Raw genomic sequence first — 51,243 nt, 5'->3', positions numbered from 1 at the left:
TCGCCGCCGACGACTCCCGCCCGGTCTCCGACTGGGCCGACGGCGTCACCCTGCTGGTGCACGCGTTCGCGGACGGCGCGGAGCGCACCGTCGTCATCCCGCGCAGCGACGGCCCCGGCGAGAGCGCCCGCTTCCGCCTGCGCCGCACCGGCGACCGCCTGCACGTCACCACCGACAGCCCCGCCGCGTGGACGCTGCGCCTCGGCGGACCGGACGGGCCGGTGCACGCCCACCCGGCGGGAACGGCGGAGGCCGAGCTGCCCTACCCGGGGGTCCAGACCGACACGCCCGGGAGCGACGGGGGGTGACGACAGGCGGGTAGCGGAGGCGCCGCTCACCGCCCGCGACGGGCCGCGGCCCCGGCCCGTCGCGGCGCAGCGATACGCTGCGGTGGGCGGCGATGCCCGGGATCGGCGGAACGGGGACGGCAGATGGCGGCGGACGGCGCGGCGGTGCGCAAGCGGAGCGGCGAGCCCGTCTCCCAGCAGGACGTCCGCCGGCGCAACCTCGCGCTGGTGCTCGGCTCGGTCGCCGCGCAGCGCCTGCCCTCCCGCTCGGACGTCGCCGGGCACACCGGCCTCACCAAGGCGGCCGTCTCCTCGCTGGTCGACGAGCTGATCGAACGCGGCGCCCTGACCGAGGTGGAGACCGCGCCCGACGGCCGGGTCGGCCGTCCCGGTCGGGCCCTGGCCGTCCGCGACCGGGGCCCGGCCGGCCTCGGCCTGGAGATCGGCGTGGCCCACCTCGCCGCGTGCGTCACCGACCTGCGCGGCGAGGCGCGGGTGTGGCGGCGGGTGGACGGCGCCAACGCGGGCCGCCCCGCCGCCGAAGTGCTCGCCGACGTCGCGGCGCTCGCCGCCGAGGCCGAGGCCGAGGCGGCCGACCTCGGCCTGCACGTCGCCGGCCGGGTGCTCGCGCTGCCCGGCGTGGTGCCGAACGAGCCGCGCGGGCTGGTCGAGAACGCCCCCAACCTCGGCTGGCACGCCGTCCGCCCCGCGGACCACTGGCCCGGGCCGACGCCCGCGCCCACGGTGGAGAACGAGGCCAACCTCGGCGCGCTCGCCGAGTACTGGCACGACGAACGGCAGACCGGCACGCTCGTGCACATCTCCGCCGAAGCGGGCATCGGCGCCGCCCTGGTGGTCGACGGCATCCTGTTCCGGGGCGCGCGCGGCTTCGCGGGCGAACTCGGCCACCTCCCCGTCGACCCGGCGGGCCCGCGCTGCGCCTGCGGGTCGCTCGGCTGCCTGGAGCAGTACGCCGGGCAGGCGGCCGTGCTGCGCGAGGCCGGACTTCCCGCATCGGCCGGGGACCACGTCGCCCTGCTGGCCGAGCGGGCCGCCGCCGGGGACGCCGCCGTGCTGCGGGCCCTGGACCGGGCGGGCCGGGCGCTGGGCCTGGCCCTGGTCTCGGCGGTCAACCTGATCGACCCCGACGGGATCGTGCTGGGCGGCACCTACGCGGAGCTCGCCGACTGGCTGCTGCCGTCCGTCCGGGCCGAGCTCACCGCCCGGATCACCGTCCGTCCCTGGGCCGCGGAGACCCTGCGGGCCTCGGCGCTCGGCCGGCGCGGACCGGTGCTCGGCGCCGCCCTGGTGACGGTCCGTCAGCTGCTGGCCGACCCCACGCTGCTGCCGTCCGGCTGAGGCCGGCAGCAGCGCGGCGGCGCCCGCCGTCAGTCGTGGTCGACGACCAGCATGGCGTGGCCGTCCAGCGAGGTCACCCGGACGTGCAGGTACCCGCCGTCGTGCTCCCAGGCGACGTCCTGCCCGGCGGGCTGCAGCCGCACGGCGCGGGGCGCGGCGGGCAGCCGGAGCGAGAGCGGGACGTCGACCAGCGGGAACGGGTCGTGGACGAGGTCGAGCCCGGGGGTCTCGCGGGAGGGGACGAAGCTGGTGAGGTGGACGACGGTGCCGGCCGGGGTGCGGACGACCGAGGTCTCCAGGTGGGTCGGGCCGCCGGCGCGCAGCAGCGGGTCGGGGAGCAGGCGGTCCAGGACGGCGCCGAGCAGCAGGCGGTAGGCCTCCAGGCCGTGCTCGTGGAAGGCCGACAGCAGCGGCACGGTGATCGCGGCGACGCGGTCGCCGACGGCGGCGGCGACCTCGTCGGTGAGGTCGGCGGGCGGGGTGTAGGAGTGGCCGCAGAAGCGGTCCCAGGTGCGCGGGAAGTAGGGGGCCACCAGCCGGGCGAGGACCTCGGAGCCGGGCCGGGGCCGGGCGGTGAGCCGGGAGCCGTGGCTGATCACGGGGAAGTCCTCGGGGACGCCGGGCACACCGGTGCAGGCGAGGAACACCTCGCCGTCCGGGGCGGGCGCCAGGTCCTCGACGGGCAGGTCCGGGAAGACCGGCGCCGCCTCGTCGGTCAGCAGCGACCGGCCGACCAGCAGCACGGCGCCGCCGGCCGCGCGGTACTCCCGCAGGCACGCGGCGAGTTCGGCGTCGACCGGGGCCGACTCGGGGACCACGACGACCCGGTAGCCGGAGAGGTCCGAGGTCGGGAAGACGATGTCGAACTGGACCCGCAGCTGCTGCAGCGCCCGCACCGCGCCCATGCAGTCGGCGCCGGGGTGGTCGCCGAGCGCGGGATCGGTGAGCAGCGCGACCTCGGTGGCGACCTGCCCGCCGTCCACGAACGGCTCGCACGCGGCGACGTGCCCGTAGACCGAGCCGATCAGGTCGTAGACGGCGGGGGCGAGCGCGCCGCGCGGGTGCAGGACGTCGCCGATGCCGCTGGTCAGGCCGTTGGAGAGCATCTGGCTGGTCTCGTAGAGCAGCGCGGCCCGGGGCTTGAGCGCGGCGTTGTCGCCCCAGCTCTCGTGGAACCGGCCGGTGTGGCTGAGGGTCGGCAGGCCCAGCGGGCGCACGAAACGGGCCACGTACGGGAGGAAGGAGTAGCCCCAGCCGCCGGTGGGCAGGCCCTCGATCTCGGTGTGGCGGACGTACGGGCGCTCCTCGGGCAGGCCCGCCTTCGGGCGGCTGTTGAACCAGGCGCCCTGGGCGGCGCCGTCGGGCAGCGCCTTCTCCACCATCGCGGAGTAGCGGGCCATGTAGCGGCGGGCCACCAGGGTGGCGTAGCGGGCCCGGTGGTCGGCGTCGGCCGGGTCCAGGCCCTCGCGGCGCATGCCGTCGACGGCCCAGCGGCTGACGCTGGGCTGGTCCCAGCACATGTCGATGAAGACGCCGTCGACCGGGGCGAAGCGCCGCAGCACCTCGTCCAACTGGTCGGCGAAGTAGTCGGCGTAGGGGCTGGACATGTCGAGGATGCTCCACGCCGCCTCGAACGCGGAGGCGCTCCAGCGGGCCAGTTTGAGGTCCTCGCCCACGGCGAGCCACTCGGGGTGCTCGCGGGCGGCGTACTCGTCGACCTGGAGGGACAGGTAGATCGGGGCGCGGATGCCGACGGCGTGCAGCGCCCGGACCTGTTCGGCCAGCAGGTCGAGGTCGGGGGACAGGCCGGGGTGGCGCTCGGGGCGGTCGGTGCCGTAGTAGAGGCGGCCGTGGTGGCACTTGGCGAAGACGGTGACGCTGTCGACGTGCGCCTCCTGGAACGTCCGGGCGAACGCCACCGGGTCGAAGTCCCGTCCGACGTCGGGGATCTCGGGGGAGGTGTGGAAGTCCAGGTGCACGGTGCGGCGCGGGAAGCGGCGCGGGTCCGGCGGAGTCTGGTGCGGCATCGTGGTCCCTTGGTGAGCGGGCGCGGGGCCCGGAGTGCGGGGGTGGCCGTCGGTCAGTCGCCGCGGACCCGCGGGCCGCCCGTCCCGCCCTCGGCGACCAGGTCCGTGCCGGTGGCGGCAGCCGCGAGCGGACTGGCCAGGTGGGCGATGGTGGCGGCCACCTGCTCGGCGTCGGCCGTGCCCGGGTTGACGCAGGTGACGCGGATGCCCTCGCCCGCCAGGTCGGCGGCCATCGCGCGGGTCATCGACAGGACGGCGCCCTTGGACGCGGAGTACAGGACGCGCTCGGACACGCCGGTGGTGGCCGCGATCGAGCAGGTGTTGACGACCGCGGGGGCGGCGGAGCGCCGCAGGTAGGGCAGGGCGGCGCGGGTGGAGCGGAGCACGCCGATCACGTTCACCTCGAACACCCGGCGCCAGTCCTCGTCGGGGTCGTCCCCGATACCGCCCTGCGCGTCGACCTCGGCGGCGTTGACCAGCACGTCGATGCCGCCGAGCAGTTCGGCGGCCCACGCCACACTGGCGCGCACCGACTCGTGGTCCGCGACGTCGACGTGCGCCTTGATCAACGGCTCGGGCACGCCGTCCGGCCGCAGGTCCAGGCAGGCGACCCGGGCCCCGCGGGCCGCGAGCAGCCGGGCGGTGGCGAGCCCGATCCCGGAGGCCCCGCCGGTGACGACGGCGGCCAGGCCGGCGAACTCTGGTTCGTTCACGGTCCCTCGCTCGGATCGGATGGATACATGGGATGGATTTATACGGGCGGGCGACAGCCCTCGTCCAGGGGTCGGACCAGAGAGGTTCCAAACAGGCAGGTCAGCTAGGCGAGTTGAGGATCGGTCGATCGACCGCAGTGCTCCCGTTTCCTTCTCAGACATAGGATCACCTGTTAGGTTGGCGGCGTGGAGGACCTCATGCTGACTGACGCTCACCGCAACCCCGACCACCTGCTCTGGTACCGCAGCCCCGCCGCCTCCTTCCTGGAGGCGCTGCCGCTCGGCAACGGCGCGCTCGGCGCCACGGTGTACGGCGGGGTGGACACCGAGCGGCTCGAACTCAACGCGGACACCCTGTGGTCCGGCGGCCCCGGGCCCCGCGACCGGGTCGGCGCCGCCGCCCACCTGCCCGAGCTGCGTGCCGCGGTGCTGGAGCGAAACGACGCCGCCGAGGCGGACCGGCTCGCCGCCGCGCACTTCCAGGGCCCGGACGTCGAGGCGTACCAGCCGCTCGCCGCCCTGGAGTTGGCGTTCGCGCCCGGCGCCGACCAGGGCGCCGACTACCGGCGGGAACTGGACCTCGGGACGGCCGTGCACACCGTGGAGTACGCCGCCGGGGGAGTCCGGTACCGGCGGGAGGGCTTCGTCTCCGCCCCGGCGGGCGTCCTGGCGGTGCGGCTCACCGCCGACACCCCCGGCGCGCTCACCTTCCGGGTCGGGCTCGGCACGCCGCACCACGGGACGCGCACCACCGTGGAAGCCGAGCCCGGCGGTCTGACGATCAGCGGCCGCGCCCCGGTGCGCGTCCCACACGAGCCCGACGTGAACGCCGCCTACACCGAGGGCGAGGGCACCGGCTTCGCCGCCGCGCTCCGGCTGCGGGCCACCGGCGGCCGGATCACCGCGGACGGCGACGGCCTGGCGGTGACCGGCGCCGACGAGGCGGTGCTGCTGCTCGCCGTCGGCACCGGCATCCGGGACTGGCGCGAGAAGCCCGACGGCCCCGAGGCGGCGCTGGCCGCGGCCCGCGGCCGACTGGAGGCCGCCGCCGGCCGGGACTACCACGCGCTGCGCGCCGAGCACCTGACGGACCACCAGCGACTCTTCGACGCCGCCACCCTGGCCCTGCCCGGACCCGCCGCGGCGGCGCACCTGCCCACCGACGAGCGGCTGGCCGCCGCCAACGCGGGCACCTCGGACCCGGGCCTGGCGGCCCTGCTGTTCGCCTACGGCCGCTACCTCCTGATCGCCTCCTCGCGGCCCGGCACCCAGCCCGCCAACCTGCAGGGCATCTGGAACCCGTTCCCGACCCCGCCGTGGAACTCCAACTGGACGTCCAACATCAACGTCCAGATGAACTACTGGCACGCCGAGACCACCGGCCTCGCCGCCTGCCACGAGCCGCTGTTCGACCTGGTCGCCGACCTCGCCGAGGCCGGCCGGAACACCGCCCGCGCCTACTACGACGCCCCCGGCTGGTGCCTGCACCACAACGTCGACGTGTGGCGCGCCACCAACCCCGTCGGCGGCCTCCCGGTCTGGTTCCACTGGCCGATGGGCGGCGCCTGGCTGTCCGCCCACCTGTGGGACCACCACCTGTTCCACGGCGACCGCGCCTTCCTCGCCGACCGCGCCTACCCCGTCATGCGGGAGGCCGCCCGGTTCGTCACCGCCATGCTGGTCGAGGACGGTGACGGCACCCTGGTGACCTGCCCGTCCACCTCCCCCGAGCACCACTTCCGGCTCCCCGACGGCACGCTCGCGGCGGTCGGCGCCGGCACCGCGATGGACCACTGGCTGGCCGCCGAACTGTTCGACACCACCGCGGCCGCGGCCCGCGAGCTGGACGTCGACCACGCCTTCGCGGCCGAACTCGCCGCCCTGCGCGCCCGGTTGAGGCCCCTGGCGATCGCCGCCGACGGACGACTGCTGGAGTGGTCGCAGGACCTCCCCGACGAGGACCCGGGCCACCGGCACCTCTCCCACCTGTACGGCCTCTACCCCGGCAGCGCCGTCGACCCGCTCACCGACCCGACGTACGTCGAGCCGGCCCGCCGCGCCCTGGACCGGCGGCTGGAACACGGCGGAGGCGGCACCGGCTGGAGCCTGGCCTGGGTGGCGGCGCTCGCCGCCCGCCTCGGCGACGGCCCGCTCGCCGGGCACGCCGTCGAGCGGCTGCTCGCCACCTCCATCGCGCCCAACCTGTTCGACCTGCACCCGCCGCAGCTGTTCCAGATCGACGGCAACTTCGGCATCGCCGCCGCAATCGCCGAGACGCTGCTGCAGAGCCACAACGGCATCCTGCGGCTGCTGCCCGCGCTGCCGCCGGGCTGGCCCGACGGCGAGGTGCGCGGCCTGCGTGCCCGCGGCGGGGTCGCCGTCGACCTGACGTGGCATCAAGGCGCTTTGGTGGAAGCCGAGTTGCGTGCCGATCGGGATGCCGACGTCGAGCTGCACCTGCCCGCGGGTGCAGGCCGGCCCGTGGCGTGCGGCGAGGGGGACCTCACCGGGGACGGCCGGCGCCTGCGGCTGCGCCTGACGGCCGGTCAGCACCTGCGGCTGGCCTTCCCCGCGTAGTGTCCTCGGCTGTCGGCCTCTTGAGACATCCGATGTATTGTCAGGTCTTGGGTTGCAGTGACCTGCCTGGAGCGGGAAATGTGCAGGTCGAGATGGCTTGAGCGGAAGCGAGGGCTTCTCAGACATGGGATCACCTGTTAGGTTGTCGCCGTGTCCCTGACTGACAAGGCCATCGCGCGCATCCGGGAGTCGATCCGGGACGGCAGCCTCCCGCCCGGATCGAAACTGCCGCCGGAGCCGGTGCTGGCCGCCGAGCTCGGTCTCTCGCGGAACCTGATGCGCGAGGCCGTCAAGGCACTGGTGGTGGCGCGCGTGCTGGAGATCCGGCGCGGCGACGGCACCTACGTGACCAGCCTGGAGCCGGACGTGCTGCTGGCCGGCCTCGGCGGCGCGGTGGAACTCCTGCAAGGGGACACCGTGCTGGAGCTGACCGAGGTCCGCCGGTTGTTCGAGCCGGCCGCGACGGCGCTGGCCGCCGCCCGGATCACCGACCAGGACCTGGCGCAGGTGGCCGGGCACCTCGCGGCCATGCGCGCCGCGCGCCACGACGTCGCGGAGTTCAACCGCCACGACGCGGCCTTCCACCGCGCGGTGGTGCGCGCCACCGGCAACGCCACGCTGGCGACCCTGCTGGAGCACATCTCGGGGCGCACCCTGCGGGCCAGGATCTGGCGCGGACAGTCGGACACGGACGCGGCCGGGCGGACCCTCGCCGAACACGAGGCGATCCTCGAGGCGCTCACCGCCCGCGACCCGCACCTCGCGCAGGCGGCCGCCCTCCTGCACGTCACCACCACCGAGCGCTGGCTGCGCGCGCACCTGGCCGCGGGGGACCGCGTCCCGGCCGGCACGGGCTCCGGCGGCACGGTCTCCGACGTCGCGCAGCCGCAGCCGCAGCCGCAGCCGGAGTCCTGAGCGCCGACCCGTCGTCACCCACCCACCAAGGAGCGACCGCTCGTGAGAATCGACGCACACCACCACGTGTGGCAGCTGGGCAGGCGCCCACACGCCTGGCTGGACGATCCCGGCCTCGCCGCCCTCCGGCGGGACTTCGGGATGGCCGAGCTCGCCGGGCAGGCGCGGGCGGCGGGCGTGGGGCGGACGGTGCTGGTCCAGGTGCTGCCCGACGTCGAGGAGACCCGGGAGTTCCTCGCCCTCGCCGCCACCGAGCCCATGGTCGCGGGCGTCGTCGGCTGGGTCGACCTGACCTCCCCGGCCGTCGCCGAGACCCTCGCCGAACTGCGGGAAGGGCCCGGCGGCGAGCTGCTCGTCGGCGTGCGCCACCTCGTCCAGGGCGAGGCCGACCCCGGGTGGCTGGCCCGGCCCGAGGTGCGGCGCGGGCTGCGGGCCGTCGCCGGGGCCGGGCTGCGCTACGACCTGCTGACCCTGCCGCGCCAACTCCCCTCCGCCATCGAGACGGTGCGCGCGCTACCGGAGCTGGGGTTCGTGCTCGACCACCTCTCCAAGCCCGGTATCGCCCGCGGCGCCCTGCAGCCCTGGGCCGGGCTGCTGCGGGAACTGGGCCGCGAGTCGAACGTCTCGTGCAAGCTGTCCGGACTGGTCACCGAGGCCGACCACGCCGAATGGACCGTCAACGACCTGCGCCCGTACGCCGGTACGGCACTGGAGGCGTTCGGGCCGGACCGCGTGATGTTCGGCTCCGACTGGCCGGTCTGCCTGCTGGCCGCCGACTACCGGCAAGTCATGGACACCGCCGACGAGTTGACCGAGGGCCTGGCGCCGAGTGAGCGCGCCGAGGTGTTCGGCGGCACCGCCGACCGGGTCTACCGGCTCGGCGTGGCGACCGAGCCCGGCGCCGGTGAGGACACCCCATGAGAATCAGACTCGCCTACGGGGAGACCGGGCTCGACCTCGACGTCGACCCGGCCGTCACCACCGTGGTCGAACCGCTGCACACCGCTGGCGCCGCCGACCCGATGGCCGTGCTCCGCGAGGCGCTGCGCCGCCCCGTCGCCGGGCCGTCGCTGCGCGAACGCGTCCGGCCGGGGCAGACCGTGGCGATCTCGGCGTGCGACGGCACCCGGCCGCAGCCGCGGCACCTGATGATCCCGGCCGTCCTCGCCGAGCTCGACGGGATCGTCCGGGACGAGGACGTGGTGATCCTGGTCGCCACCGGCACGCACCGCGGGAACGACCCCGAGGAGCTGCGCCGGATGTTCGGGGACGAGGTGGTCGACCGGATCAGGATCGTCAACCACGACGCCCGTGACACCGACCAGCTGGCCTGGATGGGGCGTTGGGGCGACGACGTGCCGGTGTGGCTCAACCGCACCTGGGTCGAGGCGGACGTCAGGATCACCACCGGCTTCGTCGAACCGCACTTCTTCGCCGGCTTCTCGGGCGGCCCGAAGCTGGTCGCCCCGGGACTGGCCGGACTGGAGACCGTGCTCGTCCTGCACGACGCGAAGCGGATCGGCGACCCCCGGGCCACCTGGGGCACCACGCACGGCAACCCCGTGCACGACGACGTCCGGGCCATCGCGGACGGCACCGGCGTCACCTTCTCCCTCGACGTGGTGCTCAACCGCGAGCAGCGGATCGTCGCGGCCTTCGGCGGCGACCTGCTGCCCATGCACGCGGCGGCGACCGCCGCCGCCCGGCGGATCGCGATGCGCCCGGTCGACCGGCTCTTCGACGTGGTGGTCACCACCAACGCCGGCCACCCGCTCGACCAGAACCTCTACCAGTCCGTCAAGGGCATGTCGGCCGCACTCACGGTGGTGAAGCCCGGCGGCCTGATCGTCTGCGCGGCGGAGTGCCGCGACGGCTTCCCCGACCACGGCTCCTACCGCGAGGTGCTGGCCTCCGCGCCGTCCCCGCAGGCGCTGCTGGAGTCGATCCGGGCCCGGCCGCGCACCGTGCCCGACCAGTGGCAGGTGCAGGTCCAGGCCCGGATCCAGTCCAGCTCCCGGGTGGTGATGCACACCTCGTACCTGAGCGACGCCGAGCTCGCCACCGCGCACCTGGAGCAGACCGCCGACATCTCCGCGACCGTGGCCGAGGCCCTCGCCGCCGCCGGGCCGGGCGCCCGGCTGTGCGTGCTGCCCGAGGGGCCGATGACCATCCCCTACCTGCGCCGGGACGGCGGGCCGGGCGGCGAGCGGGACGGGGCGGGGACGGCATGACGCGTCGACAGGTCCTGGTGTGCCTGGACAAGTTCCGCGGCTCGGCGACCGCCGTCGAGGCGTGCCGGTGGCTCGCCGAGGGCCTGCGGGCGGCCGATCCCGCGCTGGACGTGCGGGAGGCGCCGGTCGCGGACGGCGGCGAGGGCACCGCGGAGGCGTTCCTGGCGGCCGGGTTCCGGGCCGTGCCGGTCCGGGTGAGCGGGCCCACCGGCGCGCCGGTCGACGCGGTGCTGGCCGTCCGCGGCCGGCGGGCGGTGGTCGAGATGGCCCAGGCGTCCGGGCTGCACCTGCTGCCCGCGGGTCGGCCCGCACCGCTCACCGCCTCCACCCGCGGCACCGGTGAACTGCTGCGCGCCGCACTCGACCTGGGCTGCCGGGACGTGGTGCTCGCGGTCGGCGGAAGCGCCACCACCGACGCCGGGGCCGGTCTGCTGCAGGCGCTCGGGGCCCGGATCACCGACGCCACGGGCGCCGAACTCCCGCCCGGCGGCGCGGCGTTGGCCGATGCCGCGGCGGTCGACCTGACCGGCCTCGACGCGCGGCTGCGGGAGACCCGGCTGGTGCTGGCCTCCGACGTCGACAACCCGCTGCTCGGACCGGACGGTGCCGCCGCCGTCTTCGCCCCGCAGAAGGGCGCCGACGCCGGACAGGTGGCGCTGCTGGACGCCGCGCTCGCCCGGTTCGCGGGGCTCGTCGCCGCGCGGACCGGAGCCGACCTGTCCGGCCGCCCCGGCGCCGGGGCGGCCGGCGGGACGGGCTTCGCGGCCCTGCACCTGGGCGCCCGCCGGGAGCCCGGCGTCGACGTGCTGCTGGCCGAACTCGGCCTGGACACCGCCCTCGCCGCGGCCGACCTGGTCGTGGTGGGCGAAGGCTGCCTCGACGCGCAGAGCCTGCGCGGCAAGGCACCGATCGGCGTGGCCGAGCGGGCCCGCCAGGCCGGCGTCCCGGTCGTGGCGGTCGCCGGGCGGGTGGAGGCCGGGCCCGCCGAGCTGGCCGCCCACGGCATCGGCCGGGCCCACTCGCTCACCGAGCGGGCGGGCAGCGCGGCCACCGCGATGCGCGAGACCCGCCGGCTGCTGCACGAGACCGGCGCCGAGCTCGCCCACCTGACGGTCCGCCAGCCGCCGTCCTGACGGCCGTCAACAGCCCGCCCGACGGCCGCCACCCGTCCCGACCGTCGCAGCCCACCGAGGAGGAGAGCCGCATGCACCCCACCCGAGTCCACGACCTCGACTTCGCCCAGGTCGACATCGGCCGCGAGCAGCGCCAGGGGCTGCCCGAGGTCGTGTACGGCCCCGGCAAGACGTCCGAGCAGATCCGCGCGATCACCGCCGAGCTGCTGCGCCACAACTCCGGCCCGGTGCTGGTCACCCGGGTGGACGCCGAGACCGCCGCCGACGTGCTGCGGCACGTCCCCGGCGGGTCGTACGACGCGCAGGCCCGGCTGCTGGTCTGGCGTCCGGCCGACCGCAACGGCTTCACGCTGACGGTGATCTCCGCCGGGACGGCCGACCTGCCGGTCGCCGCGGAGGCCGCCGCCGTGGCCGCGGCCGTCGGGCTGGAGGTCGACACCGTGCAGGACGCCGGCGTCGCGGGCCTGCACCGCGTGCTCCGCGTCCGGGACCGGCTGCGGTCCTGCGACGCGGTCGTCGTGGTGGCCGGGATGGAGGGCGCGTTGGCCAGCGTGGTCGGCGGGCTGGTGGGCTGCCCGGTGATCGCCGTGCCGGTCTCGACGGGCTACGGCGCGTCGCTGGACGGCGTGACCGCGCTGCTGGCGATGCACGCCTCGTGCGCCGCCGGGATCACCGTGGTCAACATCGACTCCGGTTTCGGCGCGGCGATGGCCGCCCACCGGCTGGCCTGGGTGAGGAGTCGGGCGTGATCTGCTGGATCAACCCGTTCACCGGCCTGGCCGGCGACATGCTGCTCGGTGCGCTGCTCGACGCGGGCGCACCGCTGGACGAGGTCCGGGCGTCGATCGACGCCACCGGCCTCACCGGCTGGGAACTCGACGCCGAGCGCGTCGTCACGCACGGCCTCACCGCGACCAGCGCCCGGGTGCGGGTGACGGACCACGCCACCGAGCGGCGGGCGGCCGAGCTGATCCGGCTGGCCGCCGCTGCCCGGCCCGAGCCGGTGGCCGCCCTGAGCCTCGCCGCGCTGCACGCGATCGCCGACGCCGAGGGCCGCCTGCACGGCACCGACCCCGCCGACGTGCACCTGCACGAACTCGGCGGCCACGACGCCCTGGTGGACATCGTCGGGGTGGCCGCCGCGCTGCACGCGCTGGGCGTGAGCGAGGTGGTCTGCGCGCCGCTGCCGCTGGGCACCGGCGGCGTCGACACCGCGCACGGGCTGCTGCCCTGCCCCGCTCCCGCCACCGTCCGGCTGCTGTCCGGCGCGGTGGTGACCGGCACCGACCTGCGCGGGGAGACCGTCACCCCGACCGGCGCCGCGCTGCTGCGCGCGGCGGGCGCGGGCTACGGCCCGCTGCCGCCGATGACCGTGACGGCGACGGGGTACGGGGCGGGCACCCGGGTGCTGGCCGACCGCCCGAACGTGGTGGCGGTGACGCTGGGCCGGCCGGCGGCCGAGCAGTGGGTGGAGGACGTGGTGACCCTGGAGACCAACCTCGACGACGTCACCGGCGAGACCCTCGCGCACACCGTCGCCCGTGCACTCGCCGAGGGCGCGATCGACGCCTGGACGACTGCCGCGGTGATGAAGAAGGGCCGCCCGGCGCACGTGCTACACGTTCTGACGCTTCCTCAGGACACCGAGCGGCTACGGGAGTTGATTCTCGCCGAGACCCGCACTCTGGGCGTCCGGCAGACCCGGCACACCCGGGTCGTGGCCCCCCGCCGGAGCTGGACGGTCGACCTCGACGGCAGCCCGATCCGGGTCAAGCAGGGCCCGTACGGGATCAAGCCCGAGTACGAGGACACGGCGGCCGCCGCCGCCCGTACGGGTCGGTCGCTGGGCACGGTCGCCGAGCGCGCCCGGCTGCTGGCCGCGGAGAACGCCCCGGCCGGGTGGGAGGAGGACCGGGATGACGCGCGCTGACACGGTCGAGGAGAAGGCCGCCGCGCTGCTGGCCGTGGTGCGGGAGGCGGGGCCGGTCGCGGTGGCGTACTCCGGCGGGGCCGACTCCGCCCTGGTGGTGGCCGCGGGCGTAAGGGCCCACGGGCCGGCCGGGGTGCTGGCGGTGACCGGGGTGTCCGAGAGCCTGGCGGCGGGGGAGCTGGCCGCGGCGCGAGCCGTCGCACTGGACCTCGGCGTGACCCATGTGGCCGCCCGGACCGAGGAGTTGGGCAGCCCGGGCTACCGGGCCAACACCCAGGACCGGTGCTACTTCTGCAAGTCCGAGGTGCTCGACACGATCGCCGCGGTCGCCCGCGAGCACGGCTTCGCCCGGGTCGCCACCGGCACCAACGCCGACGACGCCGCGGACCCGTTCCGTCCCGGCATCCGGGCCGGCCGCGAACGCGCGATCCTGACACCTCTGCGCGACACCGGCCTCAGCAAGGCGGACGTCCGGGCCGTCAGCCGGCTGTGGGGCCTGTCCACCTGGGACAAGCCCGCCACCCCCTGCCTGGCCAGCCGGATCCGCTACGGCATCCCCGTCACCGGCCACCGGCTGGCCCGGATCGACCGGGCGGAGACGGCCGTGCGGGTCGCACTCGACGAAGCGGGGCTGCGCTCGGTCCAGCTGCGGGTGCGCGACCTCGGGGAGAGCGTCCGGGTCGAGCTGGACGCCGAGGCGGTGCCGGCGGCAGCCGAACTGGCGGCGCTGCGGGAGGCCGTGGCGCAGGCCGGGTTCGGTGCGGCGCGGGTCGAGGTCGACGGCTTCGCCTCCGGGCGGCTCAACCACGAGCGACCCCAAGACATGGGATGACTTTGCGTCATAGCTACTCTCGAGTCGCAACTATGGGTGGAAATAACCGAGTTACTTTTCAGATTCATCCGACCTCAACTCTTGTCGGGGAGGTTACAGGCTCATAAGGTCCTCGGTACCGCAGGCCCCCGGGATGTCAGGGCGGCCTTCTGGACCAAGGAGATCCAGCACGATGAGGCTTCGCTCCTCGGGAGTCGCCGCGACCGCAGGCGCCGCCGTCCTGCTCGTCGGCACCACCGGCTGCGGCAGCGGCCAGACCGGAAGACCGGAGACGGCCGGCCGGGGGGTGATCGGCATCGACCTGCCCCGCGACGACTCGGACTTCTGGACGTCGTACGAGCGCTACCTGCGGGCCGAGCTCGCCGACGGGTCCGTCCGCACCCTGCCGATCACCAACTCCCACAACAGCGAGGACGGGCTGCGCGACAGCCTGCACGGCTTCGAGAAGGCCGGCGCCAAGGTGGTGGTGATCGCCCCGCAGGCGACCCAGGACACCGACGGCATCCTCAACGGCCTCTACGGCCACGGGATCAGCACCATCACCGTCGACACCGAACCGGAACACGGCGAGGTGTACATGGTGGTCCGCGCCGACAACGTCGAGTACGGCGTCAAGGCCTGCCGGGTCCTCGGCAAGCAGCTCAAGGGCCGGGGCAAGGTCGCCGAGCTGCAGGGCGCGCTGAGCTCCATCAACGCCTACGACCGCAGCCGGGGGTTCGCCTCCTGCATGAAGAGCGAGTTCCCCGGCATCAAGGTGATCGAGCTGGCCACCGAGTGGAAGGGCGACGTGGCGGCCGCCAAGCTCGAGTCCACCCTGGCCGCCAACCCCGACCTCGGCGGCGTCTACCTGCAGGCCGGCGGCGTCTTCCTGGAACCCACCCTCGCCCTGCTGCGCCGCAAGGGGCTGCTCAGGCCCGCCGGGCAGAGCGGCCACATCGCGATCGTCTCCAACGACGGCATCCCGCAGGAGTTCGACGCGATCCGCCGGGGCGACATCGACGCCACCGTCTCGCAGCCCGCCGACCTGTACGCCAAGTACGCGCTGTTCTACGCGCAGGCCGCCGCCGACGGCAAGACCTTCCAACCCGGCCCGACCGACCACCAGTCCACCATCATCTCGCTGCCCAACGGCCTGGAGGACCAGTTGTCCGCCCCGCTGGTGACCAGGGAGAACGTCGACGACAAGTCCCTGTGGGGCAACACCGTCGGCAAGTAGACCGCAGACCGGTCCGCGCACCACCCCACGCGAGGAGTCACGCATGTCCCCCCACCTGAGCCGCCGTCAACTGATCCGGGCAGCCGCCCTCGCCGGCGGCGCCGTCGCATTCGGGCTGCCGCAGCTCGTGCTCGCGGAGAGCGCCCAGGCGTACACCGTGCCGTCCAAGATGGACTGGTGGTACCAGGCCCGCTTCGGCATGTTCATCCACTTCGGCTCGTACAGCCTCCACGGCACGGGCGAGTGGGTGTTCTCGACCGAGAACTGGACCAAGGCCAACTACCAGACCCAGGTCACGGCGCCGTTCAACCCGACCGCCTTCAACGCCGACACCATCGCCGACCTCGCGCAGAAGGCCGGCATGAAGTACCTGGTGATCACCGCCAAGCACCACGAGGGCTTCGCGATGTACGACTCCGCGGTGGCGAGCTTCACCGACACCACCGGCAACACGCCGTACACCCTGCCCAAGTACACCGCCTACAAGAACGACCTGCTGGCCGCGCTGAAGAGCGCCTGCGACGCCCGGGGCATCAAGTTCGGGCTGTACTACTCGATCATGGACTGGAACCACCGCTCGCAGAACAGCAACCACTCGACGAACTACACCGACATGACGTCGATGGCCGCCCGGTCCGCCTACATCACCGACATGAAGGCGCAGCTGCAGGAACTGCTCACCAGGTACGACCCGGCCATCCTGTGGTTCGACGGCGACTGGTGCGCCAACCCCGCCACGCCCACCCTGACCGACTGGTGGACCCAGGCGGACGGCGTCGACCTCTACAACTGGCTGATCGCCCGCAAGCCCGGCCTGATCGTCAACGAGCGGGTCAAGCGGGACGTCGGGCTCGGTGACTTCGCCTGCCCCGAGCAGACCGTGCCGGCCGAGCCGCTCGGGCGGCCGTGGGAGACCTGCGCCACCATGAACGGGGCCTGGGGCTACACCTCGTGGGCGGAGAACTCGTACCGGTCGGTGGCGACCATCCTGCAGGAGTTCGTCACGGTCGCCTCCCGGGACGGCAACTACCTGCTCAACATCGGGCCCAAGGGGGACGGCACGCCCACCCCGGGTTCCGTCACCGTCCTGCAGGGGCTGGGGAACTGGATGGCCGTCAACGGCGACAGCATCTACGGCACCCAGGGCAGCCCGTTCACCGCCGAGCCGTCCTGGGGCAGGTTCACCCGCAAGCCGGGCAAGCTGTTCGCGCACGTGTTCACCTGGCCGGGCAACGGCGTGCTGCCGATCCCGCTGGTGCAGAACACCATCAGCCGCGTCTACCTGATGAGCAACCCGGGGGCCTCGCTCAACTACAGCGTCAGCGGGGGCACCATCAACGTGTCGGTGCCGAGCACCGCGCCGGACGCCGCCGACTCGGTCGTGGTGGTCGAGGTCTCCGGGACGCCGGCCGTGGTCGCCGACGGCGTCTACCAGCTGGTCTGCGCGCGCAGCGGCAAGGCGCTGGACAACGGCAACACCGCCACCGCCGGGAGCCAGGTCATGCAGTGGACCGTCAACGGCGGCTCGCCGCAGCAGTGGCGGCTCACCGCCCTGGAGGCGGGCCGCTACAAGCTGGTGTCCCAGCGCAGCGGGCTGGCGCTCGACAACGGCGGCAGCTCCGGTGCGGGCAGCGCGCTGACCCAGCAGCCGGACAACGGGAGCAACCAGCAGCAGTGGAGCATCGTCGCGCTCGGCGGCGGCGTGTACCAGCTGACCGACCGGGCCGGCGGGATGGCGCTGGACAACGGGAACGGCACCGCGGACGGCCAGACGGCCATCCAATGGACCGTCAACTGGGGTTCTCAGCAGCAGTGGAGTCTGGTCAAGGTCGGCTGATCCACCGGCGGGAACGCCGGTGCCGCCCGTCCCGAGGGACGGGCGGCACCGGGCGTTCGGACCGAAGCGGGATCAGGCCAGCGCGGAGCCCGCCTCGCCGAGCGTCTCGCGCAGCCACTGCTCGAGGCCGGCGACGTGCACGGTCGCCCAGGCGTGGGCGACCTCAGGGCGGCGGCCCGCGATGGCCTCGAAGATCGCACGGTGCTGCTGGCGGGTGTGCGGGACCGCGCCCTCCTCGGTGAGGCCGCGCCAGATCCGGGCCCGCACGGTCGGGCCGGACAGGCCCTCGATCAGCGAGCAGAGCACGGCGTTGCCCGAGCCGGCCGCGATCCGGCGGTGGAACTCCAGGTCGTTGGCGATCAGGTCGTCCAGCGTGGCGTCCTCGCCCAGGCTGTCCAGCACCGCGCCGAGCGCGGTCACGTCCTCGTCGGACATCACCCGGGCGGCCATCGCGGTCGCGGCGGGCTCCAGGATGCGCCGCATCTCCAGGAACTCCAGCACCGTGCTGTCCTGGTGGAAGTCGACGAGGAAGCCCAGCGTGTCCAGCAGCACCTCGGGCGACAGGCTGGTCACGTACGTGCCGTCGCCCTGGCGCACGTCCAGCACCCGGATCAGGGACAGCGCCTTCACCGCCTCGCGCAGCGAGTTGCGGGAGAGTCCCAGCCGCTCGGCGAGGTCGGCCTCCTTCGGGAGCCGCGCGCCGGGCTGCAGCTCGCCGCTCACGATCATGGCCTTGATCTTCTCGATCGCCTCGTCGGTCACTGGCACGGCTTCGTCCTCCTGGTCATCCGGTGGCATGCAGCATAAGTGGGGTCAGAGCTTCCAGACCACGGGCAGCCCCGCGGCCGCGCCGTCCGCCGAGTAGTCGTGGACCACGTCGAGCAGCTCGCCCATGCGGGCCTGCCAGGCGATGTTCACCGGCAGGTGTTCCAACTCCGCGAGCAGCCGGCCGTAGTCCTCGCACTCGAGCAGGTGGAACAGCTCGCAGCCACTGCGCCAGATCGTCCACTCGGCGACGCCCGCCGCGCTGATGGCGGCGGTCAGCTCGGCGGGCACCGAGCGGTGCGCGTCCTCGTACTCCTCGATCCGGTCCGCTCGGACCCGGGTGTGCAGGGCGATCCTCATGACTGCTCCAATGACGGGGAGGTCGGGGTGGGGCCGCGGCTCAGGCGGCGGGGACGGGGACGTGCGCGGGGAGCAGCCCGCGTTCGCGGAGCTCGGCCCACAGCGCGGCGGGCACCGGGCGGTCGAGCGCGGCCGCGGCGTCGCGGACCTCGGCGGCGCTGCGGGTGCCGACCAGGACGGACGCGACGGCCGGGTGCCCGAACGGGAAGTGCAGCGCGGCGGCGCGCAGCGGGACGCCGTGGCGTTCGCAGACGGCCTTGAGGGCGAGGGCGCGCTCGAGTACCTCGGTGGGGGCGGAGGCGTAGTCGAAGGTGGCGCCGGGGCGCGGATCGGCCAGCAGGCCGGAGTTGAACACGCCGCCGACGACGACGCCGACGCCCCGCTCGTGGGCGAGCGGCAGCAGTTCGGCGAGCCCGCCCTGGTCGAGCAGGGTGTAGCGGCCGGCCAGCAGGACGGTGTCGACGTCGGTCTCGCGGACGAAGCGGGCGAGCAGTCCGGACTGGTTCATCCCGGCGCCGATCGCCCCGATCACGCCCTCGGCGCGCAGCCGCTCCAGCTCCGGGTAGGCCTCGTCGATCGCCTGGTCGGCGTGGTCGTCGGGGTCGTGCAGGAAGACCACGTCGATCCGGTCCAGGTCGAGCCGGTTCAGGCTCTCCTCGATCGACTGCCGGACGCCCTCGGCGCTGAAGTCCCAGCGGCGGCGGTGCGTCGCCGGGACGGCGAAGCCGTCGGCGAGGTCGTCGCCGGCGGCGGCCGGCAGCGGGTCGAGCAGCCGGCCGACCTTGGTGGACAGCACGTACGCGTCCCGGGGCAGGCCGCGCAGCGCCGCGCCGAGGCGGCGCTCGGACAGCCCGAGGCCGTAGTGCGGGGCGGTGTCGAAGTACCGGACCCCGGCCTCCCAGGCGGCGGTGACGGCCCGCTCGGCCTCGGCGTCGCTCACCGCGGTGAACAGGTTGCCGATCGCCGCCGCGCCGAAGGCCAGTTCACTGACCGTCACCGCGCTGCGCCCGAGCGGTAGCTGACGCGGCGTCATGAGGTCGGCACCGGCCGCAGGCGCAGGCCGGCCATGCCGCCGTCCACCGCGAGGGAGGTGCCGGTGGTGGAGCCGGCCGCGGGTGAGGCGAGGTAGGCGACGGCGGCAGCCACCTCCTCGGCGCGGACCAGCCGGCCGGTGGGCTGACGGGCGTTCAGGGCGGCGCGTTCGCCCGCCGGGTCGGCGGCGGAGTCGAGCAGCCGGCCGACCCACGGGGTGTCGACGGTGCCGGGGTTGACGCAGTTGACCCGGATGCCCTCGCGGACGTGGTCGGCGGCCATGGCCAGGGTCAGCGACAGGACGGCGCCCTTGCTGGCCGAGTACAGGGCCCGCTGCGGCAGCCCGGCGGTGGCGGCGATCGAGCAGGTGTTGACCACCGCCGCGTGGGCGGAGTCGCGCAGGTACGGCAGGGCGGCGCGGGTGGTGCGGACCAGGCCGAGCACGTTGACGTCCAGCACGCGGTGCCACTGCTCGTCGGGGTTGTCCGCCACGGTGCCGACCGCGCCGATCCCGGCGTTGTTGACCAGGATGTCGATCCCGCCGAGTGCCTCGGCGGCCGCCTCGACGGCGGCGCGGACCGAGGCGTCGTCGGACACGTCGGCGGTGAAGCCGAGCAGCGGTGCCTGCACCGGGGACGGGTCGAGGTCGAGGACGGCCACCTCGGCGCCCCGCTCGGCGAGCAGCCGCGCGGTGGCGAGGCCGATGCCGGAGGCGCCGCCGGTGACCAGGGCCTTGAGCCCGGCGAGGTCACCGCTCATGCCCGGGTCTCCTGCTCCAGCTCGGCCCGCCAGAAGCCGCCGGTCGGGTAGCGGTAGGTGTCCAGCGACGCCTGGTGCATGGCCGCCGAGAAGCCCGGCGTGGTCGGGGCCCGGTAGTGGCCCGCCTCGATGACCACCGGGTCGAGGAAGTGCTCGTGCAGGTGGTCGACGAACTCGATGACGCGGTCCTCGGTGGTGCCGGTCAGCGCCACGTAGTCGAACATCGACAGGTGCTGGACCAGTTCGCACAGGCCCACGCCGCCGGCGTGCGGGCAGACGGGGACGCCGAACTTCGCGGCGAGCAGCAGGATGGCCAGGTTCTCGTTGACGCCGCCGACCCGGGCGGAGTCCAGCTGGAGGACGTCGATCGCGCCGGCCTGGAGCAGCTGCTTGAAGATGATGCGGTTCTGCACGTGCTCGCCGGTGGCGACCTTGACCGGGTGGACGCCGCGGCGCACGGACGCGTGGCCGAGGACGTCGTCGGGGCTGGTGGGCTCCTCGATCCAGTACGGGTCGAACTCGGCGAGCGCGTTGGTCCACTCGATGGCCTCGCCGACGTTCCAGCGCTGGTTGGCGTCGATGGCCATCCGGATGTCCGGGCCGACGGCGGCGCGGGCGGCGCGGCAGCGGCGGATGTCGTCGTCGAGGTCGGCGCCGACCTTCAGCTTGATCTGGGTGAAGCCGTCGGCGACGGCCTGCTGGGCGAGGCGGGTGAGCTTCTCGTCGGAGTAGCCGAGCCAGCCCGGGGAGGTGGTGTAGGCGGGGTAGCCGGTGCGCAGCAGGTGGGCGGTGCGCTCGGCGTGGCCCTGCTTGCCCTTGGTGAGGAGTTCGAGGGCCTCGTCGGGGGTGAGCGCGTCGGCGATGTAGCGGAAGTCGACCTGGGAGACCAGCCACGCCGGGTCGGCGTCGGCGAGCAGCTGCCACAGCGGCTTGCCCTCGCGCTTGGCGGCGAGGTCCCAGACGGCGTTGACCACGGCGCCGATGGCCATGTGCATCACGCCCTTCTCGGGGCCGAGCCAGCGCAGCTGGCTGTCGCCGATCAGGTCGCGGTAGAGCGAGCCGGGGTCGGCGCACAGCTCGGCGACGGGGCGCCCGAGGACGTGCGGGGCGAGCGCGTCGATCGCGGCGACCTGGACGTCGTTGCCGCGGCCGATGGTGAAGGTGAAGCCGTGGCCCTCGTGGCCGTTGTCCGAGGAGCGCAGCACGACGTAGGCGGCCGAGTAGTCGGGGTCCGGGTTCATCGCGTCGGACCCGTCCAGCTCCCGCGAGGTGGGGAACCGGACGTCGTAGGTGTCGACGGCGGTGATTCGCGCGACGGTGGTGGACAAGTGAGTGCCTTTCACGCGTTCCGGAAGGTCTGGCGCTGGGTGCCGAGTCCGTCGATGGACAGCTCGACGGTGTCGCCCTCGCGCAGGTAGGGCGTGCCGGGCAGGCCGAGGGCCACGCCGGCCGGGGTGCCGGTGTTGACGACGTCGCCGGGGCGCAGCACCAGGTACTGGCTCAGGTACCAGACCAGGTACGCGACGTCGAAGATCATGTTCTTGGTGGTGCCGTCCTGCCGGACCTCGCCGTTGACGGCCAGGTGCAGGCCGAGTGCCTGCGGGTCGCCGGCCTCGTCCGGGGTGACCAGCCAGGGGCCGAGCGGGTTGAAGGTCTCGCAGGACTTGCCGAGGTCCCACTGGCTGGAGTACTCGATCTGGAACTCGCGCTCGGAGACGTCGTTGCTGATCGTGTAGCCGGCGATGCACGCGGCGGCCTCGGCCGGGCTCTCCAGGTAGCGGGCCTCGCGCCCGATGACGACGGCGAGTTCGACCTCCCAGTCGGTCTTCACCGAGTTCCGGGGGATCAGCACCTGGTCGTACGGGCCGACCACGGTGGAGGGGTCCTTCATGAAGACCACCGGCCGCTCGGGGACGGCCGCCCCGGTCTCCGCCGCGTGGTCGCGGTAGTTGAGGCCGATGCAGACCACCTTGCCGGGCCGGGCCACCGGCGCACCGACGCGCAGGCCCGCCACGTCCACGCTCGGCAGCGAGCCCTCCGCCAGCGCCGCCCGGACCCGGTCGATCCCGCCGGAGGCGAGGAACGCCCCGTCCAGGTCGTCGGTCAGGCCGCTGAGGGCGTACGCGCTTCCGTCCTGGTCACGGACGACGGGCGCCTCCGCGCCCGGTTCGCCAACTCGAAGCAGCTTCATGACGGGCTCCCAAACTCATCGGATGAATCAGCGGTGTGCTGACCATACGGCGAAGGGCGGCCCGGTGCAAGAAGTCCTCCGATGTTTGCGGCTGGTCGGAGCCGTGACCCGTCGATGTGTGCAGGTCGGGGCGGGCCTTGGCGGGGCCGGGCCGGGCGGACGGACACGCGGGAGTAACGACCCGGAATTCATCCGAGCTCTTCTCTTGTCAGGGGGATTGCGGACTCGTAAAGTCCTCCGCACCGCAAGCCATCCGATGACTTCCCCGAAGTTGGCCCAGCCAAGGAGACCAGCACCATGAAGCCTCGCTCCTCCAGAATCGCGGCGACCGCCGCTGCCGTGGTCCTCATGGCCGGGTTCGCCACGGCCTGCAACCGCGGCAGCGACTCCGGCGGGTCCGCGTCCGGCAAGCCGGCCATCGGCATCGACCTGCCCCGGGCGGACTCCGACTTCTGGAACTCCTACGCGCAGTACATCAAGCAGGACACCGCCGCCGCGGGCACGAACACGCTGCCGATCAGCAACTCGCAGAACGACGTGACCAAGCTGGTCGCCAACGTCCAGGTGTTCCAGAACACCGGCGCCAAGGCCGTGGTGATGGCCCCGCAGGACACCGGCGCGATCGCCTCCACGCTGGACGCGCTGTCCGCGAAGAAGATCCCGGTGGTCAGCGTCGACACCCGCCCCGACAAGGGCAACGTCTACATGGTGGTCCGCGCCGACAACCGTGCGTACGGCACCAAGGCCTGCGAGTTCCTCGGCAAGCAGCTCGGCGGCAAGGGCAAGGTCGCCGAACTCCAGGGCGCGCTGAGCTCCATCAACGGCCGCGACCGCTCCGAGGCCTTCGCCGCCTGCATGAAGGAGCAGTTCCCCGGCATCCAGGTGATCGAGCTGGCCACCGACTGGAAGGGCGACGTCGCCTCCGCCAAGCTCCAGACCACGCTGGCCGCCAACCCCGACCTCGGCGGCATCTACATGCAGGCCGGCGGCGTCTTCCTGCAGCCGACCCTCGCGCTGCTCCAGCAGAAGGGCCTGCTCAAGCCCGCCGGGCAGCCCGGCCACATCGCCATCATCTCCAACGACGGCATCCCGCAGGAGTTCGACGCCATCCGCAAGGGCGACATCGACGCCACCGTCTCCCAGCCCGCCGACCTGTACGCCAAGTACGCGCTGTTCTACGCGCAGGCCGCCGCCGACGGCAAGACCTTCCAGCCCGGCGCCACCGACCACCAGTCCACCATCATCCAGCTGCCCAACGGCCTGGAGGACCAGCTGTCCGCCCCGCTGGTGACCAAGGACAACGTCGACGACAAGGCCCTGTGGGGCAACAACATCAGCAAGTGACGACCCGTCAGCACCCGGTGCCGCGGCCGGCCGGCGCCGGCCGCGGCACCGGGCCGGTTCCGAAAGGACTCCCCGCCATGGCGGACCCCAGCCCCGTCCGGGGCCCCGTCGTCGAGGCCGACGGGATCTCCAAGCGCTTCGGCGCCACCGTCGCCCTCAGCGACGCCCGCATCTCGGTCGCCCCCGGCGAATCGCACGCCCTGGTCGGGCGCAACGGCGCGGGCAAGTCCACGCTCGTCTCGATCCTGACGGGCCTTCAGCCGGCCGACACCGGCACCCTGCGGTTCGACGGCGAACCCGCCCCCGCCCCGGGGGACACCGACGCCTGGCGGTCCAAGGTCGCCTGCGTCTACCAGCGCTCCACCATCATCCCGGCGCTCACCGTCGCCGAGAACCTGTTCCTGAACCGGCAGTCCCAGGGCCCGCTGCGCCCGATCAGCTGGAAGCAGCTGCGCACCAGGGCGAGCGAGCTGCTCGGCGAGTACGGCGTGGACGTCGACCCCACCGCCCGCGCCGAGGACCTCGGCGTCGAGCAGCGCCAGTTCGTGGAGATCGCCCGGGCGCTGTCCTTCGGCGCCCGCTTCATCATCCTCGACGAGCCGACCGCCAAACTCGACGCCCGCGGCATCGAGCGGCTCTTCGACAAGCTGCGCGAACTCCAGGCGCAGGGCGTCGCCTTCCTGTTCATCTCGCACCACCTGCAGGAGGTCTACGACCTCTGCCGCACCGTCACCGTCTACCGCGACGCGCGGCACATCGTCACCGCTCCGGTCGCCGAACTCGACCAGCAGGCGCTGGTCGAGGCGATGACCGGCGAGCGCTCCAAGGGCACCGAGCCCTCCTGGTCGGTCACCGGCCGGACCGTCGGCGACGGTGCGCCGCTGCTGGAGGTCGCCGGGCTGAGCCTCAAGGGCAGCTACCAGGACGTGTCGCTGAGCGCCCGCCCCGGCGAGGTGGTCGGCCTGGCCGGCTCCGCCGCCAGCGGCAACGTGCAGCTCGGCGAGACCCTGGCCGGTCTGCTCAAGCCCGCCGACGGCACCGTCACCGTCGCCGGCCAGCCCGTCCGCACGGGCAGGGTGCCCGCCGCGCTCGCCGCCGGCATCGGCTTCGTCCCCGAGGACCGCCACCTGCAGGGCCTCGTCCCGCAGCGCAGCGTCGCCGAGAACGCCACCCTGACCGTCACCGACCAGCTCGGCCCGTTCGGCACCGTCCTGCCCTCGCGCACCCGGGAGTTCGCCGAGCGCATGATCGGCGAACTCGACATCAAGACCCCCGGCCCCGGCACCGCGGTCTCCGCACTGTCCGGCGGCAACCAGCAGAAGGTCGTCATCGCCCGCGCGCTCGCCGCGGAGCCGCACGTCCTGGTCGCCATCCGGCCCACCAACGGCGTGGACATCAAGTCCAAGGAATCCCTGCTCGGCACGATCCGCCAGGTCGCCGACCGCGGCCGCAGCGCCCTGATCGTGTCCGACGAACTCGACGACCTGCGGGTCTGCGACCGCGTCCTGGCCATGTTCCACGGCCGGGTGGTCGCCGAATTCGCACCCGGCTGGAGCGACGAACAACTGGTCGCCGCCATGGAGGGCATGGCCGGCCCGAACGACCCGGAGGAAACCCGATGAGCCCCACCACTGAGGCCCGCCCGCGCCCGGCCACCGCCGCCCCCGCAGGCCGCCGCCTCGAACTGGCCCGCTACCGCGACCTGTCCCTGGTCCCGGTCCTGCTGGTCCTCTGCGTCATCGGCTTCGCCGTCTCGCCGGCGTTCCTGACCTCCGCCAACCTGCTCGGCGTCGGCCAGTCGGCCACCGAGCTCAGCGTGCTCGTGCTCGCCGAGGCGCTGATCCTGATCGCCGGCCGGATGGACCTCTCGCTGGAGTCCACCATCGGCGTCGCCCCCGTCATCGCGGTGTGGCTGGTGCTCCCCGACCACGGCGCCCGCTTCAACGGCCTCGGCCTGTTCCCCGCCTGGACGGTCATCCCGCTGTGCCTGGCCGTCGGCGCGGCGATCGGCGCCGTCAACGGCTTCCTGATCCTCAAGCTGCGGCTCAACGGCTTCATCGTCACGCTCGGCGCGCTCACCCTGCTGCGCGGCCTCCAGATCGGCATCTCGCAGGGCCAGTCGATCATCAACCTGCCGTCGTCCTTCACCTACCTGGGCAGCGCGAGCTGGTTCGGCGTGCCCGCCGCGATCTGGATCTGCGCCCTGCTGTTCGCGGCCGGCGGCTGCGCGCTCGCCTGGCTGCGCCACGGCCGCGCGCTGTACGCCATCGGCGGCAACGCCGAGGCCGCCCGCGCCGCCGGCATCCGGGTCGACCGGATCACCTGGACCGTGCTGATCCTCGGCAGCCTGCTGGCCGCCTTCGCCGGCATCCTCTACACCGGCCACTACGGCTCGATCTCCGCCGACCAGGGCAACGGCTGGATCTTCCAGGTCTTCGCCGCCACCGTCATCGGCGGCGTCAGCCTCAACGGCGGCCGCGGCACCCTGTTCGGCGCCCTCACCGGCGTCCTGACGCTCCAACTGGTGCTCAACGTGATGACCCTGGCCGGGGTGCCGCCGCTGTGGAACCAGTGCCTCAACGGCGCGATCATCATCGTCGCGCTGATCATCTCCCGCTTCGCCTCCGGCGAGAAGCAGGAGTAGTCACGACGGGTCCGCGGTCAGGGCCAGACCAGCAGGACGGGACACGGGGCGTGGTCCACCACGTAGCGGCCGGCCGGGCCGAGGCTGTGCGGGCCGCGGTGGGAGCGGGAGCCGTCGCGGGCGAGCAGCAGCAGCTCGGCGCCCTCGGCCGCGGCGACCACCTCGCGCTCCACCCTGCCCTCGCGCAGTACCTGCGTGCAGGCCCGGCCCAGGCGTTCGGCGGCGGCCCGGAGCAGCTCCTCGCCGCCGGCGCTCGCGAGCTGCTCCACCCGGGTCCCCGGATCGGCGCCCCAGCCCTCGGCGGGGCCCCGCGGGTCGGGGTGGCCGCGGCCGAGCAGTCCGGCGAACGCACCGTGGGCGGCGGCGGGGACCGCGGCGGCCGCGACGTACAGCAGGACGACCTCCGCGTCGGCCGGGGCGTGGGCCCGCGCGGCGTCCACGCAGGCCGGCCAGGTCCCCTCGGCGATCCACACGATCACGGCCATGGCGGTCACCCTCCGAACACGTGCAGCGACCCCCAGAGTGCCACCACCGCCGCGGCCAGGGAAGCAGGCACGGTCAGCAGCCCGAGCCGGGTGAACTCCCCGAGGCCGACCTCGGCGTCGTGGGCGTGCACGATGCGCCGCCACAGCAGGGTGGCGAGCGACCCGGCGTACGTCAGGTTCGGGCCGATGTTCACCCCCAGCAGCACCGCGAGGACCGCGCCCGGACCGGTCGGCGCCGCCAGCGGGAGCAGGACCAGGGTGGCCGGCAGGTTGTTGATCACGTTCGCCAGCACCGCCGCCAGCGCGGCCACCCCGAGCAGCGCCGCCAGGCCGCTGCCGGTCGGCACCAGGTGGCCGAGCGCACCGGCGAGGCCGTTGTCCACCACCGCGCGCACCACGATCCCCAACGCCAGGACGAAGGCCAGGAACGGCACGCTCGACGCCTTCACGATCGCCACCGGCGTGGTGCGCCGCCGGGCCAGCGCGCGCACCGCGAGCACCAGGGCACCCGCCAGCGCCGCCCACGCCGGGTCGATCCCGACGGCCGAGGCGACCACGAAGCCGGCCAGCGTGCCCGCGATGGTCAGCAGCGCGAACAGCGGCATCCGCGGCGCCTCCGCGCCGTGCCCGGCGCCCGGGCCCGCGTCCAGGTCGGCCGCGAAGTAACGGCGGAACACCACGTACTCGACGCCGATCGCCACCGCCCACGGCAGCGCCATCAGCGCGGCGAAGCGGACGAAGCCCAGGCCGCTGGCCGCGAACGCCAGCAGGTTGGTCAGGTTGGAGACCGGAAGCAGCAGCGACGCGGTGTTCGACAGGTGCGTGCAGGCGTAGACGTGCGGCTTCGGCCGGGCGCCCAGCCGCGCGGCGGTGGCGAACACCACCGGCGTCAGCAGCACCACCGTGGCGTCCAGGCTGAGCACCGCGGTGACCACCGAGGCGACCGCGAACACCTGCACCAGCAGCCGCCGCGGCCGACCCGCCGAACTGCGGGCCATCCACGCCCCGCAGGCGTGGAACAGGCCCTCCTCGTCGCACAGCTGCGCCAGCACCAGCACCGCGGCGAGGAAGCCGATCACCGGGCCGAGCCGGGCGGCCTCCTGCGCCGCGTCCGCCCACGGGATGGCGCCCGTCACCACGACCAGGCCCGCGGCCGGTACCGCGACCACCGCCTCCGGCCAGCCGAACGGTCGCACCACCGCGCAGACCAGCACCACGGCCAGCAGGACGACGGACAACACCTCGGCGAACGACGAGCTCAGCACCCGATTCCTTCCGGAACATGACGGACAAAACCATCATCGAACCAGACCGGGCGGTCGACGCGGTAACCGCTGACGGAAGATCAGATCGCTTCTTCCCGCAACGGGCCTTCGATAGTACGGTCGCGCGCATCACCCCATCGCGCACGGAGGACTCCGCATGTCCGCACGCTACTTCGAGGACTTCGCCGGCGGCCGCGGCGGGCTGGCGCCGCGCGCGGTCCTGGACTCCGACGCCCCCCGGATCGACCTCAACGGCCCGTGGGCGTTCCGGTTCTCACCCACCCTGCGCACCGAGCCGGACGGCTTCCAGGACCCGCACTTCGACGACGCGTCCTGGGACACCCTCGCCGTCCCCTCGCACTGGCAGCTGCGCGGCCACGGCCGACCGATCTACGTCAACGTCGCCTACCCGATCCCGCTCGACCCGCCGTTCGTCCCGGACGAGAACGAGACCGGCGACTACCGCCGCACGTTCGACCTGCCGGAGTCCTGGACGGGCCTGCCCGCCGTGCTGCGCTTCGAGGGCGTGGACTCCTGCGCCCGGATCTGGCTCAACGGCACCGAGCTCGGCGTGACCTACGGCAGCCGGCTGCCCGCCGAGTTCGACGCGACCGCGGCGCTGCGCCCCGGCCGCAACGTGCTGGCCGTCCGGGTGCACCAGTTCTCGGCCGGCACCTACCTGGAGGACCAGGACACCTGGCGCCTGTCCGGCATCTTCCGCGACGTGTCCCTGCTGGCCCGCCCGGCGGGCGGGATCCGCGACGTGTTCGTCCACGCCGACTACGACGCGGCCACCGGAGCGGGCCGGCTGCGGGTGGAGACCGACGCGGACGCGCCCGTGCGGATCAGCGTCCCCGACCTCGGGATCGACGGCCGGCCGGCCGAGGAGACCTTCGAGTTCCCCGCCGTGCGGCCGTGGAGCGCGGAGCAGCCGCACCTGTATGAGGCCTGGCTGAGCACCGCGAGCGAACGCGTCCGGGTCAGGGTCGGGTTCCGCACGGTGGCCGTCGGCGAGGACGGGGTGCTCCGGGTCAACGGGCGCCGCGTGGTGCTGCGCGGGGTCAACCGGCACGAGTTCGACCCCGACCACGGCCGCACCCTCTCCGCGGAGACCATGCGCCGCGACGTGGAACTGATGAAGCGTCACCACGTCAACGCCGTCCGCACCGCCCACTACCCGCCGCACCCCGCCTTCCTCGACCTGTGCGACGAGCTGGGCCTGTGGGTCGTCCTCGAATGCGACCTGGAGACCCACGGCTTCGAGTACGCCGACGCCGAGCGCTGGCAGCGCAACCCGTCCGACGATCCGCGCTGGCACGACGCCTACCTGGACCGCGCCCGGCGCACCGTGGAGCGCGACAAGAACCGCCCCAGCGTCATCCTCTGGTCGCTGGGCAACGAGGCCGGTGACGGCCGCAACCTGCGCGCCATGGCCGACCTGGTGCGCCGGCGCGACCCCGCCCGGCCGATCCACTACGAGGGCGACCGGCTCAGCGAGTACACCGACGTGCACGGCGAGATGTACCGCCCGCCCGCCGCGGTCGCCCGGATCGGCCGCGGACAGCTGCTCCCCGGCGAGATCTCCTACCCGGCGCAGGCCGGCGCCGGCGACCCCGCGGACGACCCGCGCAACCGCAAGCCCTACCTGCTGACCGAGTTCGCCCACGCGATGGGCAACGGACCGGGCGCCCTGGCCGAGTACGTGCGGCTCTGGGACGAACACCCGCGGCTGCAGGGCGGCTTCGTGTGGGAGTGGACGGACCAGGGCCTGCGCACCCACGACGCCCAGGGACGCGAGTTCTTCGGCTACGGCGGCGACTTCGGCGAGGACCTGCACGACGGCAACTTCATCTGCGACGGCCTGGTCTTCCCCGACCGCACCCCCTCGCCCGGGCTGCTGGAGTACGCCAGGGCCATCGCGCCCGTCCGGATCGGCCCCGGGTCGACGCCGGACACGCTGACCGTCGAGAACCGCTACGAGGTGCTGGACCTCACCCACCTGCGGTTCAGCTGGTCGCTGGCCCGCGAGGGCGTCGAGCTGGCCGCGGGCGAGCTGCCGACGCCGAAGCTGGCCGCGGGGGAGCGGGGCGAACTCCCGCTGCCCGCGCCGGAGCCCGCCGACGGCGCAGGCGAACTCTGGCTCACCGTCCAGGCGGAGCTGGCCGAGGCCACCGACTGGGCGCCCGCCGGCCACCCGGTCGGCTGGGGCCAACTCCCGCTCACCGCAACGGACACGCTTGTGGCACCTGAGCGCGGCCGCCCCGCGGGCACGCCGGTGGCGCCGCGCACCGCGGACGGGCACCTCCTGCTCGGTCCGGGCCGCTTCGACCCTGCCACCGGAACCCTGCTCGGCCTCGGCGAACTGCCGCTCCAGGGACCACGGTTGAACCTGTGGCGGGCTCCCACCGACAACGACCGCGGCTGGTCGAGCAACGACGCCGCCTACTGGCAGGCCCGCGGCCTGGACCGCCTGCGGCACCGCACGGTGTCCGTCACCGCCGACGACCGGGGGCTCATCGTCGTGGTCCGCAGCGCCGCCGCCGCGGTCGGCTGCGGCTACCTGACCACCTATCAGTGGTCCAGCGGCGGCGACGACCTGCGCCTGCGCGTGCACACCGAGCCGGTCGGGCACTGGCCCGAGCGGGCCGAGGACCCCACCGAGCCGATGGCCGACGCCGAGCTGCCGCCCGAGGAGTACCGGGAGCTGCTCCGCCGGAACGCCGCGCGCTCCGTCGCCCGGATCGGCCTCGACTGGCAGCTGCCCGCCGACTGCGCGCAGGTCGAGTGGTTCGGCGCCGGCCCGGGGGAGGCCTACCCGGACTCCCGCCACGCCGTCCGGATCGGCCGCTTCCGTGCCACGGTCGACCAGTTGCAGACCCCGTACGTGCGCCCGCAGGAGAACGGCAACCGGGCCGACGTGCGGTGGTTCGAGATCGGCGACGGCGCCGCCCGCGGCCTGCGGGTGACCGGCGAGCAGCCGTTCCAGCTCGCCGCCCGCCGCTGGACCGACCGTGAACTCGCCGCGGCCGCCCACCCCACCGTGCTGACCCCCGGCCCGGTGGTCCACCTGCACACCGACCACGCCGTCCAGGGCCTGGGCAGCGCCTCCTGCGGCCCCGGCATCCTGCCCCAGCACCGGCTGGAACTCGGCCCCGCGGACTTCGCCCTGGTCCTCACCCCGCTGTACTGACGCACCGAAACGGTGGGGCCGGAGAGCAGATGCTCTCCGGCCCCACCGCGTCGGGTCACGCCACTACTGGATGGTCCACGCCTGGTGGGACTGGTTGACGGCGTTCGACTGGTCGGTGGTGGCACCGTTGGCGGTCGACGCGCCGGTCACCTCCAGGACCTGCCGGCTCTCGTAGTTGCGAAGCAGGTAGCCGCCGCTGGTCGGCTCGAAGTACCACAGCTGGTTGTTGCCGCCGCTGTAGGTGGACTGGTCCGCGGCGGTCGTCCGCCAGTGGCTGTTCCACGGGATCTCGAGGGCCTTGCCGCTGTACCGGTTCACGATCTTGACGAGCTGGCCGCTCACCGGGGTGATGCTCCACTGCTGGTTGTTGCCGCCGGTGCTCGGCCACTGGTTGACGCTCGCGCCGTCGGCGGTGTTGAAGTTGTAGTCGTCCAGCACCTGACCGCTGTTGACGTTCTTGATGGTGTAGAAGGACGACGGGTTGGTGCTCGGGGCGCCGGTTGCGGCAGCCTGCGCTCCGCCGGCCTGCTGGACGCTGAAGTCCGTGATGAAGAAGTACTGGCCGTCGGTCTTGGCGACCCGCACGTAGCGGAAGGCCTGGCGGACGTCGATGTCACCGGTGAGCGTCGAGGCGAACGGCAGGGTGCCGGTCTGGCGTCCCAGGACGGTGTAGCTGCCGAAGTTCGGGTCGTTGGAGCCCCGGACCTCGAAGTTGCCGCGGGTCGAGGACTGGTCCAGGTCCTGACGGGTGGTCAGCGAGAACTGGCCGAGCTGGTAGGACTGGCCGAGGTCGACCTGCCACCAGGCCGAGGTGTCGGTGCCGGTCGGCGACCAACCGGTCGAGCTGTTGTTGTCGACGGCCTTGGAGGCCTCGGTGCCCGTGCCGAAGACCGACGAGGAGGTCGCGGTCCTGTTCCAGGCGAGGTTCGGCCACAGTGTCATCCACTGGTAGCCGGACTCCAGGCCGGAGGCCTTGATCACCGTGTCGCCGGACGAGGCGTTGTTGGTGAGCGTGACGTTGGTGCCGTTGCGGTTCTGGTTGATGGACACGTCGGGGTTCGACAGCACGTTGTTCGAGACGGTCATGTTGTCCGACCCCTCGTCCAGGTAGATGCCGGCGACGGCCGAGGCGCAGGTGGCCGCGGTCCGAATCACGTCGTGGACGTAGTTGTTGTTGATGACCGTGCCGGGGTCGTTCGACAGGTGGTAGATGCCGGCCGAGTCGCACAGCCGGTTCATCACGTTGCCGATCCGGTTGTAGCTGACGCTGTTGCCGCCCTCGGCGTTGGCCGCCGCCTGCCAGCCCCAGCCGAGCGAGATGCCCGCCCACGGGGTGTCGGAGATGTCGTTGTGGTCGATGGTGGTGCTGTTGACGAAGCCCGCGTTGATGCCCGCGGTGCCGAGGTAGTCCTCGCCGACCCGGGTGATCAGGTTGTCCTTCACGGAGACGTTCTTGACCACCTCCCGGGCGTCCTCACCGGCCGGTGTGGTGGGCGGGTTGTAGACCGAGTGGTACTCCACCGTCGGGTCGGAGAACTTGCCGACCATGATGCCGTTGCCGGCGATGTCGTAGATGTAGTTGCCGATGGCGCTGCTGTTGTGGACACCGTGCCAGAGGTCGAGCGCGGTGGAGCCGAGCTGCGTGAAGACGTTGCCCGTGAAGGAGATGTTGTCTGCGTCCTGGACCTGGACGGCGGCCGGCGGTCGACCGACGGTCTGCTGGTTGGAGGTGTTGGCCGTGAGGTTGTAGTTGCCGCCCTGGGCGTTCAGGTAGCCGTTGTTGCCGGCCTCCATCCAGGTGGTCCGGGTGAAGGTGAGCCCGGAGAACCGCAGGTCGTGGGCGGGGCTGTTGAGGCTGGTGCCCTGGACGTTGAAGAGGGTCTGGACCGTCGGCGCCTTCACGGAGGCGTTGGACATGTCCTCGCCGGGGCGGGGCTTGTAGTAGACGGTCTGCGCGGCCGTGTCGACGTAGAACTCGCCCGGCTCGTTGAGGAACTCGTGGGCGTTCTCGAAGTGGAACGGCGAGTTGTCGGAGAGCTGCGGCCACGGGCGCTGGAACAGGATGCCCGCCTCGTGGTCCTGGATCGAGATGTTGGCGGTGCTGCCCGCGGTGCTGATCGACTTCAGTCGCAGGTAGCTCTCGCCCCACTGCGTCTCCAGCATCATCTCGACCTGGTTCAGGTTTCCCCAGTTCGAGGTCTGCGAGGCGAGCACCTTGAGCTGCTTGTTGGTGGTGTCGCTGCCCTGCAGGTTGAAGTCGGTGCCGGCGTCGGGGTAGCGGGCGCGGGTGGCGCGGACCCCGTTGACGTACAGCTGCCGGAAGTTGAGGGACCCGATCGACGCCTTGTACTCGCCGTTGCTCGCCGCGGTCCAGCCGGTGATCGCCTGGCCGCCGCTGATCACCGGGTCTCGCCGTTGTACGCCTGGTAAACGACCGTGTGGCCGTTGGTGCCGGAGTCGCCGGTGCCGAAGGTGATCGGGGCGCTCAGCGGGTAGGTGCCGCCGCGCAGGTTCACCACGATGTCGTCGGACATGTTCGAGTCGATTGCGCGGACCGCGTTCTGGGCCGCCTGGACGGTCCGGAACGCCGAGGCGGTGCTGGTTCCCGAGTTGCTGTCGCTGCCGTTGACCGGGTCGACGTAGAAGTTCGTCGTGGCCGCGTAAGCGGGTTGAACGGGCAGCGCCGCCGCACACACGGCCACTGCCGCCACGAGCGCCTTGACGGTGCCGGCGCCTATCCGTAGGGGTCTCATCTGTGGTGTCCTCCTCCAAGCCCCCGGCCTCTTATGAGTTGCATTTATCAAGCCAACTGACCATCCCTGTCAAGGAGATTGGCATCCCTATTTTTCGCCGGTGCAACACGGACGACATCGACCCGTGCCTGATGCGGGGTCAGCTTCGGGGCTGTACGGAGCAGAGAACTACCAGCTCATAGCCGTCGCGGCGTCGTCCGTCGGCGCGCAGGTCTGGCGCGTTCGACGGCCGCGGTGGCGAAATGAGTACGACTCATGTGGACCAAAATGTGTCGCCATCCGAGCCCACCGGATGGCTGGTGCCGTCGGACGCGACCTAGGCTGGGAGCCGAGCCGGAATCGCGTTCCGGTGTGCCCGGCCCCGGGACGGAGGCAAGGCGTGGAGACGGCTGACAGGCGGGACGCCCCCACGGCTGTCGTCGTGGTGGACCCGGACGGCGTGGTGAGGGGCTGGAGCGACGGCGGGCGGCTGCTGTTGGGCTGGACGGCGCAGGAGACCGTCGGGCGCCCCGCGGCGGACCTGCTGGTCGATCCTCCGCCCGGATTCCCCGCGAGTCGCGACACCGGCCCGGGCCGCGTGCTCACCCTGCGCCACCGGGACGGCTCCACGGTGGACGCCGTGATGACGGTACACGCCCTGCGCGACGCCGACGGCGGGGCGCCGAGCCGCGTGGTGACCTTCCAGCGCTGGGGGCGCCGCCCGGTGATCGCCGACCGGGCCTTCGAGCAGTGCCCCTTCGCCCTGGGGGTCTACGACCCCGAACTGCGGTTCCTGTGGATCAACGCCGTCGCGGGCCGGGTGATCGCGCACACGGAGCAGCAGGTGCTCGGTGAGAGGTACCGCGAGCTGTTTCCCGAGCTCGACGGCCTGGCGTACACCAACAAGCTCGCCGAGGTCGCCAGGACGGGCCGACCCGCGCGGCTGATCACGGTCTTCCGCCCGCTCGGCAGCAACTACGCCAACGCCTGGGCCACCAGCATGTGGCCCGTCCGGGACGACGAGGGCAACGTCCGCGCGGTCGCCAACTGGGGCTTCGACATGAGCGCCGAGTACTGGGCCCGGCAGCGGCTGCTCGTCCTGGGCGAGGCCAGCAGCGGCATCGGCCAGACCCTCGACGTGGTCAGCACCGCCGAGGAACTGGCCAGGACCTCGGTGCCGGGCTTCGCCGACCTGGTCACCGTCGACCTGTTCGAGGAGGTGCTGCGCGGGGACGAACCGCCGCTGTCCGCGGCGTTCACGGTCGACGGGACCGTCGCGCTCAGACGGGTCGGCCGGCACGGCGGGAACGGGGACGCGGACGGGCGTCCCGAGTCCGCGCCGACGGTCCACTACTCCCCGCACTCCCTCGCGGTCCGCTGCATGGCCGCCGGCCGGTCGACGGTGCAGCTCGCCTCCGAACCCGGCCCGGGCGGCGAATGGGGCTTCGGCCCCGGGCTCGCCGCCGACCCGGCCCACTGGCCGCCGGGCAACCCGGTGATCGACGGGACCATCGCCGCGAAGGGGCTGACCGGCCGGATCACCGTGCCGCTCAGGGCGCGCGGCGCGCTGCTCGGCGTCGTCGCCTTCGCCCGCAACGACCGGCCGGAGAGCTTCACCGCCGACGACCTGATCCTCGCCGAGGAGCTGACCGCCAAGGCGGCCGTGGCCATCGACAACGCCCGCCGGTACACCCGCGAGCACACCACCGCGCTGACCCTCCAGCGCAGCCTGCTGCCGCAGGGGCTGCCCAGCCAGGAGGCGATCGAGGTGGCCTGCGGCTACCTGCCCGCCGGAGCCGGCGCGGGAGTCGGCGGCGACTGGTTCGACGTCATTCCGCTGTCCGGCGCCCGGGTCGCCCTGGTCGTCGGCGACGTCGTCGGGCACGGCCTGCACGCCTCGGCCAGCATGGGCCGGCTGCGCACGGCGGTCCGCACGCTGGCCGACGTGGACCTGCCGCCGGACGAGCTGCTGACCCACCTGGACGACCTGGTCATGCACCTCCGCAGCGGCTTCCAGTCCGACGCCGTCTTCGACTCGACCGGCGAGTCCGGCGCGACCTGCCTGTACGCCGTCTACGACCTGGTCTCCCGCCGCTGCTCGCTGGCGAGCGCCGGCCACCCGCTGCCGCTGGTCATCGCACCGGACGGCACCAGGACCCCGGTGGCCGCCCGGCCGGGACCGCCGCTCGGCATCGGCGGACTGCCGTTCGAGGCGGCCGAGTTCGAACTGCCCGAAGGCAGCCTGATCGCCCTGTACACCGACGGGCTGGTGGAGAGCCGCGCGCGCGACTCCGACGAGGGGACCGCCGAACTGCTGCGCGTCCTGAACGAGCCGGCCGGCTCGCTGCAGGCCCTCTGCGACGCGGCGATGACCGCCGTGCTCCCCGACCAGCGCACGGACGACGCCGCCCTGCTGCTCGCGCGGACCCACGCGCTCCCGCCCGACCACGTCGCCGTCCTGGACGTCGAGCCGGACTTCGCGCAGGTGCCGCACGCAAGGCAGTTCGCCGTCGACCGGCTGGAGGCCTGGGGCATGGCGGAGGCGGCGTTCGTCACCGAACTGGTCGTCAGCGAGCTGGTCACCAACGCCATCAAGTACGGCGAGCCGCCGATCAGGCTGCGGCTGATCCGCGACTCCTCGCTGGTCTGCGAGGTCGCCGACGCCAGCGAGACCACCCCGCACCTGCGCCGCGCGCGCACCTTCGACGAGGGCGGCCGGGGACTGATGCTCGTCGCCCAGCTCACCCAGGGCTGGGGCACCCGGCACACCACCCACGGCAAGACCATCTGGTGCGCCCAGACGATCAGCCTGCCGTGACGCCCGGGCTCACCCGGCGGCCGGCCCGCGCGGCACGTCCGGCCTGATCAGCCCCGCGGCGCGCAGGTCGTCCCAGAGGGATTCGGGCACGGCGCTCCGGTACAGCTCCGCGTTGCGTGCCACCTGCTCGGGGCTGCGCATGCCGAGGGTGACGTTGACGACCGCGGGGTGGGTGTACGGGAAGGCGATGGCGGCGGCGGGCAGGGTGGTGCCGTGCGCCTCGCAGACCTCGGCGATCGCCAGGGCCCGCGCGACCAGCTCCGGCGGGGCGTCCCGGTAGTCGTACTTCATCCCGGCGGCGGGCCGGTCGCGGGAGAGCAGGCCCGAGTTGAAGACGCCGACCGCGACGACGCCCTTGCCGTGCTCCTGCGCGGCGGGCAGCACGTCGTCCAGCGCCGACTGGTCCAGCAGCGTGTAGCGGCCGGCCAGCATCACCACGTCGGCGGCGGTCTCGCGCAGGAAGCGGGCGAGCATCGCCGACTGGTTCATGCCGGCGCCGATCGCGCCGATCACGCCTTGGTCGCGCAGCTCCGCGAGCGCGGGCACCGCCTCCTCGGCGGCCGGCTGCCAGTGGTCGTCGGGGTCGTGGACGTAGACGACGTCGAGGCGGTCCAGGCCGGTGCGGGCGAGCGAGTCCTCGATCGACCGCAGGACGCCGTCGCGGCTGAAGTCCCAGCGGCGGCACAGGTCGTCGGGGACGGCGAAGCCCTCGTCGTCGGTGCCGGTGGGCCGGGGGTTGGGCACCAGCAGGCGGCCGACCTTCGAGGACAGGACGTAGGAGTCCCGGGGCCGGTCGCGCAGGGCCTGTCCGAGGCGCTCCTCGGACAGGCCGAGGCCGTAGTGGGGCGCGGTGTCGAAGTAACGGACACCGGCGTCCCAGGCCGCGTCGACGGCGGCGATCGCCTCCTCGGCCGGGGTGGCCTTGTACAGGTTGCCGATGACGGCGGCGCCGAAGCCGAGCCCGGTGAGGGCGACGGGCGTGCCGGGGATCTCGCGTTGCTGCAAGGGGTGCTCCTGGGTCAGCGTTGGCGGGGAGGCGTCGCGGCCGGGTGCGGGGCCGCTCAGCGGCCGAGCCACCCGCCGTCGACGGGCAGGACGACGCCGTGGACGTAGGCGGCGGCGTCCGAGGCGAGGAACACCGTGGCACCCGCCAGGTCGTCGGCGCCGCCCCAGCGGCCGGCCGGGATGCGCTCCAGGATCGCCCTGCTGCGCGCGGGGTCGTCCTGCAGGGCCTGGGTGTTGTCGGTGGCGATGTAGCCGGGAGCGATGGCGTTGACGTTCACCCCGTGCGGCGCCCACTCGTTGGCCAGCGCCTTGGTCAGGCCGGCGACGCCGTGCTTGGCGGCGGTGTAGCCGGGGACGGTGATCCCGCCCTGGAAGCTGAGCAGCGAGGCGGTGAAGACGATCTTCCCCTGCCCGCGGGCGACCATCGCCGCGCCCACCGCACGGGTCAGCGCGAACTGCGCGGTGAGGTTGACCTGGAGGACCAGGTCCCAGTCGGCGTCGGTGTGTTCGGCGGCCGGGGCGCGGCGGATGGTGCCCGCGTTGTTGACCAGGATGTCCACCGGGCGCGCGCGTCCGGCGAGGTCGGCGCCCAGCGCCCGGACGGCCTCGGGGTCGGCGAAGTCGGTCCGGATCGCCTCGAAGGTGCGGCCCGCGGCGAGCACGTCCTTCTCGACGTCGCTGCCGGTCTCCTCCAGGTTGGCGCTGACGCCGATGACGTCCGCGCCGGCCTCGGCGAGGGCGCGGGCCATGGCCCGGCCGATGCCGCGCCGGGCCCCGGTGACGACGGCCAGCCGGCCGGTGAGGTCGAACGCGCTCATGCGGAGGCTCCCTGGGTGTCGTCGGTGCAGTCCACGAGGATCTTCATCACGTCGCCGCCGCCCTCCAGGGCCTCGAACGCGGCGGGCGCCTGCCGCAGCGGGACGACCTTGCTGATCAGCCGCTCGGCCGGAACGGTGCCGTCCGCCACCAGCTCCACCGCCCGCTCGAAGTCGCCGCGGTCGTACAACCGGGCGCCCACCAGGGTCAGTTCGCGCCAGAAGAAGCGGTGCAGGTTCACCTCGCGGGGGCGCGGGTGGATGGCGACCAGGCACAGCCGCCCGCGGACGCCCAGCACCTCCACGGCGGTGTCCACGCCGCCGGCCGCGCCGGAGACCTCGAAGGCGACATCCGCGCCGGCCTCCGCCGTCCACTCCTGCACCAGGGCCGGGACGTCGTCGTCGGCCGGGTTCCACGCCGCCAGCCCCAACTCCTCGGCGAGCAGCCGCCGGTGGGCGCTCAGCTCGACCACCCGCACGTCCGCGCCCGCGGCCCGGGCGACCAGCGCGATCAGGACGCCGACCGGGCCGCCGCCGACCACCACGACCTTCTCGCCGGGCTGCACGGCGGCGCGGCCCACGTCGTGCACGGCGACGGCGGTCGGCTCGACGAGCGCGGCCCGGTCCAGCGGGAGCGACTGCGGCAGGGCGATCAGCGTCGAGGCGGGCACCGTCCAGCGCTGCTGCATCGCGCCGGGGGAGTCGATGCCGATGAAGTCCAGGTGCTGGCAGACGTGTCGGTGGCCGGCCCGGCAGGCCGGGCAGGTGTCGTCCCAGCGCAGCGGCATCACGGTGACCGCGTCGCCGGGCTGCCAGCCCTCGACGCCGGGGCCGACCCGGACGATCCGGCCGGACATCTCGTGTCCGAGGACGGCCGGCGCGGCGACCCGGGCGTCCATGTCGCCGTGGAAGATGTGCAGGTCGGTGCCGCAGATGCCGACGAAGGCGGGGGCCAGCTCCACCTCGCCCGGACCGGGCTCGGGAGCGTCGACCGCCGCGGTGTCCAGCGTGCGGGCGGCCGTGTAACGGACGGCGAGAGTCATCGGGTTCAGGGTCCTTCGGTGGTGGGTGGGACGGTCAGATACCGGGTGCGGCGGGCTGGAGCCGGTAGAAGGCGGTCGCGGTGCCGGCGAGCACCGCGTGGACCTCGGTGGCGGAGAGCCCGTCGAGCAGCTCGTCCACGGCGGCGGCCCAGCGGTTCCAGCCGCCCGCGAGGACGGCGACCGGCCAGTCGGAGCCGAACATCAGGCGGTCGGGACCGAAGGCGGACAGCAGGACGTCCCACACCGGCCGGAGGTCGGCGACGGTCCACCGCTGGTGGTCCGCCTCGGTGATCAGCCCCGACACCTTGCAGACCACCTGCGGGTGCCGGGCCAGCAGGTGCAACTGGCGCTCCCACTCGGCGAGTTCACCGGTGGCGACGGCCGGCTTGCCGGCGTGGTCGAGCACCTGGGGCAGGTCCGGGAACCGCGCGGCCAGGCGGATCGCCTGGCCGAGCTGGTGGTCGCGGACCAGCACGTCGTAGCCGAGCCCGCGGGCCTGGAGCGCCGTCAGGCCGCGTTCGACCTCGGGCCGTTGCAGCCACGCCGGGTCCTCCTCGCCCTGCACCAGGTGGCGCAGGGAGCGCAGGTACCCGCCGCCCGGCCCGGCGAGCAGCGCGTCGAGCTGCTCGCCGACGGCCGGGGAGGTGAGGTCCGCCCAGCCGACCACTGCGGCGATCAGCGGCTCCCGCTCCGCCAGGGCGAGCAGGTCCGCCGTCTCGGGCACGTCCGGGATGCACTGCACGGCGACCGTGCGGTGCAGCCGCCGGCCCGCGATCGGCCGGGTGGCGGCCGTGCGCAGGTCGTCGGGCGTGAAGGTCCGGCGGATCGATGCCAGGGCGGGCTCGTCGAGCCAGGACTGCGGACGCTGTTCGAGGTCCCACAGGTGGTGGTGGGCGTCGACGAGCGGGGCGGTGTCGGGGGTCACGGGCGGTCCGGTTCCGGCGGGGTGAGGTGCCAGATCTCCGGGAGCTCCGTCCACTGGCGGGAGTCGCCGCGGTCGGGCCACGGCTCCTGGCAGGGATCGGTGAGCTTCCACCACTCCTGGGTCACCGGGTCGGCCTCCAGGACGGCCATGTCCGCCTCGAAGTCGTCGCCGTGGTACTCGAAGTAGGAGAACAGCGCCTCGCCGTGCAGGAAGATGCTGAAGTTGCGGATGTTGGCCCGGTGCAGGGCGGCCTCGACGCCGGGCCAGACCGCGGAGTGGAGTTCGAGGTACTCCTCGCGGTGCTCGGGCCGGAGCCTGATGGTCTGGGCGATGCGCTTCACGCGGTCACTCCCTCGGTCGCGTCGAACGGCGAGCGGTAGCTGGGCCGGTCGGCGCGCAGGCGCAGACGCAGCGTCAGCTCGACCCGGCTGGAGGCGGGCAGACGGACCGTCAGGAAGGCGCCGTCGAAGGCGAGCTCCGCCTCGGTGACCACGGGCTGGGTGTGGCCGTAGTCGTACATGTCCCCGATCCAGCCGTCGTCCGTGCAGGTCGTGTACGTCACGCCGGTGATGCGGTGCTCGGCGAAGGCGCCGGCCTGGACGATCACCGTGCGCGCGGATTCGGGGGAGAGGTTGACCAGCTCGACGGTGGTCGCCTCCGGGTCGATCGAGGTGACCAGCGCGGCGACCTCCGGCGGCAGGCCCGCCCGGCGCGCCTCGGCGTCGTGGTACCGCAGTCGGGCCTGCTGCAGGCCGCCGTTGTACAGCACCTGCGGGCCGCCCCAGGTCAGTTGGACGAGGGCCTCGGTGGCGACCGGGTTGCACTGCTGCCAGACGTGGATGTCGGCCTCGGGCACGTCCAGGTCCTTGTAACGCTCGACGCGCCGCAGGCGGTGGCGGATCTGGGCCTGCGCGGTGGCGAGGATCCGCTCCGGGTAGCCGGGGTCGTCGCCGGTCAGGAAGGCGAACCAGGCCTTCTCGTGCGCGGACTCCTCCTTGGCGCGGAACGGCCGCAGGGTGCGCCAGTCGATCCCGTCGGCCTCGCGCAGCCGCTCCAGGCGGGCGCGGTCCGCGTCGGCCGCCGTGTGGTGCCACAGCGCCACCGGGACGGGCGGGGTGGCCGGGTTGTAGTCGAACCAGCCCGAGTCCTTGTACCGGAAGGGCAGGTGGATGGTGGGGGTGGACTCGTCCCCGGCGAGTTCGACCGCCCACTTGCAGGGCAGGCTGGAGTCTGCCTCGGTGTGCGGCATCACCTTGGCCTGGTCGATCATGGCGTCCAGCGTGGTGGCGACCATCGACAGGTAGTCGTCCTCGCCGGTGACGGTGGCCGCCGCGAGCGCCGCGACGGTCGCCGCGTGGCCCACGCTGTGCCAGCCGTGCGGCCAGGACCAGCCGTAGTGCCCGCCGTACCAGCGGCCCTCGTGCAGACCGCCGACCACCCCGTCCGGGCTGACGTTGTCCGGGAGCACACCGCCGTTCGCCTCGGTGCGCTCCCGCCAGGCGCCGACGTAGTCCACGATCCAGTCGCGGTAGCGCTCCTCGTGGGTCAGGATCCAGGCGTTCAGGACCAGCCCGGCCGCGGCCAGGTTGACCGCGGTGTCGCCGACGCCCATCCGCTCGCGCATCTGCGCGCCCAGCCGCGGGTCCGCGTCGAGCGGGAACGAGCCGCCCTGGGCCTCCGGTATCCACTCCAGCGGATAGCCGTAGGTGTCGGCCTCCTTCTGCAGCCACGGGTAGACGTCACCGTCGGACACGCCCGTGCGGTCCGGGTCGCTGCCGTTGTGCGGCCGGGTGATGATCCGGTGCTCCGGGTCGTAGTTGCCGTGGGCCGGGTCGACGTACAGCTCGGCGAAGCGCAGGGCGCGCTCGGACCAGCGGTCGGGGGCGGCCATGCACAGGAAGTACAGCAGCAGCAGGCTCTCGCCCTGGTGGAACCAGTCGTAGCCGCGCTCGTACTCGTCCTTCAGCATGTCGAGCTCGGTGAGCTGCCGGGTCACGCCCTCCCAGTGCTGCTCACTGGCGGCCAGCAGTTCCTCGGAGCCGCCCAGCAGGTACAGCTGCGGCCAGTTGAAGAACACCTCGTAGAAGTCGTCCACGCCGTCACGGGTGGTCAGCTCGCCGGTGTAGTTCAGCCGTCCGTCCGGGCCGGTGAACGCCTCGGCGAAGCGCCGCCACGCGTGGTCGAGCAGGTCGAACAGGGACCGCTGCGCCACGGCCCAGCCGGGCGGTTCGAGCAGCGGCACGCCGGCCTCGAGGTCGACTGGCGGGAGCGGGTCGCCGGGGTGGGCGTCCTCGTCCGCGGGGCGGGCGGCAGGGCTGGAGGGCATGGTTGATCTCCGTTCGGGTGGGCGGCGGGACGGCGCACGCCGGGTACGGCGGCCGGGCGGTGGGGCCGCTACTCCTTGGTGGCGCCGGCGAGCATCCCGCTGACCAGGAAGCGCTGGGCGAAGAGGAAGACGATCAGGACCGGCGTGATGGCCAGCAGCGTCGCCAGGGCGAGCTGCGGGCGCTCGATCGCGAGCGAGCCGACGGCCGGGTTGAAGGACGGCACGTTGCTGAGCAGGGTGCCGACGCCGACCTGGATGGGCATCTGGTCGCTCTCGGGGAGCATGACGTACGGCAGGAAGTAGTTGGTCCAGTTGGCGACGAAGCTGAAGAAGCCCACCAGCGCGATGACCGGCGTCGCCAGCGGCAGCGCGATGTGCCAGAAGACGCGGAACTCCGAGCAGCCGTCGATCCGGGCCGCCGCCAGCAGGTCCTTCGGCACGGCGGTGGTGAAGTAGATGTACGTCAGGTACACGCCGAAGGGGTAGAACGCGTACGGCAGGATGATCGACCACATGGTGCCGATCAGGCGCACCGCGTTGAGCTCCAGGAACAGCGGCACCACCAGGGTGGCGTTCGGCATGAGCATCACGACCAGGGTGGCGATCAGCAGGGTGCGCCGGCCGCGGAACTCGGTCATGGCCAGGGCGTAGCCCGCGGGAATGGCGACCACGAGGGTGATGGCCAGTGAGATCACCGAGTAGAGCGCGGAGTTGCGCAGCCACAGCATGACGGCGTCGTCCTGGAACGACGTGAGCGCGTGCCAGTTGTCCCCGAGCGCCCGGAACGAGCCGAACGACAGCGGGTTGCCGTGCACCAGCTGCTGGTCGGTCTTGGTCGCGGCGAGCAGGAGCCACAGCACCGGCAGCACGAAGAAGACCAGGAACGCGGCCAGGGCGACTCCGACCAGCAGCCGGGAGGTCAGGCGTCGTACGGGACGGCGGGCGGATCGGTTCATGGTGGGGGCTTCCCGTTCCGGGTCCGCCGTGGTGGCGACCCGACGTTCAGGTGTCCTAGTCGGCATCGAAGAACCCCGACCGTGCGACGAAGACGGCGGCGGCCGACACGCTGACGACCAGGAGCTCGACCGAGACCGCGGCGGCGCCGTTGATGTTGTTCATCTGGAAGGCGAAGTCGTACGTCAACTGGTTGAGCGAGTAGTCGCGTCCGGCCACGCCGACGCTGGCCTGGGAGAGCAGCTGCGGCTCGACGAACAGCTGGGCGCCGCCCGCGAAGGCCAGGATCACCATGTAGACGATCCACTTGCGGAGCATCGGGATCTGCACGTGCCAGGCGGTCTGCCAGGGGCCCGCTCCGTCGATGCGCGCGGCCTCCACCACGTCCATGGGGATGTTGTTGAGGGCGCCGTACATGACGACGATCCACCCGCCCGCACCGGTCCAGAACGCGATGATCGTGAACAGGACGGGCAGGTTGCCCGGTGCGATCACCTCGCCGAAGGTGTGGAAGCCCAGCATGCTCAGCAGCGAGTTGACCGGGCTGACCGTCGGGTCGAGCATGAACAGCCACACCAGCACGCTCGCGGCGCCGGCCAGCGCTCCCGGGATGTAGAAGAGGAAGCGCAGCGCCTTGCTGACGGTGCCCGAGGCCAGGCGGTGCAGCAGCAGCGCCAGGGCCACCACGAACACCACCAGGGACAGCAGCCAGCAGGCGAGGTAGAGGGCGACGTGGCCCACGCCGTCCAGGAACCGGAAGTCCTTGGCCGTGGTCACGAAGTTGGCGAAGCCGGTGAACGCGCCCCCGGCGTCGGTGAAGGCGAAGTAGACCGCGTACGCGGTCGGCAGGACGCCGAAGGCCACCAGCAGGATCACGTAGGCGGCGACGAAGGCCGTGCCGGCCCAGCCCTGCGGGGCGGCGCCGCGGGGGCGCCGACCGGCAGAGGTGGCCCTTGAGGGGGTGAGCGTCACGAGGAGACCTTGTATCCGTCCGACTCGGCGTACTTGACGATGGCTTCCTGCCAGGCCGGAAGCATCGAGACGATGGTCTTGCCCTGGGTCATGCCGGGCTTGACGGTGGCGGCCCAGATCGCCTCCTGGCTGTACTGTCCCGAGCCCCAGCCGTTCCAGACCTGGGAGGAGGCGGTCTTCAGGGCGCTCAGGTCGCTGGCGAAGTAGCCGGAGGCGTCCTGCCCCTTCAGCCACGCCTCGGCCGACGGCGCGTGCGCGGGGAAGCCGGGGGCCTTCTCGCCCTGGTAGGCGGTGTCGGTGGTGACCCAGGTCAGGAAGTCGGTGGCGGCCTTGAGGTGCTCGGAGTGCTGCGACAGCAGCCAGGTGCCGCCGCCGACGTTGCCGGTGGACGGCGAGGAGTCGCCCTTCCACTGCGGGAGCGGTGCCGCGCCGATCGTCTTGGCCGGGGTCTTGAGGGTGTCCTTGAACACCGCGCCGCCGTACCACGCCGGGCCGGGCATCAGCAGGACCTTGTCGGCCTGGTTCTTGGCGAAGTCGGTGCTGAAGACGCCGCTGATCGACATCGACTTGTCGGTGATCAGGGTGTCCATGAGCTTGGCCATCTTGGTGCAGGCCTCGCCGGAGGTGTTCACCGAGACGGCCTTGGGGCCGGTGATGTGGTTGGCGCCGCACTTGCTCGCCCACAGGTAGATCTCGGGGGTGTAGGAGTCGCCCGCGTCGCCCACCAGGTAGCCCGGGTGCTCCGCGGCCACCTTCTCGCCGAGCGCCTGGTACTCCTCCCAGGTGGTCGGCAGCTGGTAGCCGAACTGCTTCATCAGCGGCGCGTTGTACCAGAGCACCGCCTGGGACAGGTCGTTGCGCAGGCAGTACACCGTGCCGTCGACCGTGCAGGGGTTGTTGGCGCCCTCGGCGAACTTGCCCAGCGTGTCGGCCGGGACCAGGCCCTTGTTGAGCGGAGCGGCGAAGCCCGCGTCGACGGCCCAGGACGCCTCGTTGTTCTGCGAGCTGAAGACGACGTCCGGCCAGCCCTTGCCGGTCCGGTTGAACAGCTGGACCTTGGTCTGCAGGTAGTTCGAGCCGTTGGCGTCGCCGTCGTAGCTGACGATGTCCAGCTTCACCTCCGGGTGCAGCTGCTGGTACAGCTTCGCGGCGTCCATCCGGGTGGCGTCCACCCAGACGGTCAGCGCACCGTCCTTCTGCGGCGCCTGGGCGAAGCCGTCCTTCGCCGTCGTGCCGGTGCCACCGCCGCTGCTACAGGCGGTGAGGGTCAGCGCCGCGGCGGCCGCGCAGCAGGCGAGCAGCGCGGCGCGCCGCTTGCCGGACGTTCTCTCCCGGCCGGACGAAGGGTTCTTGACGGTCATTGCGACCTCCACTTTCACAGGGCGCCCCGAGCAGGCGGGCAGGTGGCGCGAATTAGGGGCGACTCAGGGTCGTAACCGGTCGGATGCCTGAAGCATGTACGGCCGTCCCGTTCCGTTGCGAAGAAATTAGCCGCCCTATCGAGGGGTGCGTCAAGGGTTTGGACAGGCCTCTTACTAACGACTTGTGCTCGACGACATGGCGGAGCTGGCCCATATGCCGCGGTTGACATAGTTTGACCGCGCGGAGGGCTCGCCTCCCTGGGGAACTGTGACCGCAGGATGAGTACTACTCATCGATGATTGAGATACGATGTGCGTCGTTCCGCAGCGATCAGCCGCCAGCCGCGTCAGCCAGGAGGCAGGACACATGAACGACACGCCCGCGACCCAGGCAGCCCTGCCGACGCAGGCTGCTCCCACCGCTGCGGCGGCGGCGACCGACGTGGGCGCGCAGCGTGACTATCGGCCAGGGTACGAGATCGTCGCGGAGCGGATCCTGGAGTTCATCGCCGAGGCCAGGCTGGTGGCGGGCGATCGGCTGCCCACCGAGAACGACCTGGCCCAGCAGCTGAACACCAGCAGGGCGGTGGTGCGGGAGGCCGTGAAGATCCTCTCGGCGCTCGGCCGGGTCCGGGCGCACAAGGGGCGCGGTCTGTTCGTCGCGGACGACGAGGGCATGCTCATCACCAGCCGCTGGGGCGGGTTCTTCCGTCCCGTCGACCTCGACCACGTGCTGATGCTGTTCGAGTTCCGCAGGGTCCAGGAGGTGGCCGCGAGCAAGCTGGCCGCCACCCGCGCCACCCCCGCCGAGCTGCGGACCATCGAACTCGCCGCGCAGCAGTGCCGGCACGGCTTCACCCAGGGCCAGGTCGACGTCTTCAACACCGCCGACGAGGACTTCCACGCCGCCGTGGCCGCCGCCTCGCACAACACCTTCCTGGTCAGCGCCGTGCGGGACGCGCGCCGACTGCAGCGCCAGTCAAGCTCGATCGGGATCCACGACTCGCTCGGCGAAGGCACCAAGTTCGCGGTCGAGGAGCACGAGGCGATCTACCGCGCCATCCGCGACGGCCGCCCCGACGAGGCGGCCGAGGCCACGGGCATCCACCTCGACCGGACACTCGAGGACTACCGCCGGGAGATCCAGCGCCGGCTCTTCGGCTAGGCGGACGTCCCCGCCGTCGAGGCCTGTGGTGGGTGCTCGCGGTGGGGATGCCGGCGCCGGACGTGTCGCCCTGGGGGCAACCGGCAGAGCCGCTGCGGCTAGGACGCCGGTGCGCCCGGGACGAGTCCTCGGATGCTCGCGGCGATCCGGTCGAGCTCGACGTCGGAGGCGAGGGTGGCCTCGTCGGGGCGCTCGGCGATCGGCTCCCGCACGCCGAGCAGGGCCTGCACCAGTTCGGGGTAGACCGTCCGACCGACGAGGATCTCGGCCACCTCCCGCGCCTCCTCCTGCGTCAGGCCCCAGGTCCGGCGGACGTACGCGCCGATCCGCGCCATCGGGGCCTCGAAAACCGCCTCGTAGTAGCCGGACGCGATCTCGGGCACCCACTCGGCCTCCGCGATCCCCATCCGCAGCGTGCGCAGGGACGAGGACCACAGCAGCAGTTGCAGGAGCCGCCCGCAGTAGCGCACGAGGGCGTCGGCCGGATCGGCCCGCTCCGCGGTGACGTAGTCCTCCGGCGAGCCCAGGCGCTCGAGGTAGAGCTCGCGCACCAGGGAGACCACCCCGGAGAAGAGGGCGGCCTTGCTGGGGAAGTGGGCGTAGAGCGAGCGCTTGGAGGTCTCGGCCCGCTGGGCGACGACGTCCATCGAGGTGCGCTCGAAGCCGGCCTCGAGGAACACGTCCTTCGCGGTCCACAGGATGTGTTCGCGGAGCTTCTCGCCTCGTCGCGCTGGCATGCTGGCCTCTTCCACAAGTAAACGGTACGGTCGAGTCTACATATTGGGTTCGCCCCGGAGGACACTCATGATTGTCGTCACCGCACCCACCGCCAAGATCGGCCGCCACGTCGTCGAGCAGCTCCTCGACGCCGGAGAGCCGGTCCGGGTCATCGTCCGCGACCCTCGGCGACTGTCTCCCACCGTCCGCGACCGTGTCGAGATCGTGCAGGGCTCCCACCGCGACGCCGCGGTGGTCGACAAGGCCTTCGCCCGTGCCGACGCGGTGTTCTGGCTGATGCCCAGCGACCACCGTGCCCCCGACGTGATGACCTCCTACGTCGAGTACAGCAGGCCGGGCGTCGAGGCCGTCGCCGCGCACGGCGTCCGCCACGTCGTCGGGGTCTCGGCGCTCGGCCGCGGAACCGCCGTCGCCGACCGGGCGGGCCACGTCACCGCCTCGCTGGCCATGGACGACCTGTTCGCCACCGTCACGAACTACCGCTCACTCGCCAATCCGACCTTCATGGACAACACGCTGCGCGACCTCCGCACCATCCTGGACGACGGCGTGATCTCCGGGCCCCTCGCCCCCGACCACAAGCTGCCCCTGGTGGCCACCCGCGACATCGGCGGCACCGCCGCCCGCCTGCTGCTCGACCGCACCTGGGCCGGGTTCGCCGAGATCCCGGTGCTCGGCCCGAAGGACCTGTCGGGCAACGACATGGCCGCCGTCATCACCGACGTGCTCGGCATACCGGTGCGCTACGTCCAGGTCGAGGCCGCGTCGCTGGAGGCGGCCATGCTCTCCTTCGGCGCGTCACCCGGCATGGCCCGGGCGATCGCCGACATGGCAACCGCCAAGACCGACGGCCTCGACGAGGGCGTACTCCGCACCACCGAGAACAGCACGCCGACCACCTTCCGCCAGTGGTGCGAGGAGGTCCTGCGACCCGCCGCCGACGCCGCCCGCCACTGACCGCACCGCAGGAGGCCTTTCACGGCTCTGACCGCAGTTCCGTGAAGGGCCCGCTGCGGAGAGGTCGCTACCCGGCAGCCACGACCTGGCCGGCCGTGACCTGGGGAGGATGGGGGAGCAGTGACGCGAGGTTGTCCCGCACGAACTCCGCAGCCTTCTGGACCGATTCTTCCGCCCCGGCTTGGTCTTCGAAGACGCTGGTGGAGATCATCACTCCGTCCCCGGCGTCAATCCAGTAGTAGGCCACGAATCCGGGAACCTCGCGAAGGAGGGGCACGAATCCCTCGGCCACGCGGCGTCCTGCCTCCGCGGGATCGGTCACCCCTTGGTACCGCCGCACTGCTGCGTACACGCTGGTCTCCTCATCGGTCCCGGGTCATCTCGTGCGGGACGACATTCCCCGCACCGGTTGTCTCTCGCTCACGAGCCACCCGGAAGGCACCCGGATAGCTGCACGGGAGCCACGGCCGGCTCCGGGCCCGGGACGAAGCGAGGCTTCACGGAGTTGCGGTCAGAGCCGCTCTCACCGACCGAAGACCAATGACCTGGTCACGTGTCCGAGGCGCGTCGCCAGCTGAAGAACGCCCGAGCAGTTGTCGTTCTCACGGCGCGAACGGTCGGTGGGCGAGGGCCAGTTCGACCACCTCGGCCGCTGTCGGCTCCGGCTGGTCGGGCGGGTAGATCGAGAAGATCAAGTCGCTGACATAGCCACTCGGGCAGCCGAGGCCCCTGTCCAGCGCCTCCAGCGTGCGGTCGATCTCGGCGTCGTTGTAGCAGTCCCCGTCCATGATCTTCTGCACCATCGCAACGGCGGACTCACGTGTCATCACTGCTTCAGCCACCCCCTCCAGGAGGAGAGCCTAGCGAGTGTGGTGATCGACCGGACGGACCCCGGGGTCGGTAACGGGGGTTGGGCGAGCCACGCGTGCGCGCGCCGGCAGAACGCGGCCGGGGCGCGGTGCGTGGTGGCGCACCCACGTGGGCCGCATCTGCGGAGTCGCCGCCAACCGGCCCGAGGGGCCTGGCGGCACCCGGACAGCAGGGTCCGGTGGATGCAGTACGCCGCAACCTCCGCCTGGGCGCAGCCGGTCCGTCGCCGAGCGCGTGATGGACCCCGCCCCGCAGCCGCCGCCGGCACCGTTTCGTCGACGGGCTCGAGGTGCCGGTGCGGGTGCGGCGCGGCCCCCTCAGCCGGCCCGGCGTCGCTGCGGCTGCCACCGCCTCGGTCTCCGTCGCGGCTCGACTGTAAGTTTCGCGGCCGCCGAGCACTCCGCGAGGAGCCTCCGGACCCTAGGTGCCACCGCGCAGTCGGCCGCGACGGGGCACCCACCGACCGACGGCCGGAAGCGCGACCGTGCAGGTCGGAGGCATCTCGTGACGATCCGTCAGGATACCGGCGGCAGTGGCGGGTACGGCGCCGGCGTTCGCAGGTCTGCGTTCGCCGCCACCAGTCGCGCCCCCGCTTCCGCCACCTGACCGAAGGTCATCGCCACGGGCCTGCGGATCGCTGCTACAACGGGTATCGGCCGCCTCGAGCCCCCGGCCGAGCGGGTTCCCGTGCTCGTGCACCCCCGTGGGTACCTGATGCAGGGTCGAAATCGGTTCCCCGGGTCCGCCGCTGCACCAGGTATTGACAGCGCGCATCGCCTGATGGAGATTTCACATGGACATGTCAGGTCGCGTCCATCGAAAACTGTTAGCGCTCACATGTGGCACGGATGCCAGGCCGATTCCCCCATCGGCCGGACCCGCGGGGGCGTGAGCGGCGCGAAGGAACGTCCTGCCCGAGCGCGCTCGGGCAACCCCCAGGACGAGGCGCCGGTCCCGTCCGGTGTGCACGCATTCCCCCACCCAAGGAGAACGATCCGTCATGTCAAGGAACAGGAAGCCCCGACTCCGCAAGGTCCTGGCGGCGGCCGCGTGCCTGGTCGTCAGTTCGGTGACGGCCGTCGCCGCGAGCCCCGCGGTGCATGCCGCCGGAGCGACCACGCTGGGTGCGGCAGCGGCCGGCAGCGGCCGCTACTTCGGTACGGCGGTGGCCGCCGGCCGGCTCGGCGACGCGACGTACGCCGGGATCGCGGACCGGGAGTTCAACATGATCACCCCGGAGAACGAGATGAAGTGGGACACCGTCGAGCCGTCCCGCGGCAACTTCAACTTCGGGCCCGGCGACCAGATCGTCAACCACGCCGCCGCGCACGGCCAGAAGATGCGCGGCCACACCCTGGTGTGGCACTCGCAGCTCCCGTCCTGGGTCAGCTCCATCGGCGACGCGAACACGCTGCGCAGTGTGATGAACAATCACATCACCCAGGAGATGACCCACTACAAGGGCAAGAT

The 51,243-nt window shown here is 72.9% G+C and carries 43 protein-coding genes and 1 pseudogene; 20 read left to right on the top strand and 24 right to left on the bottom strand.

Annotated features, from left to right (window positions below; translation table 11 throughout):
- Positions 1–308: pseudogene (locus ACWD4U_RS30525) on the top strand (hypothetical protein); the annotation flags it as partial.
- A gap of 123 nt (positions 309–431) precedes the next feature.
- Positions 432–1,646 (top strand): ROK family transcriptional regulator, encoded by a 1,215-nt coding sequence (locus tag ACWD4U_RS30520; RefSeq protein WP_363459845.1) that lies wholly within the window; start codon positions 432–434, stop codon positions 1,644–1,646.
- 29 nt (positions 1,647–1,675) lie between these two features.
- On the opposite strand, the gene ACWD4U_RS30515 is transcribed toward ACWD4U_RS30520, so the two are convergent.
- Both ACWD4U_RS30515 and ACWD4U_RS30510 read right to left on the bottom strand, forming a co-directional pair.
- Positions 1,676–3,673, bottom strand: coding sequence for an alpha-amylase family protein (locus ACWD4U_RS30515; protein WP_363459844.1), 1,998 nt, complete (start codon positions 3,671–3,673; stop codon positions 1,676–1,678).
- 53 nt (positions 3,674–3,726) lie between these two features.
- Entirely contained in the window at positions 3,727–4,386 is a 660-nt protein-coding gene (locus tag ACWD4U_RS30510) for an SDR family NAD(P)-dependent oxidoreductase (protein ID WP_363459843.1), read from the bottom strand.
- 198 nt (positions 4,387–4,584) lie between these two features.
- On the opposite strand from ACWD4U_RS30510, the gene ACWD4U_RS30505 reads away from it, so the two are divergent.
- From ACWD4U_RS30505 to ACWD4U_RS30460, 10 genes are all read left to right on the top strand, one after another.
- Positions 4,585–6,963, top strand: a complete 2,379-nt coding sequence (locus ACWD4U_RS30505) for a glycoside hydrolase family 95 protein (protein WP_363459842.1) — start codon at positions 4,585–4,587, stop codon at positions 6,961–6,963.
- Positions 6,964–7,113: 150 nt separating this feature from the next.
- Positions 7,114–7,878 (top strand): FadR/GntR family transcriptional regulator, encoded by a 765-nt coding sequence (locus ACWD4U_RS30500; RefSeq protein WP_363459841.1) that lies wholly within the window; start codon positions 7,114–7,116, stop codon positions 7,876–7,878.
- A 42-nt stretch (positions 7,879–7,920) separates the two neighbouring features.
- On the top strand, positions 7,921–8,799 hold the full coding sequence (locus tag ACWD4U_RS30495) for an amidohydrolase family protein (protein ID WP_363459840.1): 879 nt from the start codon (positions 7,921–7,923) through the stop codon (positions 8,797–8,799).
- The gene (gene larA / locus ACWD4U_RS30490) at positions 8,796–10,109 is read left to right on the top strand and encodes a nickel-dependent lactate racemase (RefSeq protein WP_363459839.1); all 1,314 of its coding nucleotides are present in this window, start codon (positions 8,796–8,798) and stop codon (positions 10,107–10,109) included. Before ACWD4U_RS30495 ends, larA begins: the two co-directional genes overlap by 4 nt.
- Positions 10,106–11,242 carry a glycerate kinase gene (locus ACWD4U_RS30485; RefSeq protein ID WP_363459838.1) on the top strand — a complete coding sequence of 379 codons (1,137 nt, stop codon included), beginning with the start codon at positions 10,106–10,108 and terminating at the stop codon, positions 11,240–11,242. The genes larA and ACWD4U_RS30485 overlap by 4 nt, the downstream gene beginning before the upstream one ends.
- A gap of 71 nt (positions 11,243–11,313) precedes the next feature.
- Positions 11,314–11,991 carry a nickel pincer cofactor biosynthesis protein LarB gene (gene larB / locus ACWD4U_RS30480; protein ID WP_363459837.1) on the top strand — a complete coding sequence of 226 codons (678 nt, stop codon included), beginning with the start codon at positions 11,314–11,316 and terminating at the stop codon, positions 11,989–11,991.
- A complete protein-coding gene (gene larC, locus ACWD4U_RS30475; RefSeq protein ID WP_363459836.1) occupies positions 11,988–13,172 on the top strand; it encodes a nickel pincer cofactor biosynthesis protein LarC in 1,185 nt (394 codons plus the stop codon). Before larB ends, larC begins: the two co-directional genes overlap by 4 nt.
- Entirely contained in the window at positions 13,159–14,004 is an 846-nt protein-coding gene (larE, locus tag ACWD4U_RS30470) for an ATP-dependent sacrificial sulfur transferase LarE (RefSeq protein ID WP_363459835.1), read from the top strand. The genes larC and larE overlap by 14 nt, the downstream gene beginning before the upstream one ends.
- A 172-nt stretch (positions 14,005–14,176) precedes the next feature.
- A complete protein-coding gene (locus ACWD4U_RS30465) occupies positions 14,177–15,220 on the top strand; it encodes a sugar ABC transporter substrate-binding protein (RefSeq protein ID WP_363459834.1) in 1,044 nt (347 codons plus the stop codon).
- A 43-nt stretch (positions 15,221–15,263) separates the two neighbouring features.
- Entirely contained in the window at positions 15,264–17,057 is a 1,794-nt protein-coding gene (locus ACWD4U_RS30460; protein WP_363459833.1) for an alpha-L-fucosidase, read from the top strand.
- A 72-nt stretch (positions 17,058–17,129) separates the two neighbouring features.
- On the opposite strand, the gene ACWD4U_RS30455 is transcribed toward ACWD4U_RS30460, so the two are convergent.
- The 6 genes from ACWD4U_RS30455 to ACWD4U_RS30430 are packed head-to-tail and all read right to left on the bottom strand — an operon-like array spanning position 17,130 to position 22,164.
- Positions 17,130–17,825, bottom strand: coding sequence for a FadR/GntR family transcriptional regulator (locus ACWD4U_RS30455; protein ID WP_363459832.1), 696 nt, complete (start codon positions 17,823–17,825; stop codon positions 17,130–17,132).
- A 45-nt stretch (positions 17,826–17,870) separates the two neighbouring features.
- Positions 17,871–18,182, bottom strand: coding sequence for an L-rhamnose mutarotase (locus tag ACWD4U_RS30450; protein ID WP_363459831.1), 312 nt, complete (start codon positions 18,180–18,182; stop codon positions 17,871–17,873).
- 40 nt (positions 18,183–18,222) lie between these two features.
- Complete coding sequence (locus tag ACWD4U_RS30445; RefSeq protein ID WP_363459830.1) at positions 18,223–19,215, bottom strand: aldo/keto reductase; 993 nt, start codon at positions 19,213–19,215, stop codon at positions 18,223–18,225.
- Entirely contained in the window at positions 19,212–19,973 is a 762-nt protein-coding gene (locus ACWD4U_RS30440; protein ID WP_363459829.1) for an SDR family NAD(P)-dependent oxidoreductase, read from the bottom strand. Before ACWD4U_RS30440 ends, ACWD4U_RS30445 begins: the two co-directional genes overlap by 4 nt.
- Positions 19,970–21,301, bottom strand: coding sequence for an L-fuconate dehydratase (locus tag ACWD4U_RS30435; RefSeq protein ID WP_363459828.1), 1,332 nt, complete (start codon positions 21,299–21,301; stop codon positions 19,970–19,972). Before ACWD4U_RS30435 ends, ACWD4U_RS30440 begins: the two co-directional genes overlap by 4 nt.
- An 11-nt stretch (positions 21,302–21,312) precedes the next feature.
- The gene (locus ACWD4U_RS30430) at positions 21,313–22,164 is read right to left on the bottom strand and encodes a fumarylacetoacetate hydrolase family protein (protein WP_363459827.1); all 852 of its coding nucleotides are present in this window, start codon (positions 22,162–22,164) and stop codon (positions 21,313–21,315) included.
- A 297-nt stretch (positions 22,165–22,461) separates the two neighbouring features.
- Between ACWD4U_RS30430 and ACWD4U_RS30425 the strand changes: the two genes are divergently transcribed.
- The 3 genes from ACWD4U_RS30425 to ACWD4U_RS30415 all read left to right on the top strand — a co-directional run bounded on the left by ACWD4U_RS30425 (position 22,462) and on the right by ACWD4U_RS30415 (position 26,152).
- Positions 22,462–23,508 (top strand): sugar ABC transporter substrate-binding protein, encoded by a 1,047-nt coding sequence (locus ACWD4U_RS30425; protein WP_363459826.1) that lies wholly within the window; start codon positions 22,462–22,464, stop codon positions 23,506–23,508.
- Positions 23,509–23,585: 77 nt separating this feature from the next.
- Entirely contained in the window at positions 23,586–25,130 is a 1,545-nt protein-coding gene (locus ACWD4U_RS30420) for a sugar ABC transporter ATP-binding protein (protein ID WP_363459825.1), read from the top strand.
- Positions 25,127–26,152 carry an ABC transporter permease gene (locus ACWD4U_RS30415; protein ID WP_363459824.1) on the top strand — a complete coding sequence of 342 codons (1,026 nt, stop codon included), beginning with the start codon at positions 25,127–25,129 and terminating at the stop codon, positions 26,150–26,152. The genes ACWD4U_RS30420 and ACWD4U_RS30415 overlap by 4 nt, the downstream gene beginning before the upstream one ends.
- Positions 26,153–26,169: 17 nt before the next feature.
- Here ACWD4U_RS30415 and ACWD4U_RS30410 read toward each other — a convergent pair whose 3' ends face one another.
- Both ACWD4U_RS30410 and ACWD4U_RS30405 read right to left on the bottom strand, forming a co-directional pair.
- Complete coding sequence (locus ACWD4U_RS30410; protein ID WP_363459823.1) at positions 26,170–26,637, bottom strand: universal stress protein; 468 nt, start codon at positions 26,635–26,637, stop codon at positions 26,170–26,172.
- A 5-nt stretch (positions 26,638–26,642) separates the two neighbouring features.
- Complete coding sequence (locus tag ACWD4U_RS30405) at positions 26,643–27,899, bottom strand: arsenic transporter (protein WP_363459846.1); 1,257 nt, start codon at positions 27,897–27,899, stop codon at positions 26,643–26,645.
- Positions 27,900–28,059: 160 nt separating this feature from the next.
- Between ACWD4U_RS30405 and ACWD4U_RS30400 the strand changes: the two genes are divergently transcribed.
- Positions 28,060–31,092 (top strand): glycoside hydrolase family 2 TIM barrel-domain containing protein, encoded by a 3,033-nt coding sequence (locus ACWD4U_RS30400; RefSeq protein WP_363459822.1) that lies wholly within the window; start codon positions 28,060–28,062, stop codon positions 31,090–31,092.
- 63 nt (positions 31,093–31,155) lie between these two features.
- Here ACWD4U_RS30400 and ACWD4U_RS30395 read toward each other — a convergent pair whose 3' ends face one another.
- Positions 31,156–33,495 carry an RICIN domain-containing protein gene (locus tag ACWD4U_RS30395; RefSeq protein WP_363459821.1) on the bottom strand — a complete coding sequence of 780 codons (2,340 nt, stop codon included), beginning with the start codon at positions 33,493–33,495 and terminating at the stop codon, positions 31,156–31,158.
- A complete protein-coding gene (locus ACWD4U_RS30390) occupies positions 33,492–33,845 on the bottom strand; it encodes a hypothetical protein (protein ID WP_363459820.1) in 354 nt (117 codons plus the stop codon). The genes ACWD4U_RS30395 and ACWD4U_RS30390 overlap by 4 nt, the downstream gene beginning before the upstream one ends.
- A gap of 379 nt (positions 33,846–34,224) precedes the next feature.
- On the opposite strand from ACWD4U_RS30390, the gene ACWD4U_RS30385 reads away from it, so the two are divergent.
- The gene (locus ACWD4U_RS30385) at positions 34,225–36,642 is read left to right on the top strand and encodes a SpoIIE family protein phosphatase (RefSeq protein ID WP_363459819.1); all 2,418 of its coding nucleotides are present in this window, start codon (positions 34,225–34,227) and stop codon (positions 36,640–36,642) included.
- 9 nt (positions 36,643–36,651) lie between these two features.
- Here ACWD4U_RS30385 and ACWD4U_RS30380 read toward each other — a convergent pair whose 3' ends face one another.
- The 9 genes from ACWD4U_RS30380 to ACWD4U_RS30340 form a co-directional block, all read right to left on the bottom strand.
- Positions 36,652–37,647: an aldo/keto reductase gene (locus tag ACWD4U_RS30380; RefSeq protein WP_363459818.1), complete on the bottom strand. Its 996-nt coding sequence runs from the start codon at positions 37,645–37,647 to the stop codon at positions 36,652–36,654.
- 56 nt (positions 37,648–37,703) lie between these two features.
- On the bottom strand, positions 37,704–38,465 hold the full coding sequence (locus ACWD4U_RS30375) for an SDR family oxidoreductase (RefSeq protein WP_363459817.1): 762 nt from the start codon (positions 38,463–38,465) through the stop codon (positions 37,704–37,706).
- A complete protein-coding gene (locus ACWD4U_RS30370) occupies positions 38,462–39,505 on the bottom strand; it encodes a zinc-dependent alcohol dehydrogenase (RefSeq protein ID WP_363459816.1) in 1,044 nt (347 codons plus the stop codon). The genes ACWD4U_RS30375 and ACWD4U_RS30370 overlap by 4 nt, the downstream gene beginning before the upstream one ends.
- Positions 39,506–39,539: 34 nt before the next feature.
- Positions 39,540–40,430 (bottom strand): amidohydrolase family protein, encoded by an 891-nt coding sequence (locus ACWD4U_RS30365; protein WP_363459815.1) that lies wholly within the window; start codon positions 40,428–40,430, stop codon positions 39,540–39,542.
- Positions 40,427–40,771, bottom strand: coding sequence for an L-rhamnose mutarotase (locus tag ACWD4U_RS30360; RefSeq protein WP_363459814.1), 345 nt, complete (start codon positions 40,769–40,771; stop codon positions 40,427–40,429). Before ACWD4U_RS30360 ends, ACWD4U_RS30365 begins: the two co-directional genes overlap by 4 nt.
- Complete coding sequence (locus ACWD4U_RS30355) at positions 40,768–42,756, bottom strand: hypothetical protein (RefSeq protein ID WP_363459813.1); 1,989 nt, start codon at positions 42,754–42,756, stop codon at positions 40,768–40,770. The genes ACWD4U_RS30360 and ACWD4U_RS30355 overlap by 4 nt, the downstream gene beginning before the upstream one ends.
- Positions 42,757–42,824: 68 nt before the next feature.
- Complete coding sequence (locus ACWD4U_RS30350; protein ID WP_363459812.1) at positions 42,825–43,712, bottom strand: carbohydrate ABC transporter permease; 888 nt, start codon at positions 43,710–43,712, stop codon at positions 42,825–42,827.
- 55 nt (positions 43,713–43,767) lie between these two features.
- Complete coding sequence (locus tag ACWD4U_RS30345) at positions 43,768–44,682, bottom strand: carbohydrate ABC transporter permease (RefSeq protein WP_363459811.1); 915 nt, start codon at positions 44,680–44,682, stop codon at positions 43,768–43,770.
- A complete protein-coding gene (locus tag ACWD4U_RS30340) occupies positions 44,679–46,043 on the bottom strand; it encodes an ABC transporter substrate-binding protein (protein WP_363459810.1) in 1,365 nt (454 codons plus the stop codon). The genes ACWD4U_RS30345 and ACWD4U_RS30340 overlap by 4 nt, the downstream gene beginning before the upstream one ends.
- A gap of 367 nt (positions 46,044–46,410) precedes the next feature.
- Here ACWD4U_RS30340 and ACWD4U_RS30335 point away from each other — a divergent pair, with 367 nt between their 5' ends.
- Complete coding sequence (locus ACWD4U_RS30335; RefSeq protein WP_363459809.1) at positions 46,411–47,208, top strand: FadR/GntR family transcriptional regulator; 798 nt, start codon at positions 46,411–46,413, stop codon at positions 47,206–47,208.
- A 98-nt stretch (positions 47,209–47,306) separates the two neighbouring features.
- Here the strand turns inward: ACWD4U_RS30335 and ACWD4U_RS30330 are convergent, their stop codons facing one another.
- Complete coding sequence (locus ACWD4U_RS30330; protein WP_363459808.1) at positions 47,307–47,945, bottom strand: TetR/AcrR family transcriptional regulator; 639 nt, start codon at positions 47,943–47,945, stop codon at positions 47,307–47,309.
- Positions 47,946–48,012: 67 nt separating this feature from the next.
- On the opposite strand from ACWD4U_RS30330, the gene ACWD4U_RS30325 reads away from it, so the two are divergent.
- The gene (locus ACWD4U_RS30325; RefSeq protein ID WP_363459807.1) at positions 48,013–48,903 is read left to right on the top strand and encodes an NmrA family NAD(P)-binding protein; all 891 of its coding nucleotides are present in this window, start codon (positions 48,013–48,015) and stop codon (positions 48,901–48,903) included.
- Between the two features lie 67 nt (positions 48,904–48,970).
- On the opposite strand, the gene ACWD4U_RS30320 is transcribed toward ACWD4U_RS30325, so the two are convergent.
- Positions 48,971–49,255: a hypothetical protein gene (locus ACWD4U_RS30320; protein ID WP_363459805.1), complete on the bottom strand. Its 285-nt coding sequence runs from the start codon at positions 49,253–49,255 to the stop codon at positions 48,971–48,973.
- A gap of 250 nt (positions 49,256–49,505) precedes the next feature.
- Positions 49,506–49,730: an e9imm peptide gene (locus tag ACWD4U_RS30315; protein WP_363459804.1), complete on the bottom strand. Its 225-nt coding sequence runs from the start codon at positions 49,728–49,730 to the stop codon at positions 49,506–49,508.
- 1,043 nt (positions 49,731–50,773) lie between these two features.
- Between ACWD4U_RS30315 and ACWD4U_RS30310 the strand changes: the two genes are divergently transcribed.
- Positions 50,774–51,243: endo-1,4-beta-xylanase (locus tag ACWD4U_RS30310; protein ID WP_363459803.1), on the top strand; the 470-nt coding region annotated here is incomplete at its 3' end.

The sequence above is a fragment of the Kitasatospora sp. NPDC002522 genome, assembly GCF_053595195.1.
This window is presented reverse-complemented; position numbering and strand designations above follow the sequence as displayed.

Bases quoted from the DNA above. Each gene is read 5' to 3' on its own strand.
- ACWD4U_RS30315 (WP_363459804.1), bottom strand. From the start codon at position 49,730: ATGACACGTGAGTCCGCCGTTGCGATGGTGCAGAAGATCATGGACGGG.
- ACWD4U_RS30335 (WP_363459809.1), top strand. From the start codon at position 46,411: ATGAACGACACGCCCGCGACCCAGGCAGCCCTGCCGACGCAGGCTGCT.
- ACWD4U_RS30460 (WP_363459833.1), top strand. From the start codon at position 15,264: ATGTCCCCCCACCTGAGCCGCCGTCAACTGATCCGGGCAGCCGCCCTC.
- ACWD4U_RS30350 (WP_363459812.1), bottom strand. From the start codon at position 43,712: ATGAACCGATCCGCCCGCCGTCCCGTACGACGCCTGACCTCCCGGCTG.
- ACWD4U_RS30440 (WP_363459829.1), bottom strand. From the start codon at position 19,973: ATGAGCGGTGACCTCGCCGGGCTCAAGGCCCTGGTCACCGGCGGCGCC.
- ACWD4U_RS30420 (WP_363459825.1), top strand. From the start codon at position 23,586: ATGGCGGACCCCAGCCCCGTCCGGGGCCCCGTCGTCGAGGCCGACGGG.
- ACWD4U_RS30430 (WP_363459827.1), bottom strand. From the start codon at position 22,164: ATGAAGCTGCTTCGAGTTGGCGAACCGGGCGCGGAGGCGCCCGTCGTC.
- ACWD4U_RS30370 (WP_363459816.1), bottom strand. From the start codon at position 39,505: ATGACTCTCGCCGTCCGTTACACGGCCGCCCGCACGCTGGACACCGCG.
- ACWD4U_RS30400 (WP_363459822.1), top strand. From the start codon at position 28,060: ATGTCCGCACGCTACTTCGAGGACTTCGCCGGCGGCCGCGGCGGGCTG.
- ACWD4U_RS30520 (WP_363459845.1), top strand. From the start codon at position 432: ATGGCGGCGGACGGCGCGGCGGTGCGCAAGCGGAGCGGCGAGCCCGTC.
- ACWD4U_RS30485 (WP_363459838.1), top strand. From the start codon at position 10,106: ATGACGCGTCGACAGGTCCTGGTGTGCCTGGACAAGTTCCGCGGCTCG.
- ACWD4U_RS30410 (WP_363459823.1), bottom strand. From the start codon at position 26,637: ATGGCCGTGATCGTGTGGATCGCCGAGGGGACCTGGCCGGCCTGCGTG.
- ACWD4U_RS30515 (WP_363459844.1), bottom strand. From the start codon at position 3,673: ATGCCGCACCAGACTCCGCCGGACCCGCGCCGCTTCCCGCGCCGCACC.
- ACWD4U_RS30390 (WP_363459820.1), bottom strand. From the start codon at position 33,845: ATGAGACCCCTACGGATAGGCGCCGGCACCGTCAAGGCGCTCGTGGCG.
- larE (WP_363459835.1), top strand. From the start codon at position 13,159: ATGACGCGCGCTGACACGGTCGAGGAGAAGGCCGCCGCGCTGCTGGCC.
- ACWD4U_RS30330 (WP_363459808.1), bottom strand. From the start codon at position 47,945: ATGCCAGCGCGACGAGGCGAGAAGCTCCGCGAACACATCCTGTGGACC.
- ACWD4U_RS30505 (WP_363459842.1), top strand. From the start codon at position 4,585: ATGCTGACTGACGCTCACCGCAACCCCGACCACCTGCTCTGGTACCGC.
- larB (WP_363459837.1), top strand. From the start codon at position 11,314: ATGCACCCCACCCGAGTCCACGACCTCGACTTCGCCCAGGTCGACATC.
- ACWD4U_RS30445 (WP_363459830.1), bottom strand. From the start codon at position 19,215: ATGACGCCGCGTCAGCTACCGCTCGGGCGCAGCGCGGTGACGGTCAGT.
- ACWD4U_RS30355 (WP_363459813.1), bottom strand. From the start codon at position 42,756: ATGCCCTCCAGCCCTGCCGCCCGCCCCGCGGACGAGGACGCCCACCCC.
- ACWD4U_RS30465 (WP_363459834.1), top strand. From the start codon at position 14,177: ATGAGGCTTCGCTCCTCGGGAGTCGCCGCGACCGCAGGCGCCGCCGTC.
- ACWD4U_RS30450 (WP_363459831.1), bottom strand. From the start codon at position 18,182: ATGAGGATCGCCCTGCACACCCGGGTCCGAGCGGACCGGATCGAGGAG.
- ACWD4U_RS30415 (WP_363459824.1), top strand. From the start codon at position 25,127: ATGAGCCCCACCACTGAGGCCCGCCCGCGCCCGGCCACCGCCGCCCCC.
- ACWD4U_RS30425 (WP_363459826.1), top strand. From the start codon at position 22,462: ATGAAGCCTCGCTCCTCCAGAATCGCGGCGACCGCCGCTGCCGTGGTC.
- ACWD4U_RS30325 (WP_363459807.1), top strand. From the start codon at position 48,013: ATGATTGTCGTCACCGCACCCACCGCCAAGATCGGCCGCCACGTCGTC.
- larA (WP_363459839.1), top strand. From the start codon at position 8,796: ATGAGAATCAGACTCGCCTACGGGGAGACCGGGCTCGACCTCGACGTC.
- ACWD4U_RS30375 (WP_363459817.1), bottom strand. From the start codon at position 38,465: ATGAGCGCGTTCGACCTCACCGGCCGGCTGGCCGTCGTCACCGGGGCC.
- ACWD4U_RS30340 (WP_363459810.1), bottom strand. From the start codon at position 46,043: ATGACCGTCAAGAACCCTTCGTCCGGCCGGGAGAGAACGTCCGGCAAG.